The organism is Kitasatospora sp. NPDC093679, from assembly GCF_040683455.1.
Classification (GTDB): domain Bacteria; phylum Actinomycetota; class Actinomycetes; order Streptomycetales; family Streptomycetaceae; genus Kitasatospora; species Kitasatospora arboriphila.
On the sequence record NZ_JBFBDW010000009.1, the window covers coordinates 1 to 56764 of the forward strand.

Genomic DNA, 56764 nt, shown 5'->3' on the forward strand with positions numbered 1-56764 from the left:
GACACACATGGCGGCGATCTTCGCGGACACCTTGACCGCAAAGATCACCACCAGCGGATCACGCCACGCAGTTGATCAATTACCCAACACTTTCTCAGACGCCGAGCAGGTCGACGACGAAGATCAGGGTGGAACCCGCGGGGATCAGCGGGCTCGGCGACTGGTTGCCGTAGGCCAGGTCCGGCGGGATGACCAGCTCGCGCCGGCCGCCGACCTTCATGCCCTGGACGCCCTGGTCCCAGCCCTTGATGACGCGGCCCGCGCCGAGCGGGAAGCGGAAGGTCTGGCCGCGGTTCCAGGAGGCGTCGAACTCCTCGCCGGTGGAGAAGGTGACACCGACGTAGTGCACCTCGACGACCGCGCCGGCCTTGGCCTCGGCACCGTCGCCGACCACGATGTCGCGGATCTGCAGTTCCTTCGGCGGCTCGCCGCCCGGGAAGTCGATCTCCGGCTTGGAAAGGCTCACAACAGACTCATCTCGTTCGGTGGTACGGGCATGACGGGGCGGCAGGCACCGCTGCGGTCCACCGTACGGCGCGCCGCCGCCCGTCCGGGCCATTCCCGGACCGCGCGACGCGTCGCGCGGTCCGGGAACGGCCCCGGTCGTCCGCCCCGGGACTAGTCCTGGGCGCCGACGCCGGCATCCAGGATGTCGATCACGAAGACCAGTGTCGAATTGGCGGGGATGTCGCCCTGCGCCTGGTCCTTGTAGGCGAGCGAGGCGGGGATCACCAGCTCGACCCGGCTGCCGACGGTCTGGCCGGTGATGCCCTTGTCCCAGCCCTCGATGACGCCGCCGCCACCGGTGACGAAGGTGAAGGCCTGGCCGCGCTTGAGCGAGGAGTCGAAGACCTTGCCGTCCTTGTAGAGCGCACCGGTGTACTGGACGAGGACCTTCTCGCCGGCCTCGATCTTGCGGCCCTTGCCCTGGATCAGGACGTGCGACTTGAGGTCCTTGACCTCGGGGGTGCCGGGCACCGGGGTGATGTCGGCGGGCTTCTTGCCGTTGTCCTTGACCTTCGGCATGTCGGCCGGCGGGGCCGTCATGTCGCCGCTGAGCACGGTGTCCGGGGCGGTGGCGTTCTTGATGTCGATCACGAACACCAGGGTGTCCTTGGCGCCGACGCCCATGCCGCTGCTGCCCTGCGAGCCGAAGGCGGCGGCCGGCGGGGCGACCACGAGCAGTCGGCTGCCGGCCTTGTGGCCGGTGACGGCCTGGTCGAGGGCCGGGATCAGCTTGCCGGCGCCGGCCTGGAAGAGCTGCGGCTTGCCGCTCTTGTAGGACCCCTCGATCTCCTTGCCGGTGCTCCAGTTCATGGCGGAGAAGTCGGCGGTCACCCAGGTGTTCTTGTCGACCTTGGCGCCGTCGCCGGACTTCAGCTCCTTGACGACGAAGGTGCCGTCGGAGGCTTCCTTGGGCAGGGCGATGGTCGCCTTGGTGCCGAACTCGCCGGTGACGGTCGGCAGCACCTTGGCGTTGTCCTTGATCGGCGGCACCGGGTCGGCGGAGGGCGGCGGCGATGCGGTGGCCGCCGCGTCCGGGGTGGAGGCCGCGGAGGACTTCCCGTCGTCCTTGTTCACCATGTAGAGCGTGATGCAGCTGCCGACCAGCAGGACGGCCAGCACGGTGCCGAGGATCGCGCCCAGGCGGCCGGCGCCGGGCGGGTCCTCGTCGTAGCCGGCCTCCGACAGGTCCTTGCGGCGCACGGTCGAGGCGAAGACCTGCGGCTCCTCGTCCTTCTCGCCGGCGGGACGGGCCGGGGCCTGGCCCCAGCCGGCCTGCTGCTTCAGGATCGCGGGCGGGACGACGATCGACTCGCCGTCGCCGGGCAGCGGGCCGCCGGGCCGTGCGGCCGCGGGGTCGGCGGCGGTACCGGCCTCGCCCGGGCTCGACGCTTTCTCAGACATTGCTCCCCATCCATCTCGCCCGCCACGCCCTCGCCGGACCTGACGGCGCTGCCACGGTGCCGAAAACGCCAGCAGTATGTCAGGTCCGCATGAGGACGGGCCCTCCCGGTGCGCGATCGTTGTGCCCGTCACCCGGGCCCGGGCGGGTCGGACCGGTCGTACGGGGACCGATCTCCCGCGGGCCTCTCCCGAACCTGCCCGCAACCTCCGCGGGGCCGGTCCGGAACCGCCCCCGGCCCGTCCGGAACCCGCCCCCCCGGGGCGCGCTCGGAACCGCCCGGGGCGCGCCCTGCGCCCGCCCCGGGCCCGGGCGGGCCGCTACACGGCCTCCAGGATGTCGATGACGAACACCAGCGTGGCGTCGGCCGGAACGGGGCCGCTGGACTGGTTCCCGTAGCCCAGCGAGGGCGGCACCACGAGCATCACCCGGCTGCCGACGGTCTGGCCGACCAGGCCCTGGTCCCAGCCCTTGATCAGGCTGCCGGTGCCGACCTGGAGGGCCTGCGCGCCGCCGTGCGAGTAGGAGGAGTCGAACTGCGAGCCGTCCGACCACAGCACGCCGGTGTACTGCACCAGCAGCTGCTGCCCGGACTGCACCGGCTTGCCGTCGCCCTTGATCAGCACGTAGGTCTGCAGCTCGGTGGGCGGGCTCTGCCCGGCCGGGATGGTGATCGTCGGCGCCTGCTTGCCGTTGTCCTTGACCTGCGGTGCGGTCGCGGGCGGCTGGGTCATCTCCCCGGAGACGGTCGAGTCCGGCGGCACCACGTCGAGGATGTCGAGGACGAAGACCACGGTGTCCTGGCCGCCCACCCCGGCCGCGGTGTTCCCGGAGGTGCCGAAGCCCGCCGCCGGCGGCGCCACCACCAGCAGCCGGCTGCCGGCCTTCTTGCCGAGCACCGCCTGGTCGAAGGCGGGCACCAGCTGGCCGCTGCCGGCCTGGTAGAGCTGCGGCTTGCCGCCGGTGTCGTAGGAGCTGGAGACGTCCTTGCCGGTCGTCCAGTCCTTGGCGGTGTAGTTGACCGTCACCCAGTCGCCCTTGGCGACGGTCGCGCCGTCGCCCTCGTGCACGACGCTCACGACGAACTCGCCGCTCGGCTGGCCCTGCGGCAGGGTGATCTGGGCCTTGGAGCCGAAGTCGCCGGAGACGGTGGGCATCGGGTCCGCGGACTCCACCGGGCTCGGCACCGCGGTGGCCGAGGCGGAGGCGGCGGGCGAGGCGGCGGAGGATCCGGAGGAGCCGCTGCTGCACGCGGCGAGCACCGCGACGAGCAGGGCGGCGAGGGGCACGGCCGGCAGTCCGGCGATTCGTCGCATGGTCGCCAGCGTATGGCCCGGGGGTGCCGCAGCCGGGGAGGCGCAAGCACGCACGCGAGGGGTGGCGCCCGGACCCACCCGGACGCCACCCCTCGTGGCCGCCTGTGCCCGGCGCGGGCGTCACATGCCCGCGATGAGCTTCTCCACCCGCTCGTCGACCGACCGGAACGGGTCCTTGCACAGCACGGTCCGCTGCGCCTGGTCGTTCAGCTTCAGGTGGACCCAGTCCACCGTGAAGTCGCGCCGCTGCTCCTGCGCCCGGCGGATGAAGTCGCCGCGCAGCCTGGCCCGGGTGGTCTGCGGGGGCACCGACTTGGCCTCGAAGGTCTTGAGATCGGTGGTGACCCGGGCCGCCCGGCCCTTGTTCTGCAGCAGGTAGAACAGGCCGCGGCGGCGGTGGATGTCGTGGTACGCGAGGTCGATCTGGGCGACCCGCGGGTTGGACATCGTCATCTGGTGCTTCTCGCGGTACTGCTCGATCAACCGGTACTTCATGATCCAGTCGATCTCGGTGGAGACCTTCTCCAGGTCCTCGGTGCGGACGGCCTCCAGGGTGCGCCCCCAGAGGTCGAGCACCCGGGCCACCGTGCCGGTGTTCAGGCCCTTGCGGTCCGCGAACTCCAGCGCCTTGGTGAAGTACTCCTCCTGGATGTCCAGCGCGCTGGCCTCGCGGCCGTTGGCGAGCCGGACCTGGTGGGTGCCGGTGAGGTCGTGGCTGACCTCGCGGATCGCCCGGATCGGGTTCTCCAGGGTGAGGTCGCGCATCACCACGCCCGCCTCGATGAGGCGCAGCACCAGGTCGGTGGCGCCGACCTTGAGCAGGGTGGTGGTTTCCGACATGTTGGAGTCGCCGACGATGACGTGCAGCCGACGGTAGCGCTCGGCGTCGGCGTGCGGCTCGTCGCGGGTGTTGATGATGGGACGGGAGCGGGTGGTCGCCGAGCTGACGCCCTCCCAGATGTGCTCGGCCCGCTGGCTGACGCAGTAGACCGCGCCGCGCGGCGTCTGCAGCACCTTGCCGGCGCCGCAGATGAGCTGGCGGGTCACCAGGAAGGGGATGAGGACGTCGGCCAGCCGGGAGAACTCGCCGTGCCGGGCCACGAGGTAGTTCTCGTGGCAGCCGTAGGAGTTCCCGGCCGAGTCGGTGTTGTTCTTGAACAGGTAGACGTCGCCGGCGATGCCTTCCTCGTGGAGCCGTCGCTCGGCGTCCACGAGCAGGCCCTCCAGGATGCGTTCGCCCGCCTTGTCGTGCGTCACCAGCTCGGTGACGTCGTCGCATTCGGGAGTGGCGTACTCGGGGTGCGAGCCCACGTCGAGGTAGAGGCGTGCACCGTTGCGCAGGAAGACGTTGCTGCTGCGGCCCCAGGAAACTACGCGGCGGAAGAGGTACCTGGCCACCTCGTCAGGAGACAGACGCCGTTGTCCCCGGAACGTACACGTGACACCGTACTCGTTCTCCAGCCCGAAAATTCGGCGGTCCATGAGGCATCTTTTCTCTTCCGGGGGCATTTCGAAACCCCTTCGGCGGAGCCGAAAAGGTCACGGTGTCGCCGGCAATCCGACCACGGCGCCGCGTCAAATCCCGGAAGGCGCACGTGAATCCCGTACGGCACCGGTGGGGTGCCGTACGGGATTCACACGTGCGGGCTATTCGGCGGCGGGCGCCCCGCCCTCGGCCGCCGGCGGCTCGTCGGCGACGGACTCCTCGTCCTCGGCGGCGGAGGCGTCGCCGCCGAGCAGGCGGCCGAGCTGGCCGCCCAGGATGCGCTTGAACTTGCGCTGCTGGACGCGCTTGCGGTCCAGCACCGCGACCTCCAGCTGTTCCGGCGTCAGGGCGCGCGGGCTGCCCCCGTTGGGGTCGCGGGCGAGGCCGTCGACGGCCAGCTTGAGGGCCTCGGTGAGGGCCATGCCGGCCCGGTGCCGCTGACCGAGGTAGTTGCCGATGGAGTCGGCGTTGCCGCCGACCACGACGTAGTTCTTCTCGTCGACGACCGAGCCGTCCGGGGTGAGCCGGTAGATCTGGTCGTCGCCGTCGGTGCGGCCGACCTCGGCGACGACCAGCTCGACCTCGTAGGGCTTGTCGCCGACCGAGGAGAAGATGGTGCCGAGGGTCTGGGCGTAGACGTTGGCGAGGCCGCGGGCGGTGACGTCGGCGCGGTCGTAGGAGTAGCCGCGCAGGTCGGCGTAGCGGACGCCTCCGATGCGCAGGTTCTCGAACTCGTTGTACCGGCCGACCGCGGCGAAGGCGATCTTGTCGTAGATCTCGGAGACCTTGTGCAGCGCCCGGGAGGTGTTCTCCGCGACGAAGACGATGCCGTCGGCGTAGGTGAGCACGACCACGCTTCGGCCGCGGGCGATGCCCTTGCGGGCGTACTCCGCGCGGTCCGCCATGGCCTGCTGAGGCGAGACGTAGAACGGTGTGGACACCGGCGGTCGTCCCCTTCTTCCTGGGTGGGTGGCGGACTAGAGCAGCGGGGCCTGCGGCCCGTTGGGGTGCTCGCGGCGGCCGGCGGTGATGGACACGGCGATCTCCGACACCTCGTCGTCGGCGAGCCGGCGGAAGCCGTCCTCGGTGATCAGCGAGACGATCGGGAAGATGCCGCGGGCCAGGTCGGGGCCGCCGGTGGCGGAGTCGTCGTCGGCGGCGTCGTAGAGCGCCTGCACCGCGAGGGTGGCGGCCTGCTCGCCGCCGAGGTCCTCGCGGTAGAGCTTCTTCAGGGAGCCGCGGGCGAAGACCGAGCCGGAGCCGGTGGCGGCGAAGCCGCGCTCCTCGGAACGGCCGCCGGTGACGTCGTAGGTGAAGATCCGGCCGCGCCCGAGGTCGAGGTCGTAGCCGGCGAAGATCGGCACCACGGCCAGGCCCTGCATGGCCATCGCCAGGTTGGACCGGATCATGGTGGTGAGCCGGTTGGCCTTGCCCTCCAGGGAGAGCACGGCGCCCTCGATCTTCTCGTAGTGCTCCAGCTCCAGCTGGAAGAGGCGGACCATCTCGACGGCGAGGCCGGCGGTGCCGGCGATGCCGACGGCGCTGTACTCGTCGGCCGGGAAGACCTTCTCGATGTCGCGCTGGGCGATCACGTTGCCCATGGTCGCGCGGCGGTCACCGGCGATCACCACGCCGCCGTCGAAGACCGCGGAGACGATGGTGGTGCCGTGCGGCGCCTCGAGCACGCCCTCGGGGAGGCGGCGGTTGCCGGGCAGCAGCTCCGGCGCCTGGCGGCCGAGGAAGTCCATGAACGACGAGGACCCGGGGGTCAGGAAGGCGGCCGGTAGACGCCCGGTGCCACCAGTGTTGGCTTCCACACGATTCCTTCCGTGTTGACGGTCAAGCAGTCGGTCGAGCAGCTGATGCCCGGACCCTACCCGCGTCGGCGCCCCTTGATCCACACGATCGGCGGCGCCGTTGCGGGCGGTGGGAGCAGAGCGCGCTGCAGGCATGCCGTGACACACCTGCAGCGCGGTCTCCGCGGCGCGGTTTCAGGAAGGGAATGCCCCCTCCTACTCGCCGCCCTTCTGCACGAATCCGCGGACGAAATCCTCGGCATTCGACTCGAGGACCTCGTCGATTTCGTCCAGGACGGCGTCGACGTCGTCGCTGAGCTTTTCCTGGCGCTCCTTCAGGTCGTCGGAGGCCTGCGCCTCTGCGGACTGCTCCTCGACCTCTTCGGAGGAGCGGTTCGCCCGCTGCTGGCCGCCGCCGGTGTCCTTACCAGCCATTTCCCTCACCCCGCTCGCTCTGTGTGGTCAGACCCTATCCGCCGGGTACGGCATTCGCGCCCGGTTTACGTTCAACGCCCGGCGCTCACCGGAATGATTCCCCTTCGGCGGGGATTTCACCCCAGGTGATCGAAGGGTTACCCTCCGGACAGTACACGAACCAGATCCTCGGCCGTCCGGCAGCGGTCCAGGAGTTCCTTGACGTGGTTCCTGGTGCCGCGCAGCGGCTCCATGGTGGGCACCCGCTGCAGCGAGTCACGGCCCGGCAGGTCGAAGATCACCGAGTCCCAGGAGGCCGCGGCGACGTGCTCGGCGTACTGCTCCAGGCAGCGTCCGCGGAAGTACGCCCGGGTGTCCTCCGGGGGCTTGGAGACCGCGCGGGTGACCTCGTCCTCGGTGAGCAGGCGCTCGAACCGGCCGCGGGCCACCAGGCGGTTGTAGAGGCCCTTGTCGGCCCGCACGTCGCTGTACTGCAGGTCCACCAGGTGCAGCCGGGGGTTGTCCCAGTCCAGCCCGTCGCGCTGGCGGTAGCCCTCCAGCAGTTCGCGCTTGGCGATCCAGTCGAGCTCCTTGGACAGGCTCATCGGGTCGCGCTCCAGCCGGCCGAGCACGTCCTCCCAGCGGGCGAGCACGTCCATGGTCTGGTCGTCGGCGTCCTGGCCCCAGCGGTCCTCGACGTACTTGCGGGCCAGCTCGCAGTACTCCATCTGCAGCTGGACTGCGGTGAGCTTGCGGCCGCTGCGCAGCTGGAGGAGGTGGGTCAGGCCGGGGTCGTGCGAGACCCTGTGCAGGGTGCGCACCGGCTGGTCGACGGCCAGGTCGACGGCGATGAAGCCGTCCTCGATCATCGCCAGCACCAGCGAGGTGGTGCCCAGCTTGAGGTAGGTGGAGATCTCCGAGAGGTTGGCGTCGCCGATGATCACGTGCAGTCGGCGGTACTTCTCGGCGTCGGCGTGCGGCTCGTCGCGGGTGTTGATGATCGGCCGCTTGAGGGTCGTCTCCAGGCCCACCTCGACCTCGAAGAAGTCGGCGCGCTGGCTGATCTGGAACCCGTTCGCGGAGCCCTCCTGGCCGAGCCCGACCCGGCCGGCGCCGGTGACCACCTGGCGGGAGACGAAGAACGGGGTGAGGTGACGGACGATGTCGGCGAACGGCGTCGCCCGCTTCATCAGGTAGTTCTCGTGGGTGCCGTAGGAGGCGCCCTTGTTGTCGGTGTTGTTCTTGTACAGGTGGATCTTCTGCCCGTTGGGCAGCTCCAGGGCGCGGGCGGCCGCCTCGGCCATGATCCGCTCGCCGGCCTTGTCCCAGAGGACCGCGTCGCGGGGGTTGGTCACCTCGGGCGAGCTGTACTCGGGGTGCGCGTGGTCCACGTAGAACCGGGCGCCGTTGGTGAGGATGACGTTGGCGAGGCCGATGTCCTCGTCGGTGAGCTGGCTGGCGTCCGCCACCTCGCGCGCGAGGTCGAAGCCGCGGGCGTCGCGCAGCGGGTTCTCCTCCTCGAAGTCCCAGCGGGCCCGGCGGGCCCGGTGCATCGCCGCGGCGTAGGCGTTGACGATCTGGGACGAGGTGAGCATGGCGTTGGCGTTCGGGTGGCCGGGCACGGAGATCCCGTACTCGGTCTCGATGCCCATCACGCGGCGTACGGTCATGCGGCCCTCCTTGCCCGTAGTGGTCCTGTGAGACGCGCCGTCCGGCTGCGGGGCGGGTGGGCACCGCAGCCGGACGGAGGGTTCGCGGTCCTTACAGGTACTGCCCGGTGTTGGCGACAGTGTCGATGGACCGACCGGACTCGGCGCCCTGCTTGCCGGTGACGAGGGTGCGGATGAAGACGATCCGCTCGCCCTTCTTTCCGGAGATCCGGGCCCAGTCGTCCGGGTTGGTGGTGTTGGGCAGGTCCTCGTTCTCCTTGAACTCGTCCACGCAGGCGGCGAGCAGGTGGGAGACGCGGAGGCCGCGCTGGCCGTGGTCGAGGAAGTCCTTGATGGCCATCTTCTTCGCCCGGTCCACGATGTTCTGGATCATGGCGCCGGAGTTGAAGTCCTTGAAGTACAGGACTTCCTTGTCGCCGTTGGCGTAGGTGACCTCGAGGAAGCGGTTGTCCTCGGTCTCCGAGTACATCCGCTCGACCACGGACTGGATCATGGCGGCCACGGTGGCGGGCACCGAGCCGTCGTGCTCCTTGACGTCGTCCGGGTGGAACGGCAGCGAGTCCTTGAGGTACTTGGAGAAGATGTCCTTCGCCGCTTCGGCGTCCGGCCGCTCGATCTTGATCTTGACGTCCAGGCGGCCGGGCCGCAGGATCGCCGGGTCGATCATGTCCTCGCGGTTGGAGGCGCCGATGACGATGACGTTCTCCAGGCCCTCCACGCCGTCGATCTCCGCCAGCAGCTGCGGGACGATGGTGTTCTCCACGTCCGAGCTGACGCCGGAGCCGCGGGTGCGGAACAGCGACTCCATCTCGTCGAAGAAGACGATGACGGGCGTGCCCTCGCTCGCCTTCTCCCGGGCCCGCTGGAAGACCAGGCGGATCTGCCGCTCGGTCTCGCCCACGTACTTGTTGAGCAGCTCGGGGCCCTTGATGTTGAGGAAGTAGCTCTTGCCCTGGGGCCGGCCGGTGACCTCGGCGACCTTCTTGGCCAGCGAGTTCGCGACCGCCTTGGCGATCAGCGTCTTGCCGCAGCCGGGCGGGCCGTAGAGCAGGACGCCCTTGGGCGGGCGCAGCTCGTACTCCTTGAAGAGGTCGGCGTGCAGGTAGGGCAGCTCGACCGCGTCGCGGATCTGCTCGATCTGGGTGCCCAGACCGCCGATCTGCCGGTAGTCGATGTCCGGGACCTCCTCGAGGACCAGCTCCTCGACCTCGGACTTCGGGACCACCTCGTAGACGTAGCCGGAGCGGGCCTCCAGCAGCAGCGCGTCGCCGGGCCGCAGGGTGAGGTCGCGCAGCGGCTCGGCGAGCCGGACGACGCGCTCCTCGTCGGTGTGGCCGATCACCAGGGCGCGCTCGCCGTCCTCCAGGACCTCCTTGAGGGTGACGATGTCGCCGATGCTCTCGAAGGCCATCGCGTCCACGACGTTCAGGGCCTCGTTGAGCATGACCTCCTGGCCGCGGCGCAGCTCCTCGGGGTCGATGCTCGGGCTCACGTTGACCCGCAGCTTGCGGCCGCCCGTGAAGATGTCGACCGTGCCGTCCTCGTTGGCCTCGAGGAAGGTGCCGAACCCGGCCGGCGGCTGGGCGAGGCGGTCGACCTCCTCCTTGAGGGCCACGATCTGGTCGCGGGCCTCGCGGAGGGTGGCGGCGAGCCGCTCGTTCTGGGCGGTGACACCGGCCAGGTTGGTCTGGAGCTCGACGATGCGCTCCTCGAGGATTCTCGAGTTGCGCGGCGAGTCGGCGAGCTTGCGACGCAGGACGGCGATCTCCTGCTCGAGGTACGAGACCTGCGCGGCCTCGTCGGAACCACGAGCGGGCCGGCCGGCGCTGCGGTTGTAGTCGTCATCGTGGGCTGCCACGGTCCTCACCTCCTCCTGGGGGAGCTGGACGACCCAAACCTACCTGCAGCCAGGGGTCTGTAAACCCCTAGATCAGAAAGATGGATCGGGCGTGTCCGATCTTCGCCCTTGCGTTGCGTCCCCTCTGGTAGTGGATGTGCCCACCGCTCAACGGTTCAAAGCAGGGCGGGGGTAAGGTCGGCTCTGGAGTGCGAGTGGAAATGCCACGCGAAGCGGGGCGTTCCGTGACAGAAACGGCAGGGAACATGTCGGCCACCGGCGAAGAGCTCGAAGTCTGGATCGACCAGGATCTGTGCACGGGCGACGGCATCTGCGCGCAGTACGCGCCGGAGGTCTTCGAGCTGGACATCGACGGCCTCGCCTACGTGAAGGGCGAGGACGACGAGCTGCGCCAGCAGCCCGGCGAGACGGTGCCCGTCCCGCTGACCCTGCTTCAGGACGTGGTGGACTCCGCCAAGGACTGCCCCGGCGACTGCATCCACGTGCGCCGGGTGCACGACCGGGTCGAGGTGTACGGCCCCGACGCCGAGTGAGCGCGGCCGGGCTGAGCCCGGCTCAGCACGGCCCCCGCAGGACGGCCCGTCAGCCCGCCCGGGCGCCCGGTCAGACCTGTCCGGCGGGCACGGCGCTCTGCGCCCGCACCCAGTCCTCGCCCTGCCGCGTCCAGCTGAGGTCCACCGCCCGGTCGGGGCAGCAGCGCGGCACGTCGTCCGAGGACCAGCCCTGGGCGTGGCCGCGGATCGCGCCGTCGCTGCGGATCGTGAGCGCGGTGACGGTGAGGCCGTCCTTCACCGGGTCGAGCAGCGTCTCGGCGACCTTCGGCCGGCCGTCCGGGCCGTTGGTGAGCAGGTAGACGCCGTCCGGCGGGGTGCCGTTGCCGGCCGCGCAGTGCGCGGCCACCACCGTGCTGGGCACGCCGTCCACCGCCGCGCTGGCCCGCAGTGCCACGGACACCCCGAAGGGCCCGCAGTCAAGGGGAAGTTCGGCCTTCCCCGGGTCGGGTGCGGCGGCCGCGGGCACCGGCTCGGCGGTGGGCCGCACCGGCGTCGGCGTGCCCTGCGCCGGGTCCGCCGCGAGCGCCCCGGCCACCACCGCGCCGCACCCGGCGGCGACCAGTGCCCAGTGCTTCAGCCCGCTGCGCGCATGCCCGGGTGCCTTCGGTCCGCCGCTGGTCATGCCGCTCGTGGTCATGGTCTGCTCCGCCCTCGGCCGCTGCTGGTGCTCGCTGTCAGGGCTCCCCCGGGCCCGGGTGCCCGCCGTCCCCGCGAGGGGTCTCCCCCCACCTCGCCGCGCCCGCCGGACAGACCTCTCCCCCGGTCGCTGCGCCCGGCACGGACAGGCCCGGGGGCGCGAAGGAGGGGGTGTCGTGAGCGAGCATCCTGCCACATGATCGGCCGCCGCGGGACACCGGGCCGACGGCTCTTCCGGGGGGAGCTCCGCGGAACGCCGCGAGGGGCGGCGCACCGGAGCGGGTCCTCCGGTGCGCCGCCCCTCGGCGGGCGGTTCTGCACGGTGTCAGGGCAGGTCGACGCCCTCGGCGGCGGCCGACTCGCGGGAGGCCCGGCGGGCCGCGGCACGCTCGGCGAGCGAGGGCTCCGGGGTGCCGTTGTCGTAGTCCTCGCCGTAGGCGCCCTTGGCCGGACGGCGGCGGCGCAGCGGCGGCTCGACGCCGTCGGCGAGGCGCCGGGCGGTGAGCAGGAAGCCGGTGTGGCCGATCATCCGGTGGTCCGGGCGGACGGCCAGGCCCTCCAGGTGCCAGGTGCGGACCATGGTCTCCCAGGCCTGCGGCTCGGTGAAGGTGCCGTGCTCGCGCAGCGCCTCGACGGTCTTCGACATCTGCGTGGTGGTGGCCACGTAGCAGCAGATGAGGCCGCCGGGGACGAGCGCCTTGGAGGCGACGTCCAGGCACTCCCAGGGGGCGAGCATGTCCAGGATGACGCGGTCGACGTCGGTCTCGACCAGGTTGTCCTGGAGGTCGCCGACGGTGAGCTTCCACGCCGGGTGCGGGCCGCCGAAGTAGCGCTCCACGTTGCCGCGGGCGATCTCCGCGAAGTCCTCGCGGCGCTCGTAGGAGGCGAGCATGCCGGTGTCGCCGACGGCGCGCAGCAGGTACGTGGAGAGCGCGCCGGAGCCGACGCCGGCCTCGACGACGCGGGCTCCCGCGAAGATGTCGGCCATCGCCAGGATCTGACCCGCGTCCTTGGGGTAGATCACCGCCGCGCCGCGGGGCATGGACAGGACGTAGTCGGGGAGCAGGGGGCGCAGCGCGAGGTACGGGACGTTGCCCGTCGTGCGTACGACCGTGCCCTCGGGGGCGCCGATCAGCTCGTCGTGCGGGAACGCACCCTTGTGGGTGTGGAACTGGTTCCCGGCCTGGAGCGTGAACGTGTAGTGGCGGCCCTTGGGGTCGGTCAGCTGGACCTGGTCCCCGACCTGGAAGGGCCCGCGTCGGCGGGTGGCACCGGTCGGTTCGGACATGCCGACAATCCTAAGGGAACGCCGGACCTCCCCCGACCAGCCGGGGGCATGCGCACGCCGGGGGCGACCCGACGGGGGCGCGCCCGCGTGCGTCGGCCTACACCCGGCCGCCGACCTCGCGGGCGAGTCTGCGTTCGAGGTCGGCGAGGGCCAGCACGCCGTAGGGGCTGCCGTCGGGGCGGACGATCAGGTACTCGGTCGCGGGGGCGCGCCGCAGTGCGGTCAGCAGCTGCTCGCCGGTGAGGTCGAGGTCGAGCCGCATGGCGGGTTCGAGGTCGCGGGCGAGCGCGCCGACCGCGACCCAGGGGCGGCGGTGCTCGGGCACCTTGCCGACGGCGGCCTCGGTGACCAGGGCGGTGGGCTCGCCGCGGCCGTCGACCACGACGATCGCACCGGCCTGCGCCTCGCGGGCGCGCCGCAGCGCCTCGCCGAGCGGGGTGTCGGCGGGGACCTCGACGAAGCGTCGGGCGAGGTCGCGCAGGGCGAGCCGGGGCAGGGCCTCGCGGAGCCGGGCGTTGCGGACGGCGCCGCTCGCCCCGTTCCAGATGATCACGGCGAGGACGGCGGCGAGGACGCCGTCGATCAGGCTGTCGGTGGTGGACTGCTGGGGGTCGCGGGAGGCGCTGTACAGCGGCAGCCCGAAGAGGACGAGCAGGGCGAGCCCGCGGCCGACCCAGGCGGCGGCGACGGTGCCGGCCATCGGCCGGCCGGTGACGCCCCAGACGACGGCGCGCAGCATCCGGCCGCCGTCCAGCGGGAGGCCGGGCAGGAGGTTGAAGGCGGCGACGACGAGGTTGCTGACCATGAGGCCGGCGAGCAGCACGCCGGGCACGGTGTCGGTGTCGACGGCGGTGAGGGCGAGGTAGAAGGCGCCGCCGAGGACGAGCGAGAGCAGCGGGCCGACGAACGCCAGCCAGAACTCGCGGGCCGGGGTCTCGGCCTCCTTCTCGATCTCCGAGACGCCGCCGAAGAACTGCAGCTGGATCCGCCGCACCGAGAGCCGGTAGCGGAGGGCGACCACGGTGTGGGCGAGCTCGTGCACCAGGACGGAGGCGTAGAAGGCGACCGCGAAGGAGAAGGAGACCAGGTAGCGGGTGGCGCCGAGGTCGGGCAGCACCTCGCTGAGCCGGCCGCCGAACACCCAGGTGATCAGGGCGGCGATGACGAACCAGGAGGGCGTGACGTACACCGGGACGCCGAAGGGTCGACCCATCAGGATGCCGCCGCGCGGCTCCGGCCGCTCGGGCCGGTCCGCCGACGGCTGGTCGGAGGTCCGCTGCCCCCTGGTGTCGCTCACCGCGTCCCCTTCGCTCTCGTCGTCCCCGCCGGTGCGCCGCGCCGTCGCGGCGCCGTGGCCCGCACCGTCGCGCCCACGCTACGTGATCTCCGTCCGGATGCCGCGCGCGCCCCTCGCGCCGCGCCCGCGGCGGCGGTCGGGTGCCGTCCGTACCTCGGTGATACCCCGGATGCGGTGCCTCCAGCGGTGTCGGTGTCAGCCGGGCGGCAGCGGGATGTGAGCGAGGGGCAATAGGGTCGGGGGCATGCACCAGACCGAGACCGAGCCGCCGACCCGGCCGGCCGCCGCGCCGACGGGCCTGTCGCCCTCGCGCGCCGGCGACTTCATGACCTGCCCGCTGCTGTACCGGCTGCGGGTGATCGACCGGCTGCCGGAGCCGCCGAGCGCGGCCGCCACCCGGGGCACGGTGGTGCACGCCGTGCTGGAGCGGCTCTTCGACCATCCGCCGGGCGAGCGGACGGCGGAGCTGGCGCGTTCGCTGCTGCGCCCGCAGTGGGAGCGGCTGCTCGGCGAGCGGCCGGAGCTGGCGCAGCTGTTCCCCGGCGACGAGGACGGTTCGGCGCTGGCGGGCTGGCTGGGCGACGCGGAGAAGCTGGTGGACCGCTGGTTCGGTCTGGAGGACCCGACCCGGCTGCACCCGGTGGAGCGCGAGCTGTACGTGGAGACGCCGCTGGAGCCGGGCGTGCTGCTGCGCGGCTACATCGACCGGGTGGACGTCGCGCCGACCGGTGAGGTGCGGCTGGTCGACTACAAGACCGGCCGGGCGCCCTCGCGGGACTTCGAGGGCAAGGCGATGTTCCAGATGAAGTTCTACGCCCTGGTGGTGTGGCGCTGGAAGGGCGTCGTCCCGCGGCGGCTGCAGCTGGTGTACCTGGGCGGCGGCGGGGACGTCGTCACGTACGACCCGGACGAGGCGGACCTGCTGTCGGTGGAGCGCAAGCTCAGGGCGCTGTGGGAGACCATCTCGCGGGCGGTGGCGACGGGCGACTTCCCGGCCACCCGCAACCGGCTGTGCGACTGGTGCGACCACAAGGCCCGGTGCCCGGAGTTCGGGGGCACTCCCCCGCCGTACCCGCTGCCGGTGCCGGTTCCGGTGGGGAGAACGACCGACGACGATCCCACGGGGGATCTCATGGTGAGCAAGGAGTCGTAGGTGACGATCCGAGTGCTGCTGGTCGACGACCAGCCGCTGCTGCGCACCGGCTTCCGGATGATCCTGGAGGCCGAGTCCGACCTGGTGGTGGTCGGGGAGGCCGGGGACGGCCAGCAGGCGCTGGAGCAGGTCCGGGCGCTGCAGCCGGACGTGGTCCTGATGGACATCCGGATGCCGCGGATGGACGGGGTGGAGGCGACCCGGCGGATCGCCGGTCCGGGGCGGGACGGCCCGGCGAAGGTGCTGGTGCTGACCACCTTCGACCTGGACGAGTACGTGGTCGAGGCGCTGCGCGCGGGGGCCAGCGGCTTCCTGCTGAAGGACGTGCCGGCGGAGGAGCTGGTGCAGGCGATCCGGGTGGTCGCGGACGGTGCGGCGATGCTGGCGCCGTCGGTGACCCGCCGGCTGCTGGACATGTACGCCACCAAGCTGCCCTCCGGCGAGGAGGCGCCGCCGCAGGCGCTGGGCGCGCTGACCGAGCGCGAGGTGGAGGTGCTGCGGCTGGTCGCCCGCGGCCTGTCGAACGCGGAGATCGCCGCCGAGCTGTTCGTCAGCGAGACGACGGTGAAGACGCACGTCGGCCACGTGCTGACGAAGCTGCAGCTGCGCGACCGGGTGCAGGCCGCGGTGTACGCGTACGAGTCGGGTCTGGTGCGCCCCGGCTCGATGTGAGCCGCCGGGTACGGCGACGGCCCGCCCCTCCGCAGCGGAGGGGCGGGCCGTCGCCGTTCGGTCACTTGGTGCCGTTGCGGCCGATCTCCCAGAAGCGGAAGATCCCGGTGGTGTCGACGGTGCCGTCGACGCCGGTGATGTCGTTGCGCGAGGCGTAGAAGGACTTGGCCTGGAACAGCGGGATCACCGGGACGCCCTCGGCGACGATGTTCTGGATCTGGGCGTAGCCCCCGCCGGCGGAGCGGTCGGTCAGCTTGATGCTGGCGGGCACCAGCTTGCCGCTGATCCGCGGGTCGTCCCAGCCGTTGTGGAAGGCGCCGCCGTCGACCACGATCGGGCTGACGAAGTTGTCCGGGTCGGCGTAGTCGGGGGTCCAGCCGACGGTGTACGCCTGGTAGCTGCCGGCCTTCCAGCCCGCCTGGTACTTCTTCCAGTCGGGCTCCTGCTTGATGTCGACCTGGAAGACGCCGCCGTTCTCCAGGTCCTTCTTGATCTGCTCCATCTCGGCGGCGCCGGCCCGGGCGCGCGACCAGGTGAGGGTGATCTTGACCGGGGTGGAGATCTTCGCGTTGGAGAGGATCTTCTTCGCCTTGTCGACGCTCGGGTCGCCGTAGCGGTCCGCGAAGGAGGTGTTGTGCCCGGTGATGCCGGCCGGCACCAGCGAGTACAGCGGCTGGACGGTGTTGGCGTACACCGTGCGGGAGAGCGCCTTGCGGTCGATCAGCTGGGCGACCGCCTGGCGGACGGCCGGGTTGCCGGTGACGGCGTCCTTGGTGTTGAGGACCAGGTAGCGGGTCTCGGCGCTCTCGCCCTCGGCGACCTTGAGGTCGCCCTTGCCGGCCATCTGGTCGTCCTTGATCTTGGCGCCGGCGCCGGGCTCCAGGCTGTTGTCGGCGAGGTCGACCTCGCCCTTCTCCAGTGCGGTCTTCAGCTCGTCCGGTGCGTTGAAGTAGCGCAGCGCGAACTTGCCGGTGGTCGGCTTGTTGTCGCCCTTGTACTCGCTGTTGGCGGAGAGGGTGACCTTGCCCGGGTTCTCGCCGCCCTCGATGGTGGCGATCGAGTCGATCTTGTACGGGCCGGAGCCGACCAGCTTGTCGTTGGCGAGCAGCGCGTCGGCCGGGAAGACCTGGTGGTCGACGATCGCGCCGGCCATCGAGGCGAGCTTCGCCGGGAGGACGGCGTCCGGGGCCTTGAGGTGGAAGACCACCTTGTCCTGGCCCTTGGCCTCGACGGACTTGATGGTGGAGAGCAGCGAGGCGGGGCCGCTCGGGTCGTTGATCTTCAGCATCCGCTGGACCGAGAAGACGACGTCCTCGCTGGTCAGCGAGTGGCCGTTGGAGAACTTCAGCCCGCTGCGCAGGGTGCACGCGTAGGTGATCGCGTCACCGCCGGTGAAGCCGCAGGACTGCGCGGCCTCCGGCTGCGGCACGGTCGCGCCGGGCGGGAAGCTCAGCAGCGACTGGAAGGTGTTGTTCAGCACCAGCCAGGAACCGGCGTCGTAGGCACCGGCCGGGTCGAGCACGCTGGTCACGTTGGTGGTGCCCATGGTGATCGTGGACGGCGAGTCCTTGCCGGTGACGGCCTTGGTCGCGGAGGCGCAGCCGGCGGCCGAGGACGCGACCATGACGGCGCAGCCGAGCACGGCCAGGCGGTGGGCTGAAGACATGCGGGATGGATCCTTCTCCGTGCGGCCGGGCTTGTGGGGAGGCGCCGGTAGGGTTCCGTCACGGGCCGTGACCAGGGTGGGGGTCGCGGCTGCAACGGTCCGTTGGTCCCCTTTTCGGGGAATGACCGGAAGTAGCGTGCCATATCGACCACGCACCGCCTCGCACGCGTGCGCGAGGGACGGGGGGGGCGGTCCGCCCGCCGGATCCCGCCGTCCGGCGTTCTGTTACCCGATGTCCGTTTTCTCCGTCAGGCCGTGTACGGTCCGTTGCCGGGGGGCCGCAGCCAGGCATCGGTGGTGCACGGAAAAGAGAGCGAACTCACACCCGGGCGGCGATCAGCGCGTGCAGCAGCTCCAGATCGACCTGCTCCAGCGAGCCGAGGACGGTGCGTCCGGGGGCGGGCTCGATGGCGGCGACCGAGGGCACCGCGATGACCTGGCAGCCTGCGGCCTCGGCGGCGAGCACCCCGGTCGGGGCGTCCTCGATGACCACGCAGCGGGCCGGGTCGGCGCCGAGCCGGGCGGCGGCGGTGAGGTACGGGTCGGGGTGCGGCTTGGTGCGCGGCACCTCGTCGCCGGCCACCGAGAAGGCGAAGTGGTGGGCGCCGAGGCTGCGCAGCACGATGTCGATGACGTGCCGGTGCGAGGCGGACACCAGGGCGGCGGGGACGCCGTGCGCGGCCAGGGTGTTGAGCAGCCGTTCGGCGCCGGGCATCAGCGGCACGCCGCCGGCCAGCAGGTCGACGAAGCGCTGGTTGATCAGGACGGTCAGCTCGGCCGGAGTGTGCGGCACGGCCGTCCGGGAGAGCAGGTAGTCGATGACGCGGGTCATCGGTCCGCCGACGACGTGGGCGCGGTCGGCCTCGTCGAGGACGTGGCCGAACTCGGCGAAGAGCGACGCCTCGGCCTGCCACCAGAAGTCCTCGGTGTCGACGAGCGTGCCGTCCATGTCGAGCAGCACGGCCTGCAGGCCGCCGCCGGCACCGCCGAGGCTCTCGGTGAGGGTCGAGATGGTCGTCATGGCATGGTCCCTTCGCCGGGTGGGGTCCCGTCCGCACGGGTGGCCGGGCGGGGCCGGGGATGGCACAGGCCGGCCCGCTTGTGAGCGGACCGGCCCGTTCAGGATCATTCAGGATACGCCCGCCGACCGGAAATGTGCCGAACGGAGCGCAGCGGACGGGTTACCTGGCGTTGAAGTACTTCGCCTCGGGGTGGTGGATGACGATGGCGTCGGTGGACTGCTCGGGGTGCAGCTGGAACTCCTCGGAGAGCACCACCCCGATCCGCTCGGGCTTCAGCAGCTCGGCGATCTTGGCGCGGTCCTCCAGCTCCGGGCATGCGCCGTAGCCCAGCGAGAAGCGGGCGCCGCGGTACTTCAGGGCGAACATGTCGCGGACGTCCTGCGGGTCCTCGTCGCCGAAGCCGAGCTCGTAGCGGACCCGGGCGTGCCAGAACTCGGCGAGCGCCTCGGCCAGCTGCACCGACAGGCCGTGCAGCTCCAGGTAGTCGCGGTAGGCGTTGGCGGCGAACAGCTCGTTCGCGGCCTCGGAGACCCGGTTGCCCATGGTGACCACCTGCAGCGCCACCACGTCGCGCTCGCCGGAGTCCTCCGGGCGGAAGAAGTCGGCCAGGCAGAGCCGGCGGCCGCGGCGCTGCCGCGGGAAGGTGAACCGGGTCCGCTCGGAGCCGTCCTCGTTGTGGACGATCAGGTCGTCGCCCTTGGAGTTGGCCGGGAAGTAGCCGTAGATCACGGCGGGCTCCAGCCAGCCCTCGGTCTGCAGCCGGTCCAGCCACATCCGCAGCCGCGGCCGGCCCTCGGTCTCCACCAGCTCCTCGTACGAGGGGCCGTCGCCGGTCCGCGAGGCCTTCAGGCCCCACTGGCCCTTGAACAGCGCGTCCTCGTCCAGCCAGGAGGCGTAGTCCGCGAACGGGATGCCCTTGACGATCCGGTCGCCCCAGAACGGCGGCACCGGCACCCGGTTGTCGACGGCCACGTCGGAGCGGACCTGGCCGAGGTTGACCTCCTCGACCTCCTCGACCTCGACCCGGGCGTGCCGGCGCTGCCGCAGCTCCGGCAGGGCCGCGCCGGGCACGCCGCGCTTGACCGCGACCAGCGCGTCCATCAGCTTGAGGCCCTCGAAGGCGTCCCGGGCGTAGCGGACCTCGCCCTGGTAGACCTCGTGCAGGTCCTGCTCGACGTAGGCGCGGGTGAGCGCGGCGCCGCCGAGGATCACCGGGAAGTCGGCGGCCAGCCCGCGCTGGTTCAGCTCCTCCAGGTTCTCCTTCATGATCACCGTGGACTTGACCAGCAGTCCGGACATGCCGATGACGTCCGCCCGGTGCTCCTGCGCCGCCTCCAGGATCGCCGAGACCGGCTGCTTGATGCCGAGGTTGACGACGTTGTAGCCGTTGTTCGACAGGATGATGTCGACCAGGTTCTTGCCGATGTCGTGGACGTCGCCCTTCACGGTGGCGAGCACGATGGTGCCCTTGCCCTCCGAGTCGGACTTCTCCATGTGCGGCTCCAGGTGGGCCACCGCGGACTTCATCACCTCGGCGGACTGCAGCACGAACGGCAGCTGCATCTGGCCGGAGCCGAACAGCTCGCCGACCACCTTCATGCCGGCCAGCAGCGTGTCGTTGATGATCTCCAGGGCCGGACGGGTCGTCAGCGCCTCGTCCAGGTCGGCCTCCAGGCCGTTGCGCTCGCCGTCGACGATCCGCCGCTGCAGGCGCTCCTCCAGCGGCAGCGCCGCCAGCTCCTCCGCCTTGGACGCCTTCACCGAGGCCGAGGAGACGCCCTCGAACAGCTCCAGCAGGCGCTGCAGCGGGTCGTAGCCGTCCCGGCGGCGGTCGTACACCAGGTCCAGCGCGACCTCGCGCTGCTCCTCGGGGATCCGCGCGATCGGCAGGATCTTGGAGGCGTGCACGATCGCCGAGTCCAGGCCGGCCTCCACGCACTCGTGCAGGAAGACCGAGTTCAGCACCACGCGGGCGGCCGGCGAGAGGCCGAAGGAGATGTTGGACAGGCCGAGCGTGGTCTGCACCTGCGGGCGGCGGCGCTTCAGCTCGCGGATCGCCTCGACGGTCTCGATGCCGTCCCGGCGGGACTCCTCCTGACCGGTGCCCAGGGTGAAGGTGAGGCAGTCGACCAGGATCGACGACTCGTCGATGCCGTACTCGGTGGTGAGCTGCTCGATCAGCCGCTCGGCGATGGCGACCTTCTTGTCGGCGGTGCGGGCCTGGCCCTCCTCGTCGATGGTCAGCGCGATCAGGCCGGCACCGTGCTCGCGGGCGAGCGAGGCGATCCTGCCGAAGCGGGTCTCGGGGCCGTCGCCGTCCTCGTAGTTGACCGAGTTGAGCACCGCGCGGCCGCCGAGCGCCTCCAGGCCGGCCCGGAGCACCTCCGGCTCGGTGGAGTCCAGCACCAGCGGCAGGGTCGAGGCGGTCGCCAGCCGGGTGGCGACCTCCCGCATGTCGGCGACGCCGTCCCGGCCGACGTAGTCGACGCACAGGTCGAGCAGGTGGGAGCCGTCCCGGATCTGGTCGCGGGCGATCTCCACGCAGGCCTGCCAGTCCTCGGCGAGCATCGCCTCGCGGAACTTCTTGGAGCCGTTGGCGTTGGTGCGCTCGCCGATCGCCAGGTAGGAGAGGTCCTGACGGAAGGGCACCGACTGGTAGAGCGAGGCGGCGGCCGCCTCCGGCTTCGGGTCGCGGGCCACCACCGGGCGGCCCTGGACGCGCTCGACCACGTGCCGCAGGTGCTCGGGGGTGGTGCCGCAGCAGCCGCCGACCAGCGACAGGCCGTACTCGCGCACGAAGGTCTCGTGGGCGTCCGCCAGCTCCTCGGGGCTCAGGGGGTAGTGCGCGCCGTCCTTGCCGAGGACGGGCAGGCCGGCGTTGGGCATGCAGGAGAGGCCGACCTTGGCGTTCTTCGCCAGGTAGCGCAGGTGCTCGCTCATCTCGGCGGGGCCGGTGGCGCAGTTCATGCCGATGTAGTCGATGCCCAGCGGCTCCAGGGCGGTCAGCGCCGCGCCGATCTCCGAGCCGAGCAGCATGGTGCCGGTGGTCTCCACCGTCACCTGGGCGAGCACCGGCAGGTCCAGGCCCGCCTCGGCGAGCGCCTGCTTGACGCCCAGCACGGAGGCCTTGGTCTGCAGCAGGTCCTGGCTGGTCTCGATCAGCAGGGCGTCGGCGCCGCCGGCGATCAGGCCGGCCGCGTTCTGCCGGAAGCCCTCGCGGATCACCTCGAAGGTGGTGTGGCCCAGGGTCGGCAGCTTGGTGCCGGGGCCGATCGAGCCGAGCACCCAGCGGGTCCGGCCGTCCCGGGCGGTGAACTCGTCGGCCGCCTCGCGGGCGATCCTGGCACCGGCCTCGGACAGCTCGACGATGCGGTCGGCGATCTCGTACTCGCCGAGCGCGGCGTGGTTGGCGCCGAAGGTGTTGGTCTCCACGCAGTCCACGCCGACGGCGAAGTACGCGTCGTGGACCGAGCGCACGATGTCCGGGCGGGTGACGTTGAGGATCTCGTTGCAGCCCTCCAGCTGCTGGAAGTCCTCCAGGGTCGGGTCCTGCGCCTGCAGCATCGTGCCCATCGCGCCGTCGGCCACCACGACGCGGGTGGCGAGGGCTTCGCGGAGGGCGTTCGCACGCTCCTGGTGGGCGGCGGCTGCGGCGGACGAGGGGACGGCTGTGGCCATGGGGCGACTCCCTGGGTGCGACGGCTGTCGGCTATGCGTCCCCTCCTGGTTCGGGGATGCACGCCGTCAGGGTATCCGGACACCTGCCCGGCGACGGAACCCGTTCCGCATCCTGGGCGTCCTGTCCACCTGAACGGACGGGACGGGAGGGGCCGGGTGCCACGGAGGATCACCGCGCCGGCGGCGTGGCTGCACAGGCTGCGACCCGGACGGAGCAAACGACGGCGGCTCACCGTCGCCGTCCTCGCCGTCCTCGGCCTGTTGCTCCTTCCGGTGGGCGGCGCCGCCTTCGCCCTCCGCCTCCAGTACGTGGGCGAACCGCCCGCCGAGGCCAAGACGCGGGACCGCGACGCCCTCTGGCTCGGCCACGCCTGGGTGGACGGGCGACGCACCGACGCCGACCTCACCGCACTCGCCGCGCGCCTCGCAGGCACCGGCGTCCACGACCTGTACGTGCACACCGGGCCGCTCGCGCACGACGGCTCGCTCGACCCCGCGCTCGCCCCGCAGGCCCGCTGGCTCCTGGACGGCGTCCACCGCCGGCTGCCCGGCCTGCGGGTGCAGGCCTGGCTCGGCGACGTGGTCGCCCCGGAGAAGGACGGCCTCCACCTGGACCGGCCCGAGGTCCGCACCCGGATCACCGTCGCCACCGTGCAGACCCTGGCCCTCGGCTTCGAGGGCGTGCACTTCGACCTCGAACCCGTCCGCTCGGGCTCGGCCGGCTTCCTCGCCCTGCTCGACCAGGTCCGCCCGCTCACCGCGGCCTCCGGGGTGCCGCTCTCCGTCGCCGCCCCGCAGATCGACCCCGTCCCCGGGCTGCACCGGGTCGGGCTCGCGGTCGCCGACCACGGCAAGTGGTGGTCGAAGGAGTACTTCGCCGACGTCGCCCGGCGGGTCGACCAGATCGCGGTGATGAGCTACGACACCGGGATGCCGCTGGAGTCGCTGTACGGCGGCTACGTCGCCCGGCAGACCGAACTCGCGCTGGCCGCCACCCCGGACTCGGTGGACCTGCTGATGGGCCTGCCCGCGTACTGGCAGGACGACTTCGGCCACCGCGGCTCCGCCGAGACCGTCGCGGCGGCAGTCCGCGGCGCCCGGCTCGCCCTCGGCCGCGACGAACGGCAGTCCTTCGGCCTCGCGCTGTACGTCGACTTCACCGCCACCCCGGCCGACTGGAACGCCTACCGCAACGGCTGGTGCCGCTGAACGCCGCCCGGGTTAGGCTGCGGCCATGACCGAACCGGCTCTGGACGCAGCGGAACTGACGACCGATCACCTAGTCCTGCGGCGGCCGGTCCCGGCGGACGTGGCGGCGATCCTGGCCGTCCACCGCGACCCGCGGACCTGCCGGCACAACCCCTCCGACGCGCTGCGCACCAGGGCCGAGGCCGAGTGGCTGTACCGGCGCTGGGACGAGCGGTGGCAGCGCAGCGGCTTCGGGTACTGGGTGGTGCGCGGCCGCGGGGCGGAGCAGCCGCTCGGCTTCTGCGGGGTGAAGCCCACCGTGCTGGGCGGGCTGCGCGGGCTCAACCTCTTCTACCGCTTCGACCCGGCCTGCTGGGGCCGGGGCGTGGCCGGCGAGGCCGCCACCGCGGTCGTCGCCTGGGCCGGCCGGGAGCTGCCGCGGCTGCCGCTGATCGCCCGGATACGCCCGGAGAACCTGGCCTCCCAGCGCGTCGCCGAGAAGGCCGGCCTGACCCGCGCCGCCCACCTGGACGAGATCGGCGAGGACGGCCTCGACTGGATCTGGGCCCGCAACCTGCCGTAGCACCGGTACGCGCGGGGGCGCGCGGGGGGTCACAGCGGGGTGCTGTGCAGGGCGATCAGCAGGCGCCAGACCCGGCCGGCGAAGGTGGGCGGGTCGGCGGTGATCAGGCCGTGCAGCCAGTCGGCGAGCAGGCCGGTGAAGGCCGCGGCGACCGCGGAGGCCACCGTGTCGGCGTGCGGGGCGCCGGCCCGTTCGCGTTCGGTGCGGCTGCGCTCCCGCAGCCGCCGGTGCATGAGGTCGCCGAGCGGGCCGCCGCCGCCCGGGTCGAGCAGGCCCCGGTAGAGGGCGGCGTGCCCGGCGGCGTCCGCCAGGAAGGCGATGAGCGCGGCGGGCGGTGCCGCCGGGTCGACCGGGCCGCGCCAGTCGTGCAGGGCGTCGACGGCGGCCTCGACCACCTCCCCGCAGGCGTCGACGGCGAGCGCCCGCAGGTCCTCGTAGTGCAGGTAGAAGGTGGCCCGGCCGAGGCCCGCGCGGCGGACCACGGCCGAGACGCTCACCTCGGCCAGGGGCCGTTCGCCGCACTCGGCGAGCAGTGCGCCGCGCAGGGCGGCCCTGGTGCGCTCGGCACGGGGGTCGTTCATCCGGCGGCCAGCACGGCGGCGAGCGCGACGGCTCCGGGCAGGGCCTGGGCGACCAGGATCCGCCGGTTGGCGGTGGCGCCGCCGTACAGGCCGGCGACCACGACGCAGCTCAGGAAGAAGACCTGGGCGTCGCGGCCGACCGGGTCGGCGGCGATCAGGCCCCAGACCAGGCCGGCCGCCAGGAAGCCGTTGTAGAGGCCCTGGTTGGCGGCGAGCGGCGCGGTCGCCTTCGCGAGGCCGGCGTCGAAGCCGGAGAGGCTCCGGCCCGGGGAGCGCTCCCAGAGGAACATCTCCAGCACCAGGATGTACGCGTGCAGTGCGGCCACCAGGCCGACCAGGACGTTCGCCGCCGTTTGCATGGATCACTCCGATTTCATGGACACCTGTCCAGCAATCATAGACGAGTGTCCAGGAACTCCAGCCACACCGCGGTGTCGGACGGCAGCCCGCCCTCCACGAGGGCTCCGCTGCTGAGCACCGGACGGGCGCCCTCGGGCAGCGGCACCGGCTGCTCGCCGAGGTTCACCAGGCAGCCGAACCCGTCGGCCCGCCGGAAGGCCAGCACCTCCGGTCCGGAGGGCAGCCAGTCGAAGCCGCCGGTGATCCGCTCGCGGCGGATCCGCAGCGCGGCGCGGTAGAGCTCCAGCATCGAGTCCGGGTCGCCGGTCTGCGCCGCCACGGTGAGCGCGCCCCAGCCGGCCGGCTGCGGCAGCCAGGGCTCGGCACCGTCGGGTGCGAAGCCGTACGGCGGCAGGGTGCCGGACCACGGGATCGGGACGCGGCAGCCGTCGCGGCCGGGGTCGGTGCCGCCCGAGCGGAAGTGCATCGGGTCCTGCAGGCTGCCGAGCGGCAGGTCCTCGACCTCGGGCAGGCCGAGCTCCTCGCCCTGGTAGAGGTAGAGCGAGCCGGGCAGCGCCAGCGAGAGCAGCGCGGCGGCGCGCGCCCGGCGCAGGCCGAGCCCGAGGTCGGTCGGGGTGCCGAAGCGCTTGGCGGCGAACCGGAAGCGGGTGTCCTCGCGGCCGTAGCGGGTGACGGTGCGGGTGACGTCGTGGTTGGCGAGCACCCAGGTGGCCGGGGCGCCGACCGGGGCGTGCGCGGCCAGCGTGCCGTCGATCGAGGCGCGCAGCTCGGCGGCCGACCACGGGCGGGCCAGGAAGTCGAAGTTGAAGGCGGTGTGCAGCTCGTCCGGGCGCAGGTAGCGGGCGAACCGCTCGGTGTCCGGCACCCAGATCTCGCCGATCAGGACGCGCGGCTCCTCGTAGGAGTCCGCGATCGCCCGCCAGGAGCGGTAGATCTCGTGCAGGTCGTCGCGGTCGACGAACGGGTGGGTGTCGACGCCGGGTTCGAAGTCGGGCAGGCCGGGCTCCTTGGTCAGCAGGCCGGCCGAGTCGATCCGCACGCCGGCGGCGCCGCGGTCGAACCAGAACCGCAGGATCTCCTCGTGCTCCCGGCGGACCAGCGGGTGCGCCCAGTTGAGGTCGGGCTGCTCGGTGGCGAACAGGTGGAGGTACCACTGCCCGTCCTCGATGCGCGTCCACGGGCAGCCGCCGAACTCCGACTTCCAGTCGTTGGGCGGCAGTTCGCCGTGCTCGCCGCGGCCCTCGGCGAAGTGGAAGAGCTCGCGCTCGGGGCTGCCGATGCCGGCCGCGAGGGCCGCCCGGAACCACGGGTGCCGGTCGGACACGTGGTTGGGCACGATGTCCACGACGGTGCGGATGCCGAGGTCGCGGGCCTCCGCGATCAGCTTCTCGGCCTCCTCCAGGGAGCCGAAGACCGGGTCGATGGCGCGGTAGTCGGCGACGTCGTAGCCGCCGTCCTTCAGCGGGGAGGGGTACCAGGGGTTGAACCAGACGGCGTCGAAGCCGAGTTCGGCGAGGTACGGGAGCCGGGCGCGGATCCCCGCCAGGTCACCGGTGCCGTCGCCGTTGCCGTCGGCGAAGCTGCGCGGGTAGACCTGGTAGATCGCCGCGTCTCGCCACCAGTCCCGGCGGTCGGGCTGCTGTACCACGGTGGGTAGTCCTTTCGAGAAATGACGGGCCGTCAGCCCTTGAGCCCGCCCGAGGTCAGGCCGGCCATGATGTTGCGCTGGAAGATCAGGAAGAACACGATGGTCGGTACCGAGGCGATGGCCAGGGCGGCGATCACGACGTTCTGCGGCACGCCGATGGACAGCGAGTTGATGCCGATGTTGAGCGGCTGGTTCTTCGGGTCCGGCTGGACCAGCAGCGGCCACAGGAAGTCCTTCCAGACGTTCACCACCGCGAAGATGGAGACCACGCCGAGGATCGGCCGGGACATCGGCAGCACGATCGACCACAGCGCCCGCAGCGGCGACGCGCCGTCGATGGCGGCGGCGGCCATCAGCTCCTCCGGCACCGAGTCGAAGAAGCGCTTCAGCAGGAAGATGTTGAAGGCGTTCGCCACGGTGGGCAGCCAGATCGCCCACGGGGTGTTGATCAGGTTGAGGTGCAGCAGCGGCAGATCCAGCACGGTGAGGTACTGCGGCACGATCAGCACGGTGGACGGGATCATCAGCGTCGCCAGCATCATGCCGAGGATCAGGTTGCCGAGGACGGGCCGCAGCTTGGAGAGCGCGTAGGCCGCGGCCACGTCGAAGACCAGCTGGAAGGCGAGTGCCCCGAACGCGTAGTACAGCGTGTTGAAGAGCAGCCGGCCCATGTTGAGCTTCGACCACGCCTCGGTGTACGTGTCGGTGTGGACCTGGTGCGGGTAGAAGGTCGGCGGGCTCTGGATGACCTCCTGGGTGGACTTCAGTCCGCCGGTCACCAGCCAGTAGAGCGGGCCGAGGAAGACCAGGGTGAAGGCCACGACCACCAGGACGAGGACGGCCCGGTAGACCGCCTTGCCGAACGGGCGGTTCAGCTGCGTCTCGGAGATCAGGGTACGGGTGGAGGTGTCTGCCATGGCGGTGCTCCCGTCCTAGTCGTTGGTGCGGCTCAGGCGCACGTACAGCGCGGAGAAGCCGGCGAGTACGAGCAGCATGACCAGGCCGAGCGCCGAGGCGCTGCCGTAGTTGTTGAAGCTGAAGGCGTACTGGTAGATGAGGTTGACGACGGTCAGCGTCGAGTTCTGCGGGCCGTTGCCGCCGGTCAGCAGGTAGGGCTCGACGAAGACCTGCATGGTGGCGACGATCTGCAGCAGCAGGAGCAGCGAGAGGATCAGCCGGGTCTGCGGGATCGTGACGTGCCAGATCCGGCGCAGCAGGCCGGCGCCGTCGAGTTCGGCGGCCTCGTAGAGCTCGCCGGGGATGCCCTGCAGGGCCGCCAGGTAGATCAGGGTGGCGCCGCCCATGTTCATCCAGGTGGCCGCGATGACGACCGAGAGCATGGACGTGGTGGGCGAGTTGAGCCAGGCCGAGGTCGGCAGGTGGAGCGCCTTGAGGATCGCGTTGAACAGGCCGTAGCCGGGGTCGTAGAAGTACTTGAAGAGCAGCACCGAGGCGACCGGCGGGAGCATCACCGGCAGGTAGACCAGGATGCGCAGGTAGGCCTTGGCGTGGCGGAGTTCGTTCAGCAGGACGGCGACGACGAACGGCACCGCGAAGCCGAGCACCAGGGCGAGCACCGTGAACAGCAGGGTGTTGCGCCAGGCGTGCCAGAAGTCCGGGTCCGCGAGGATGCGGTCCAGGTTCTCCGTGCCGACCCAGGTGGTCCTTCCGCGCTTGGTCTTCTGGAAGCTCATGATCACTTCGCGGACCATCGGGTACCACGAGAAGTACGCGAAGCAGAGCAGGGCACCGAGCAGGAAGCCATGGCCGGTGAGGTGCCTGCGGATGCGCTGACGGAGGGCGGCGCGGCCCTGCGAGGGATCGGCGTGCGCCGGTGGCTCGGTCTTCCGGCGGGCGGAGACGCTGATCGCTGCCATGGGGGTTACTCCCGGTCGGTCGGAGGGTGTGGCTCGGGCGTGCGTGGGGGCCGGCCCCCACCGGCCGGCCCCCACCGGCCGTCACTGGAGGTTGGCCAGCACCTGGTTGACCTGGCTCTCGGCGTCCGAGAGCAGCTTGTCGACGTTGGCGTTCTTGTCGGTCAGGACGGCCGAGACGGCACCGTCGAGGACCTTGTAGATCTGCTGGGCGTTGGCGGGCTCGGTCTTGCCGGGCACCGAAGTGGCCAGGTACGGCGCGTAGTTCTGCACCGGGACGGTGGCGCTGGCGGCCTTGGCCTTGTTGTCGGCCTCCAGGGTGGAGCCGCCGAACAGGAAGGGCTGCGGCAGGCCGACCGGCAGGCCGTCGGCCTTGGTGCGGGCGTAGTCGAACTGGCCCTTGCCCATGGTCAGCCACTTGAAGTTGACCCAGGCGATGCCGGCCTTGATCTGGTCCGGGGTGGAGCCCTTCTTGAACATGTAGTCGGCGCCGCCGAGCAGGGCGCCCTTGCCGCCGGGCATCGGGCCCATGCCGTAGTCCTCGTAGTTGCCCTTGAGGGTCTGCACCATGTAGGTGATGTCGTCCGGCGCGCCGACGTACATGCCGAGCTTGTCGGTCGACATCTGGGTCATCAGGTCGGGCCACTTGAGGCTCTGGGTGGCGCCCATGGTGTTGTCGGTCCAGCGCATGGCGTACAGGTTCTGCAGGACCTGCTTGCCCTCGGGCGTGTTGAAGGCGGCCTTCTTGCCGTCCTCGGTGGTCATCGAGCCGCCGAGGCCGTAGAGCTCGGCGGTGAAGTGCCAGCCGCCCTGGTTGGTGGCGCTGTAGTCGCCGTAGCCGTTGACGCCGTTGCCGAGCGCCGCGATCTTCTTGGCGGCCTCGCGGACCTCGGCCCAGGTGGTCGGCGGCTTCTCCGGGTCGAGGCCGGCCTGCTTGAAGAGCTTGCGGTTGTACAGCAGGCCCATCTTGTAGTTGGTGGTGGGCAGGCCGTAGAGCTTGCCCTCCGAGGTCAGGGTCTTCATGACGGACGGGTCGATGTCCCCCAGCGCGGGCACCGTCCGCTCGTTGACGTAGGCCGAGATGTCCTCGGCCTGGTCGGCGTCGAGCACCTGGTCCAGGTCGGTGAAGTACGTGTAGAAGACGTCCGGCTGGGTCTTGCCCTTGAGCTGGGCGGTGAAGGAGGCCGGCTCCTCGCAGGGGGAGGCGTCCTTCGCGTTGATCGTGACGTTCGGGTAGAGCTTGTTGAACGCCGCGACGTCCTCGGACCACTGCTTGCGCTCGGCCGGCTTGGTGGTCGGCGGCTGGCAGTCGATGCTGATGGTGACCTTGGCGTTCGGGTCGAGGGAGGCACTGGCCGCGGGCTTGCCGGAGTCCCCGGAGTTGCCGGTGTCGGAGCCGGAGGAGCACGCGGCCGCGGTGAGGGCGAGGCCCGCGGCGGCGGCGAGGGCGACGGTTCTGCGGAGGAGCCGGTCTCTGGTCATGCGGATGGACCCTTTCAAGCACGTGCGGGCTGCGCCTGGGCGCGGGGGTGCCCGTGGATTTCCGGTGGGGGGCCGGCCCCGGAAGACGTCCGGGAGCCGGGGAAGCGTGCGAGGCCGGGGCACGGTCGCTGCGTCTGGCAGCAGCGCCGGCCGATGTCGACTACTTAACCAGCCTCGACAGATGTCCACAAGATGTCGACGGCATTTCGCAAAAAGACGACACCAATCGCGCAGGTTTGCGTGACCTCCCTGGCAGCCGCACGGTCGCCGCACCCCGCCCGCCATCTGCCGAAAGACCCCTCACAGGGGCCCCGGAAGCCCTTGCCGGCCCTGGTGGCACGGGTTGCGCAACCATCCGCGCAAGCGACCCACAGGCGACTGCAGGAAACGTCGAAACAGGGCGGGCCGAAGGGCGCCCGCCCTGCTTCGTTTGCGCAATCGTTACGGGTTGACGGTGATCTTGAACGTGGACGTGGTGTTCTGGACGTCCTTGACGTTGCCGCTCATGGTGAGGTTGTTGAAGACCGCCTCACCCACCGCCGGCCCCTGGCCCGCCTCGGGCATCTCGTTGGCCCAGATGCCGTAGCCGGACTTGGCGTCGAAGGCGTCGCCGCTCTTCTTGGCGCCGGTGATCGAGACGTTGGTGAAGACGGTGTCCTTCACCGGGTTCTCCGGCTGGCTGCCGGTGTACTTGGTCTGGAACATGATGCCGCTGTAGGTCGGGTCGACGATGTCGACGTCGCTCACGCGGATGCCCTGGAAGACCTTGGAGGCCGAGAAGACCCAGATCGCCGGGAAGACCTGCTGGCCCCAGAAGTGGCCGCCGGACCGGACGATCGTCATGTTCTGCAGGTTCGTCGTGGGCGAGGCACCGAAGCCGTTCATCGGGTAGCCGAAGTCCAGCGACGAGATGGTCACGCCGGAGTAGCAGAGGGTGTCCGCGATGTAGATGTTGCGGAAGGTGTTGGCGTAGCCGCCGTACACCGCGATGCCCGCCGCGCGCCAGGTCAGGATGGTGGTGAGGTTCTCGAAGACGTTGTTCTTCTCGTCGGCGCCGCCGGCGTCGATGGCGGAGAACAGCGCGAAGGAGTCGTCACCGGTGGCCCGCGCCTCGTTGTTGGAGATGAGGTTGTCGGTGGAGCCGTTGGTCATGTTGATGCCGTCGGCGAAGGTGTCGCGGATCCGCGAGTTGGTGATCCGCATGCTGTCGGTGTTGGCGCCCCAGTACATGCAGACCATGTGCTCGGTCCAGATGTTGTCGATCGTGATGTTCGCGACGTTGGAGAAGTCGAACACCTTGCCGGGGCCGTCGATCCGCGAGGTGTAGTTGCCGAAGTAGGCGAAGCCCGAGAAGGTCGAGCCGTTCGCGGTGGCCTCGGCGCGGAAGCCGACGTCGGTGTTGCTCTGCGAGGCGGGCGCGTAGAACCGGGTGAACCAGGGGCCGGCGCCGACGACCTTGACCGCCTTGCCGTAGACCTGGAACTTGTTCGCGGTCTGGTAGTCGCCCGCGGGCAGGTAGACGCCGACGTAGGTGCCGGTGGTGTCCATCCGGACCTTGTCCAGGGCGTTCTGCACGTCCTGGTGGGTGAAGCCGGCCGGGACGACGTACTTCGCCGGGTCCGGGTTGGCGGTCTGGGTGGCCTGCTCCAGGCTCACGAAGTCGATCGCGTACTGGCTGGTGTTCGCCGAGTCCTTCTGCAGCCTGATCTTGTGACCGGCCGGCACGGTGGTGCCGAGCAGCAGGTTGGCCTCGTCGTAGACGTGCCGCTGCCCGCCGGAGCCGGGCGAGTTGCCGGGCGCGGTCTCGCTGCCGTACAGCCAGGCGTACTTGGACGTCAGGTCGATCGCCTTGAGGAAGGTGCCGTCGACGTAGACGTTCAGCGTGGCGCTGGTGCCGTCGCCGCTCGCGCTGTCCGGGATCGAGAAGCGGGTGACCAGCGTGTTGGTGGCCGCCTTGGTGGTGAACTCCACCGAGGATCCGGTCGAGTCGAGCGTCACGGCCTTGCGGCCGGAGGCCTCGCCGGCCAGGTCGCCGATGGTGCGGTTCGGGCCGACCACGGCCGCCCCGCCGCCCAGCACGCCGTCCTCGGCCTCGTAGGCGTCGAAGGGCATGTTGGCGCCGCGGCCGATGTAGAGACCCTGGCTGCCGGTGTTGTTGGCCTGCTTGACCGGCAGCTCGTTGGCGTCGGTGGCGATGACCGTCTTCACCGTGTACTTGCCGTTGACGGCCGTCCAACTGCCCAGCGACACCGGGGAGGTGGTGGCGCCGGGGGCGATCACGCCGCTGTAGGAGCCGGTCAGCGTCTTGACGGCGTTGCCCTGGGCGTCGAGCACGGTCAGGGTGATCCCGTGGGCGCCGGAGGCGGCCGCCGAGGTGCCCTGGTTCTTGATCGCCACGGTGAAGTCGACCGCGTTGCCGGCCGCCGGGTTGGACGGAGACCAGGAGACCGGTGCCGCCACCAGGTCGGAGCTGGCCACCTGGTTGACCACCAGGTCGCTCGCCGCCGTCCAGGTGTTGTTGGTCTCGTCCTGCTCGATGACGGCGTTGGACTCGTCGACCTTGGCGGTGAGCCGGTAGCTGCCCGCGTTCTGCGCCGGGACGCTCACGTTGACGGTGCCGGAGGCACCCGCGGCGAGCGCGCCGACCTGGGCGGTGCCGACCTTGGTGGAGCCCAGGTACAGGTTGACCGAGGTGGCGGCGGAGGTGGCGTTGCCCTGGTTCTTCACCGTGGTGGCGAGGGTCAGGGCGTCGGTCTCGACCGGGCCGGCCGGGGAGACGGTGGTGCCGGTGACGGTCAGGTCCGGGTTGGGGGCGGGCACGCCGACCACCTGGAACTCGGCGACCTGGCCGGCGCTGGAGCCGGTGTTGCTGGTGATCTTCAGCTGGACGTCGGCGACCCGGGCGCTGACCGGGATGGTCACCGTGTTGCCGGAGGCCGGGTCGAAGCCGTACGGCTTGGCGGCGACGAGCGTGGTGAAGGTCGAGCTGCTCTGCTCGCGGCCCAGCACCTCGACGGTCTGGGTGCGGGCGCCCCAGGCCGAGGCCGGGTTGAGCCCCAGCACCACCTGCCGGGTGTCGGCGTTCGAACCCAGCGCCACGGTCAGGGTGTTGGGGTAGCTGCCGCCCGCGCCCTCCCAGTAGCTGGTGACGTCGTTGTCGTTGGCGTTGGTCGCCACGAAGGAGTAGACGGAGGAGTTGGCCGTGATCGGCTTGCCCGCCGCCAGGTTGGTGCCGCTGCCGCCGGTCTGGCCGGTGCGGATCACCGTGTTGCTGGAGTCGGACTGGTTGCCCGCCGCGTCCTTCGCCTTGACGTAGTACGAGACGGTCGCGGTGTCCGGCTGGCTGTCGGTGTAGGTCAGCACCGAGCCGCCGACGCTGGCCTTCAGCGAGCCGTTGGCGTACACGTCGTAGCCGCTGACGCCCACGTTGTCGGAGGAGGCCGTCCAGGTCAGCTTGATCTGGCCGGAGCCGGGCTGGGTGTAGGTGAGACCGCCGGGCGCGCTGGGCGCCTGGGTGTCGCCGCTCTGGCCGGTGCGGGTGACGGTGTTGCTGGCCGCGGACTGGTTGCCCGCCGCGTCCTTCGCCTTGACGTAGTACGAGACGGTCGCACCGTCCGGGCGGCTGTCGGTGTAGGTCAGCACGTTCCCGGCCACGCTGGTCAGCAACTCGCCGTTGGCGTAGACGTCGTAGCCGGTGACGCCCACGTTGTCGGCGGCCGCGTTCCAGGTCAGCTTGATCTGGCCGGAGCCGGGCTGGGTGTACGCCAGGCTGCCGGGCGCGCCGGGCGCCTGGGTGTCGCCGCTGCTCGGACCGTACACCTCGAACTCGGAGAGCTGGGCGGCCGGCCAGGCGCTGTTGGCGGTGAACGAGAGGCGCACGTACCGGGTGGTGGTCGTGCTCAGGTTGATCGTCGCGCTGTTCCCGGTGGCCGGGTTGAAGGTGTACGCGGCGGAGGCGACCAGGTCGGTGAAGTTGCTGCCGTCGGTGGAGCCCTGGACCTTCAGCGTCTCGCTGCGGGTCTCCCAGCCGGAGGGCAGCCGCAGCACCAGCTTGTTGACCGGCACGGCGGAGCCGAGATCGGCCTGGTACCACTGCGGGAAGGCGTTGTTGGCGCTCTCCCAGTAGGTGCCGGTGTTGCCGTCGGCCGCGTTGTTCGCCGTGTAGGCGCCGTTGGCGCTGCTGGCGGTGGCCGAGCGGACGAGGTTGCCGGAGGCGCTGGTCGAGCTGTACACCTCCAGCTCGGAGATCTGGGCGGCCGGCCAGCCGGTGTTCGCGGTGACGCTCACCCGCACGAAACGGGTGGTGGTGGAGGCGAAGTTCAGCCGGACGGTGTTGCCGGCGCCCGGGTCGAAGGACTGGGCGGCGGAGCCGAGGACGGTGGAGAAGTTCGAGCCGTCGGTGGAACCCAGCAGGGTCAGCGTCTCGTCCCGGGATCCCCAGCCCGCCGGCAGCTTCAGCACCACCTGGTCGATCGCGGTGGGGCTGCCCAGGTCGACCTGGACCCACTGCGGCAGCGCGTTGTTGGCCGACTCCCAGTAGGTGTCCTGGCTGCCGTCGTTGACGTTGCCGACCACCTGGACACCGGTGGAACTGCTGGCGGTCACGGTCTTGCCGGCCGCGAGGTTCGGACCGCCGGCGGCGTGGGCCGGTACGACCGGCCCGATCACCATCAGCAGCAGTCCGGTCGCGACCGTCGCGGCGCCGAGCCGCGGCAGTGTGCGGTTGGATCTCATTGCGTCCCTCTGTCTCGGATGTCATGGCGTGCGCGGCGTGGCGGCCCCCGGCTCCGCCGCGCGGGCACCCCTCGGGGTGCGCCGGGGCATGCCCCGGATCGGGCCGCCGGGTGTGCGGCGGCCCGAGGTCTGTGGTGGGTCCGTCCTCCCCGCGGCGGTGCGCGGGTGCCGGTGTTCCGGCCGGACGGGCGCTACCGGGCGAAGACCTGCAGCGCGGAGAGCTGCCCGGCCGGCCAGCCGGTGTTGCCGGTGAACTGCAGCCGGAGGTACCGGGTCTGCACGGCGGCGGGCAGGGTGAGCACGGCGGTGTTGCCGGTGGCCGGGTCGAAGCGGTACCCGGCGGCGCCGGCCAGGGTGGTGAAGGCGGTGCCGTCGGTGGAGCCGAGCACGGCGACCGTCTGGGTGCGGGCGGCCCACCCCGGGGCGGGCGGCACCGCGAGGACCAGGCGACGGACGGGGTGGACCGTCTGCAGGTCGACCTGGATCCACTGCGGGAAGGCGCTGTTGGCGCTCTCCCCCGTACGAGTTCGGGTCGCCGTCGACGGCGTTGCCGCTGCCGTGGACCTGGGTGTGGCTGCTCTCGGCGGTCGGCCGGTGCAGGGCGAGGTCCCCGGCGGGCGGCGGCGGGGTGGTGCCGCCGGTGGTGGGCGGGGTGGGCCGGCGTCGGCGGCGGTGCCGATCCGGCCGACCGTCCACGGCGAGATCATGTGGAAGGCGTGGTGGACGTCCAGGTAGCCGGGCCGGGAGTCGTTGACACCGGTGCGCCAGTACGTCGGCACCCCGCCCGTCACGTAGCAGCCGCGGGCCCGGAACCAGGTGATGACGTCCGGACAGGCGGCCGGGCTCCAGGGGTGGTTGGCGTCGGCGAAGCCGAACCCCAGGATCCCGACCACCGGCATGCCGTTCTGCCGGGTGTGGGCGGTCGAGGCGGTGTGCCGGGACATCCGGTCCGTCCAGTCGGCCTTGCTCTCCTCCTGCATCGACGTCCAGCCGCTGACGTCGTACATCACGTAGAACTTCCGGTCATTGGCCTCCGCGGCGCTGCGCACCTTCGCGGTCACGGCGTCGCGGGTGGCGCCCTCGCCGCCGTTGGGGTCGAACCGCTGGAGGGCGGCGGTGTCGCAGCCGTACTCACGCATCCAGCGGAAGTGCGTGTCGACGGTCTGCTGGTCGTAGGAGGAGAACAGCACGGCGGGGGTGCCGTCGCCGAGCGGACCGTAGGCCGTGCGGTGGCCGGCGGTGTACTCGCGCATGTCCGGCCAGGCCCGCAGGGCGTTGTTGCCGGGGGAGGACGGCGCGTGCGACCGGTCCTGGGACAAGTGCCACCAGCCGTTGATCGGGGCGCCGTCCCCGGGGCAGGCGAACCAGCCCTGGTAGCCGACGGTGATCCTGCCGACGACGTCCCCGGGCGGGCTGCCGGCCGCGCGGGCGGACGCGGGCGGCAGCAGGCCGGCCGTCGAGGCGGCGGCTGCCGTCAGGAGGAGCGAGCGGCGCGAGATTCCCATGGGGGTCCTGCCTTCGCGGGGGGAAGTTGCAGAATGAATCGCGAATCTGACGTTGATATGTTGGAGTTTTGCGCGATAGCAGCCAAGAGTTACAGAGGTGCTACAAGCATGTCAACGGATCGCACCGCATGCGGGCACACGAAAGGGCGGGCACCGAAGTGCCCGCCCTTGGTCCGACGGTCCGTCAGGGGGTGGGTTGCGGGGATTCCTCCCGGGACGTCAACCCCGTTCGCGCATCGGGGCGGTGGACCCCCGGACCACCAGCTCCGGCTCGAAGAGCAGCTCGTCGTGGGTCACCTTCACCCCGGCGATCTCACCCACCAGCAGCTCGACGGCCGCCCGCCCCATCGCCTCGATGGGCTGGCGCACCGTGGTCAGCGGCGGGTCGGTGCACATCATGAACGAGGAGTCGTCGTACCCGATCACCGACACGTCGCCGGGCACCGACAGGCCCGCCCGGCGCACCGCGCGGACGGCGCCGAGCGCCAGCGGGTCGCTCGCGCAGACCACGCCGGTGACGCCCTGGCGCAGCAGCCGGGTGGTCGCCGCCTGGCCGCCCTCCAGGCTGAACAGGGCCTGCTCCACGTGCTCGTCCGGCAGGTCGACACCGGCCCTGGCCAGCGCCGCACGGGCCGCGCCGAGCTTGCGCTGCGAGGGCACGTGGTCGGCCGGGCCCAGCACCAGGCCGATCTTGCGGTGGCCCAACTGGTGCAGGTGTCCGACCGCCTGCTCGACGGCGACCGCGTCGTCGCAGGACACCCGGGGGAAGTCCAGGTCCTCGATGGCGGCGTTGAGCAGCACCGTCGGGAGGCTGCGCTCGGCGAGCCGGTCGTAGTGCTCGTGCGGGGCGTCGCCCTGGGCGTACAGACCGCCGAAGAACACGATGCCGGACACCTGCTGCTCCAGCAGCAGGTCCACGTAGTCCGCCTCGGAGACGCCGCCCGCGGTCTGGGTGCAGAGCACCGGCGTGAAGCCCTGGCCGGCCAGCGCACCGCTGACGACCTCGGCGAACGCGGGGAAGATCGGGTTCTGCAGCTCCGGCAGGACCAGGCCGACCAGCCGGGCCCGCTCACCGCGCAGCTGGGTGGGGCGCTCGTAGCCGAGCACGTCGAGCGCGGTGAGCACCGCGGCCCGGGTCGCCTCGGAGACGCCGGGCTTCTCGTTCAGCACCCGGCTGACGGTCGCCTCGCTCACCCCGACCTTCTTCGCCACTTCGGCAAGTCGTCGTGTCATGGCTGTGAGTGTACGGCAAAAAACGCAAACGGCTTGCGTGAATTTGCAGAGCTTGTCGCGCTCGCGTTTCGCATGCGAATGACTACCATGCGTGACGGCACGTCATCCGGCGCCGCCCTCGTCTCCCTTCGGATCCTCGCGGGCCCCTCCCCCGCGGGCTCCCGTCCCCGCAGAACCGGAGTACCCCCGTGCGCCTCCAGCTGCTCACCCCCCTCGCCGCCGCTCCCCTGCTCCTGCTGCCCGCCGCGGCCCCGGCCGGCGCCGTCCCGGCCGCCCGCTACGCGGCGCTCGGCGACTCCTACGCCGCCGGGGTGGGCGCGGGGGCCTACGACCCGGTGAGCGCCGGCTGCCGCCGCTCCACCCGTTCCTACCCGGAGCTCTGGCGGGCCGCGAACGGGCCGGCCGACTTCCTCTTCGCCGCCTGCAACGGCGCCGCCACCGCCGACGTGGAGCGCGACCAGGTCCCACGGGTGCCCGCCGACACCACCTTCGTCACCCTCACCGTGGGCGGCAACGACCTGGGCTTCGGCGACGCCGTCGTCGCCTGCCTGCAGCCGCTCACCACGGACGCGCACTGCGACGCCGCCCTGGACGAGTCCGAGCGCCGGCTGCGCGAGGAGCTCCCGGGCCGCCTCGACACGCTGTACCGCGCCCTGGACGCCAAGGCCCCCGCGGCCCGCGTGGTCGTCACCGGATACCCCCGTCTGCTCGGCACAGCCGCGACCTGCCTGATCGGCACCGAGGCCCGCCGGGCCCGCTTCAACGCCCTCACCGACGCGCTGGACGACCTGATCGAGCGTCAGTCCGCCAAGCAGGGCTTCCGCTTCGCCGACGTCCGGGCAGGCTTCGACGGACACGGAGCGTGCCGGGGCGGCCCGGACGAGTGGATCCACCCGATCACCCTGCCGCTCTGGGAGTCGTACCACCCGAAGGCCGCCGGGCAGTCCGGCGGCTACCTGCCGAGCGTGTCGGACGCCGCGCTCGGATAGGCTTCCCACTCCGGCCTGGGAAGGCATCAAAGCCCGTAGGCTGGGCAGGTAGGGACCGTGGAACGGGGCGTTCCACGCGAGGTTCGACAGGCCGGCAGCCGGCCACCGGTCCACGGGCCGGGAGGGGGGCGGCACCGGTCGACGGAGGGAGACGCTGGGTGATCGAGCTGGAGGACGTTCCCGAGTTGATCGACCCGGTGATGATCTGCGCCTTCGAGGGCTGGAACGACGCCGGCGACGCCGCCTCGGCCGCCGTCGGACACCTGGACGAGACCTGGGGCGGCAAGGTGTTCGCGGCGCTCGACGCCGAGGACTACTACGACTTCCAGGTCAACCGCCCCACCATCTGGCTGGACGGCGGCGTGCGCCGGATCACCTGGCCGACCACCCGCCTCTCGGTGGTCCGGGTGAACGAGCCGAAGACCCGGGACCTCGTGCTGGTCCGCGGCATCGAGCCCAGCATGCGCTGGCGCTCCTACTGCAACGAGCTGCTCGGCTTCGCCCACGAGCTGGGCGTCGAGCTGGTGGTCATCCTCGGCGCCCTGCTCGGGGACACCCCGCACAGCCGCCCCGTCCCGGTCAGCGGCGTCACCTCGGACGCGGCGCTCGCCCGCACGCTCGACCTGGAGGAGAGCAAGTACGAGGGACCGACCGGCATCGTCGGCGTCCTGCAGGAGGCCTGCGCGCACGCCGGGGTGCCGGCCGTGACGCTCTGGGCCGCGGTGCCGCACTACGTGGCGCAGCCGCCCAACCCCAAGGCCACCCTGGCGCTGATCAACAAGCTGGAGGACCTGCTCGACCTGCGGATCCCGCCGGGCGAACTGGCCGAGGACTCCCGTGCCTGGCAGCTCGGGGTGGACCAGCTGGCCGCCGAGGACAGCGAGGTCGCCGAGTACGTGCAGCAGCTGGAAGAGGCCCAGGACACCGCCGAACTGCCGGAGGCGTCCGGCGACGCCATCGCCCGCGAGTTCGAGCGGTACCTGCGGCGGCGCGAGAACCTCGGCCCCACCGGCGAGAAGCCCGTCGCCGGCCACGCCACCGAGTCCAAGCCCGACAAGGACGAGGACGACAAGGCCGACGACGACCCCGACGACAAGCCGGGCACCGACGAATAAGGGCAACCACCAGGGGCGCGTGGGGGCACCTCCCGGCCGAAGGCTGGGGGGGACCTGCGCGAGGCGGAAGGCATCCGTCGATCGCCTTCCGCCTCGCGCAGGTCCCCGCGCCCCTCGTTCTCGGGTCGTCCGAACTAGAGCTGTTCTCGGGTCGTCCGAACTAGAGCGCCACGCCCAGGAGCGCGTCCACCGCGCGGGAGACCAGTCCCGGCGCCCCGATGTCCTCGCCGCCGTCGGCGGCCTGCGCGGCGGCCCAGCGGTCCACCGCCTCCAGCGCACCCGGCGCGTCCAGGTCCTCCGCGAGGGCGGCCCGCATCTCGGCGAGCATCCCCTCCGCCGGGGGCCCGTCCGGCCGGGAGACGGCGGCGCGCCAGAGGGCGAGCCGCTTCTCGGCCTGGGCGAGGTCCTGCTCGGTCCACTCCCAGTCGCTGCGGTAGTGGTGGGCGAGCAGGGCGAGCCTGATCGCCGCCGGGTCGACGCCCTCGCGCCGCAGCTTGGAGACGAACACCAGGTTGCCGCGGGACTTGGACATCTTGTGCCCGTCCAGCGCGACCATGCCGGCGTGCACGTACGCCCGGGCGTAGGGGTGCTCGCCGCTGGCGACCTGCGCGTGGGCGGCGCCCATCTCGTGGTGCGGGAAGGAGAGGTCGCTGCCGCCGCCCTGGATGTCGAAGGACATGCCGAGGTACTTCAGGGCGATGGCGACGCACTCGATGTGCCAGCCGGGCCGGCCGTGGCCGAGCTCGGTGTCCCAGGCGGGTTCGCCGGGGCGGGCGGAGAGCCAGAGCAGGGCGTCCAGCGGGTGCTTCTTGCCGGGGCGCTGGGGGTCGCCGCCGCGTTCGGCGAAGACCGGCATCATGGCGTCCCGGCCGAGGCCGGAGACCTCGCCGAAGTGCGGGTCTGCGTCGACGGAGAAGTAGATGTCGCCGTCGAGTTCGTAGGCGGCGCCGGTGGCGAGCAGCTGCTTGACGAGCGGGACGATCCACGGGATCGACTCGACGGCGCCGACGTAGTGGGCGGGCGGGAGCATCCGCAGGGCGGTCATGTCCTCGCGGAAGAGGGCGGTCTCGCGGGCGGCGAGCTCCGTCCAGTCCTGGCCGGTGGCGACGGCGCGCTCGAGCAGCGGGTCGTCGACGTCGGTGACGTTCTGGACGTAGAGGACGTCGTGGCCGGCGTCCTTCCAGACCCGCTGCACCAGGTCGAAGGTGTTGTAGGTGGCGGCGTGGCCCAGGTGGGTGGCGTCGTACGGGGTGATGCCGCAGACGTACAGGCGGGCGGTCGGGCCCTCGGGCACGATCTCGCGGACACTGCTCGTGGCGGTGTCGAAGACACGAAGGGGAAGCCCCTGACCAGGCAGGGCGGGAACCTCGGAGGCGGGCCAGGCATGCATGGTTCCGACTCTAACCGGGCGATCATTTGAAAGGCTAACCAGTGTTCGGGATCGGCCGGAATCCTCCCCCTCCGCCTGCCGTGCCTCAGAGCGGCGGCCAGGGGATCGAGGGCCAGTGCGGGGAGGGCAGCGGGTGGCGTCCGGCCTTGAGCAGGGCGTCGATCCGGTGGGCCGCGGCCTCCAGCTCGGCCGGGGTCAGGTGCGGTCGCAGCCGCTCCCCCAGGGCTCCGGGCAGTTCGGCGGCGAGCCGGCCGAGCACCTCGACGGCCTCCGCGGTGAGCGGCTGTTCGGCCCAGCCCCAGAGCAGGGTGCGGAGCTTGTTCTCGGTGTTGAAGGTCACGCCGTGGTCGATGCCGTAGATCCGCCCGTCGGCGGCGGGTATCCAGTGGCCGCCCTTGCGGTCCGCGTTGTTGATCACGGCGTCGAGGACGGCGAGCCGGCGCAGCCGTTCGTCGTCGCGGTGGACAAGCAGGGCGGTGCGGCCGCCCTCGACCTCGGCGCGGACGATCGGCAGCCAGCCCTCGTCCGGTCCGGCCGGGTCCTGGAGGTCGAGCAGTTCGGGTGCCCCGGGGTCGGGTTCGACCCAGAGCTGCACCATGCCGGGGCCGGCCGGGCCGTCCCGCAGCACGGTGGGCGGGACGAGCGCCCAGCCGGTGGCGGCGGAGAGCTCGTACGCGGCGGTCTCGCGGCCGGCGAGGGTGCCGTCCGGGAAGTCCCAGAGCGGCCGTTCGCCGGCCACCGGCTTGTAGACGCAGGGGGCGGTGGTGCCGTCCAGGGTCACCGTGCAGTACAGCACCGCGTTGGAGGCGTCGGTGAGGCGGCCGTGCACGGCGAGTTCGCCGGCGCCGAGCAGGGCCAGGGCGGCGGGTACGTCGGCCGCGAGCGCCGCGCTGGTGGCCGGGTCGGTGCCCGGGAGTGCGTCCGCGCTCAGCGCCGGTATCCGTTCGCGCGCGGGCACAGGTGGCCCTCCGGGTCGAGGGGCAGGTTGCAGAACGGGCAGGGCCTGCGGCCCGCCGCGACCAGGTCGAGGGCGCGCTTGGCGAAGACCCGGGCCATCGCGCCGGTGAGCCTGACCCGCAGCATGTCGGGGCCGTTCTCGTCGTCCTCGTAGAGGGCGTTCTCGTCCTCCTCGGCGTCCTCCACCAGGGCCTGGGCCTCGACGACGAGCCGTTCGTCGACGCTGTCCCAGGCGAGCGCCATGGTGCCGACCCGGAACTCCTGTTCCAGCGGCAGGTCGAGCGGCGCGCTGTCGAGCAGTTCGGTGGGGGCGACGGCGGGGATCGCGGACGAGCCGCCGCTGCGCCGCAGCGCCTCGTCGAGGACCTCCTCGACGCGTTCGGCGAGCGCGGCCACCTGGGCCTTCTCGAGCAGCACGCTGGTGATCCGGCCCCGGGCGCTGGCCTGCAGGTAGAACGCCCGGGATCCGGGCTGGCCGACGGTGCCGGCCACGAACCGCTCTGGCTGGTCGTAGAAGAAGACCTGACGGGGCACTCTCTCGCTCCGGATCGGGATCGGACGGGGGCTCATCGGCCACCCTACGACGTGCGCCGCACGGACGCGGCGACCGGTTGGCTCAGCTCGTCCCGCCGACCACGGCATCGCCGCCGGGCACCTGGGCGGGCTGCTGCTTCGGGGCGAGTGCGGCGAGGCCGCCGGTGTCGCCGAGGCGCAACAGGAAGGGGCGGTGCGGGGTGTAGCGGATCGCGGTGACCGAGCAGGGCTCGACGGAGATCCGCTGGAACTGGTCGAGGTGCAGGCCGAGCGCGTCGGCGACCACGGCCTTGATCACGTCGCCGTGGGTGCAGGCGAGCCAGAGGGCGTCCTCGCCGTGCTCGGCGGCGACCTTCGCGTCCCACTCGCGGACGGCGTCGACGGTGCGGTGGCTGAGGTCGCGCAGCGACTCCCCGCCGGGGAAGACGGCAGCGGAGGCGTGGTCCTGCACGGTGCGCCAGAGCGGCTCCTTGGCGAGCTCGTGCAGCGGGCGGCCCGTCCAGTCGCCGTACTTGCACTCGCCGAGCCGCTCGTCGACGGCGGCGGCGGCGAGTTCGGGGCGGGCGGCGAGCAGCGGGGCGACGGTCTGCCGGCAGCGCTCCAGCGGGCTGGTGACGGCGTGCGCCAGCGGCAGCCCGGAGAGCCGGCCGACCAGGCCGGCGGCCTGCTCGCGGCCGGTGTCGTCGAGTTCCACGCCGGGCGTCCAGCCGGCCAGGACGCCGGCGGTGTTGGCGGTCGATCGGCCGTGGCGGACGAGCAGCAGCGTGGGCATGCGGACTAGCCTACGGCCTGGGGTGCCGGGTGGGGCACGGGTGCCCATCGGGTGTGCGTTCAAGGGATGTGATGACCGTTCGGGCCCCGGCACGGGAGAATGTCCGCATGATCGTCGATTGCGCCACGTACCGGGACGGCCGCCGGGTGGAGGGCCCCGCGGACTTCTCGGACGCGCTGGACGCCGTACGGGCGGCCGGTGACGGCTTCCTCTGGATCGGGCTGTACGAGCCGACGCCGGAGGAACTGGACCTGGTCTCCTCCGAGTTCTCGCTGCACCCGCTCGCGGTGGAGGACGCCCTGACGGCGGCGCACCAGCGCCCCAAGATGGAGGTCTACCCGGACGCGCTGCTCACCGTGGTCAAGACCCTGGGCTACCGGGAGTCGGACCGGACGGTGGAGACCGGCGAGGTGCTCGTGTTCGTCGGCGACTGCTTCGCGATCACCGTGCGGCACGGGAGGGCCAGCCCGCTGGGCGCGATGCGCAAGGAGCTGGAGGACCGGCAGGACCTGCTGCGGCTGGGCCCGGCGGCGGTGCTGTACGCGGTCTGCGACCTGGTGGTGGACAGCTACCTCGACCTCTCCGCGACGCTGCTGTCCGACCTGGACGAGCTGGAGGCGGACGTTTTCGCCCCGGGGCGGACGCGCGGCGCCGCCGAGCGGATCTACGCCTTCAAGCGGCAGGTGGTGGCCTTCCGGCGGGCGAGCGCACCGCTGCTGGAGCCGGCCACCCGGCTGGTGCGCGGCGGCGTGCCGTTCGTCCCGGACGCCCTGCAGCCCTACCTGCGGGACGTGCTCGACCACCTGACCCGGACCACCGAGCAGGTCGAGGCGCTGGACCGGCTGCTCTCGGACATCCTGAACGCCAACCTGGCCCAGGTCAGCGTGCAGCAGAACGACGACATGCGGAAGATCTCGGCCTGGGCCGCGCTGGCGGCGGTGCCGACGATGATCGCGGGCATCTACGGGATGAACTTCCGGTACATGCCCGAGCTGCACCAGCCCTGGGGCTACCCGGCGGCGCTGGCCCTGATGGCCCTGGTCTGCCTGGTGCTGCACCGCCTGTTCAAACGGGCCGGCTGGCTCTGACCTTCCAAGGGCACTCAAAAGGTCAGAGCCGGGGGTGTGGGGGCACCTCCCGGCCTTCGGCCATCAGGTGCCCCCCACGCCGCCCCCGAACCGACCGCCTAGGCCAGGCCGGCCCGCTCCAGCGCCTCGACGCCGGTGCGCAGGGCGGTGATCCGCTCCTCCAGCGTGAAGCCGGCCGGGGCGAGGGTCAGCGTGGTGACGCCCGCGTCGGCGTAGGCCTGCATCCGGTCGGCGATCCGCTCGGTGGTGCCGAGCAGCGCGGTGGCGTCGATCAGGTCGTGCGGGACGGCCGCGGCCGCGCCGGCGTAGTCCTTGGCCAGGTACTTCTCCTGGATCTCGTCGGCGGCCTGCTCGTAGCCCATGCGGCGGGCGAGCTGGTTGTAGAAGTTCTTCTCCTTGCTGCCCATGCCGCCGATGTAGAGCGCGGCGTAGGAGCGCTGGCCGTCGGCGGCGGCCTTGACGTCCTTGCCGACCGAGATGGCGACGGTCGGGCAGAGGTCGAAGCCGTCCAGGGTCTGCCCGGCCTTGGCGCGGCCGGCCTTCAGCGGGTCGATGGAGAGCGCGGCGTGTTCGGGCGCGAAGAAGATGCCGAGCCAGCCGTCGGCGATCTCGCCGGTCTGCTCCAGGTTCTTCGGGCCGATCGCGGCGATGTAGAGCGGGATGTGCTCGCGGACGGGGTGCACGGTGAGCTTGATCGGCTTGCCGGGGCCGCCGGGCAGCGGCAGCGTCCAGGTGGCGCCCTCGTGGACGACCCGCTCGCGGGCCATCGCCTTGCGGATGATCTCCACGTACTCGCGGGTGCGGGCCAGCGGCTTGTCGAACTTGACGCCGTACCAGCCCTCGGAGACCTGCGGGCCGGAGACGCCGAGACCGAGCCGGAAGCGGCCCCCGGAGAGGGTGTCCAGGGTGGCCGCGGTCATCGCGGTCATGGTGGGCGTGCGGGCCGGGATCTGGAAGATCGCCGAGCCGACGTCGATCCGCTCGGTCTTGGCGGCGACGAAGCTGAGGACGGTCGCCGCGTCGGAGCCGTACGCCTCGGCGGCCCAGCAGACCGAGTAGCCGAGGCGGTCGGCCTCCTGGGCGACCGCGATGTTGTCGGCGTCCATGCCGAGTCCCCAGTAGCCGAGGTTGATGCCCAGTCGCATAACGGTGCCCACGCCTTCCGTTCGGTCCTTGCGGCGAGCGTAGCCGCGCCGCCCGAGGAAAGGCTACTGGCCGGTAGGAGTGGCCTGCGTCACGCTGCCGCGCGGGTCGTCCGCAACGCCGCGTTCCCGGGCCGCTACGCTCTGCCAGCAAGGGGGTCCGCCCCCACCTGCGGTTTTCAGTCACGACGGAGGGGCCCTCCCGATGGAACTGCGCCACCTCGGCAGAACGGGCCTGACAGTGAGCAGGCTCGGCCTCGGCACCATGACCTGGGGCCGCGACACCGACGAGCACGAGGCCGCCGAGCAGCTCAAGGCCTTCGTCGACGCCGGCGGCACCCTGGTGGACACCTCCGACGCGTACGCCGACGGCGGCGCCGAGTACCTGCTCGCCCGGCTCACCGACGGGCTCGTCCCCCGCGCCGACCTGGTCATCGCCACCAAGGCCGGCGCCCGCAACCGGCCCGGCCGCCGCCGCGACGCCTCCCGCGGTCACCTGCTCGCCGCCCTCGACGCCTCGCTGCACCGCCTCGGCACCGACCACGTGGACCTCTGGCAGGTCGACGGCCACGACCCGGCCACCCCGCTGGACGAGACCCTGCACGCCCTCGACATCGCCGTCACCAGCGGCCGCGCCCGCTACACCGGGGTCTGCGACTTCAGCGGCTGGCAGCTCGCCAAGTCCGCCGCCCGGCAGCAGGGCCACCCCGCGCGGGTACCGCTGGCGGGCGCGCAGCTGGAGTACTCGCTCCTCCAGCGCGGCCTGGAGCGCGAGGTGCTCCCGGCCGCTCTGGACGCCGGCGTCGGCCTGCTCGCCTCCTCGCCGCTCGGCCGGGGCGTGCTCACCGGCAAGTACCGGCACGGGGTGCCCGCGGAGTCCCGCGGTGCCTCGCCGCACCACGCGGGCATCGTGCAGCCGTACCTCGGCGAGCGGTCCCGGCGGATCGTCGACGCCCTCGCCACCGCCGCCGACGGACTCGCCACCAGCCCGCTGAAGGTCGCCCTCGCCTGGGTCCGCGACCGGCCCGGCGTGGCGAGCGCCCTGGTCGGCGCCCGCACCGCGGCCCAGCTGCAGACCACCCTGTCGGCGGAGGCCCTTACGCTTCCGGGTGAGATCCGCGGTGCGCTGGACGACGTGTCGGCACCGGTGCACCGCTACCCGGACCAGGGCTGGACGGAGCTGTGAACCGCCGGCCGTGAGGAGACATCGATGACGCAAGCGGAGCACAGCGCCCCGGAGCGGCAGGCCCAGGCCGTCGCCGCACTGGCCGAGGCGATCCGCGCGGCGGGGGCGTCGTCGGGGCCCGCCGCCGAGCCCGCCGACCCGGACGCACCGCGCACGGACGCGCCGCGCACGGACGAGCAGCGCGCCGCCGCGCTCGCGGCCGCAGCCGAGGTGCTGGCCGCCGGCGGCGCCCCCGCCGACCTGGCCGGGCCCGCGGTGGCCGCCCTCGGCGAGACCGCCGCCGAGCAGCTGCGCGAGGACCCGTGGGCCGTGCTCACCCTGCCCGGGGTGCGCCCCGAGCAGGCGGACGGCTTCGCCCGCGGCCTGCTCGGCCCCGCCGCCGGGCCGGGCGACCCGCGCCGCGCCGCCGCCCTGGTGCCCTGGGTGCTGGAGCAGGCCGCCCTGCGCGGCCACTCCGCCCAGGAGATCGGCGAGGTCGCGGCCGGCCTGGAGCGCCTGCGGCTGCCGGACGCCGCGGCCGCCCTGCAGGAGGCCGTGGTGGACGGCCGGGCGATGGCCTTCCAGGAGGAGCTGCCCGGCCACCACGGCAACGACGAGGAGGAGCCGCCGACCCGCACCCTGCTGGCCCTGGAGCGCCTGGCGCTCGCGGAGGAGAGCCTCGGCGAGTCCCTGGTGCGGCTGCAGTCCACCCTCGCCCCGGGCACCGACGCCGAACCCGAAGCCGAAACCGAAACCGAAACCACGGAAGCCGAGGAAGCCGGCGAGGCCGAGGAAGCCGAGGAAGGCGCAGCGGGGATCGCGCCGGCCACCCCCGGCCCGGCCGCCTGGGAGGCCGCCGCCGCGGCCGCGCCCTCCTCCTCCGCCACCGCGCTGCTCCGGGCCGTCTCCGGGAGCGCGCTGGTCGTGCACACCGGTGGCGAGGCCTCCCGCGCCGAGCTCGCCGCACTGCTGCGCGCCGCGGACGGGCTCGGCCTGCGCGCCTGGGCCGGCACCTGGACGGACCACGGCCGTACGGTCCTCGCCGGGCTGCTCGACGGCTCCCCGGCGGCCGGGCGCCTCGCCACCCTGGCCGAGCTGCTCGGTGCCGGCGGCCCCGGCCGCGCCGAGGACGGCACCCTCGCCCTCGACCTGCTGGTCGTCCCGGACGCCCAGCTGCTCGACGTCGAGCTGGCGGCGACCCTGCTGGAGGCCCTCGCCGACGGCACCCGGCTGGTGCTCAGCGGCGACCCGAACCAGCTCTGGTCGGCCGGCCCCGGCCGTTTCCTGGCCGATCTGACGGCTGCCAAGGCGTGCCCGGTCGTCGCCTCCCGCACCCCGGACGAGGGGCCGATCGGCGAGCTGGTGTCCGGCATCTCGATCGGTGAGCTCCAGCCCGTCGACGCGCCGGACAAGGAGGTGGTCGTCCTGGCCGTCCAGGACGCCGGCGAGGCCGTCCACCGGGCCGTCCAGCTGCTCGCCGACTCGATCCCGCGGGCGCTCGGCATCCCCGCCGAGCAGGTCGTGCTGATCACCGCCGGCCACGGCGGCGGCGCGGGCACCCGGGCGCTGAACGCCGCGGCCAAGGCCCGGCTGAACCCCGGCCCGGGCGCCTTCGGCGGCTTCGACCCCGGCGACCGCGTCGCCTGGTCGCCGACGCCCGGCACGACCCTGCCCGGCCGGGTCCTCGACGGCGGTGCCGCCGGGCTGCACCTGGAGCTGTCCGACGGCAGCCGGCTCACCCTCTCCCCCGCGCAGACCGCCCGGCTGCGGCACGGCTGGGCGCTCACCGCGCACCAGGCGGTCGGCCGGCGGTGGCCCGGCGCGGTGGTCGTGGTGCCCGGGGACGCCGCCGCGGGCCTCACCCGCCAGTGGGTGTACACGGCCTTCGGCCGCGCCGAGCGCCACCTCTCCGTGGTGCACCCGGCCGGGCCCGCGCTCGCCCAGGCGGTCGCCGAGCGGCCCGCCGCACCGCGCACCACCCGGCTGCGGGCGATCCTCGCCGAGCACACCGGCCAGGAGGGCTGAGCGGGGCCGCGGACGTGCCGGAGGGGCGGGGCCGCCGGGCCCCGCCCCTCCTGTGCTCACCGCCCGGTCACGACTCCGGCTCGAAGGCGTCCGGGTCGTCGTCGTAGACCTCGCTGATGTCGAACCGGCAGATCAGCAGCTGCGGGTCGGCCGCGTCGAACGGCTCGGGCAGCCACTCGCCGGGTTCGGAGGGCTCGCTCGCGGAGACCCACAGCGTGGAGTCGCCCTCCTCCAGTCCGAACTCCTCGCAGCGTGCGGCGATCTCGTCGGGCTCGTACTCGCCGAACAGCACCCCGATCGCCGCGTTCACGCCCGCGGCGGTGTCGCCGCCCGGCGTGAGCGAGTCGTCCACCCGCTCGGCCTGGTCCCGCAGCCGCTTCGGGTCGGCCACCAGGTAGTCCCGGCGGATCAGCACGCTGATCGCCTCGGGCTGCTCCGGCCCGGTGTAGCCGCCCTCGCTGCCGTCGCCCGGCACCTCGAAGGGGGTGACCTCGTCGAAGACCTCGTACAGCAGCTGGTCGTAGGTGATTGCCGCCGCCGCTAGGTCCTCGTACGCGGCGACCACGGCCGGATCGCCCTCCTCGGTGGTGCCGGCCACGGCCTCAAGGTGCCGGTCGATCGCGGCCTTGACCGCCTCGGCGGCGGCCCGTACCTCATTGATGGTGAGCTGCGCGGCATCAGACATGGTGCAGACGCTATCCCGCCCCGGTGACCGCACGCACAGGGGTTGTCACCTCCGCCCGCGAATTCACGACAACTTGTGCTCGGATGTCCGATCCGTGTGCTTCTGTACTCGCCGGACGGCAGCGCTCCGGGGCCGCCCCGGAGCCCGCACCACCTGCGCGGCGTCCCGCCGGAGGGCCTCCGGCATCGACCGGCCCGCGCCGGGGTATCGCTCCGGCATACCGGAACTGAGCGCACGTCAGGGTGGGGTGGCAGCGGGCCGGGGCGCGGGGCCCGGCGGACGCCCCGCGCACCCGGTCCGTCCGTCGGCACCACGCCGTAGGCTTGCGTTCAGGCCAAGGCACGGAGGCAGGAGGAGAACTTGACCCCACCCAAGCTGGTCCGGACCCCCGAGTACGAGTACCAGTCGCTGCGCCTGCCGCGCGGCACCAGCCGCAACGCGGCCCGCCAGCTGCTCACCGAGCACGCCGAGTACGGCCACTGGGAGCTGGACCGCCTGCGGCTCTACCCGGACGGCAGCCGGACCGTCCGGCTGCGCCGCCGGATCATCCGGCAGACGCGCAGCTGGTGAGGGCGGGCCCCGGCACGGCCCCCGCGCCGCGGGGCCCGGCAGGGGCATGAGCAGGGCCGACGACCCCGGGCACGGCCGTGCGCCCGCGGGTCGTCCCGGCGCGGCCGGGGCGACCCCGGACGCACGGCCGGGGTGGCGGGGGTCGGTCAGCGGGCGCCGGCCCGCGAGCGGCGGTACAGCACGCCGCCGCCGAGCAGCAGCGCGAGACCGGCGGGGGCGATCAGCTCCAGGCCGGAGGCGCCGGTGGACGCCAGGTGGTCGGGGGTGGCCGGGGCGGCCACGGTGACCGGCCGCGGGGTGCCCTCACTGGAGCGCGGGGTGCCGGTGGGCGGCGTCTCCGGCGTCTCCGGGGTCTTCGGCGTCTCCGGGGTCTTCGGCGGGGGCGGGGTCTCGGTGCAGCCGCACTCCTCCGGACGGGTGGGCGGCGGCGGGGTCTCGTGGACGTGCGTGTTGCCGCAGGAGTTGCCGTACGCGGGGTTGCCGAGGCCCACCACGTCGACGGTGTTGCCGCAGGCGTTGACCGGCGCGCTGACCGGGACGCTCACGGTGTTGCCGGAGACCACGCCCGGCGAGCCCTGGCTGCCGCCGCTCGCCGAGGACCCGCCGGCGTGGTTGCCGGTGCCCGTCGACGCGCCGGTGCCGGTCGAACCGCCGGAACCGCCGGTGGCCCCCGAGCCGCCGCCGTGCGAGACGTTGCCGCACTGGTTGCCGTACGCGGGGTTGAGCAGCCCGATCACGTTGACGGTGTTGCCGCACGCGTTCACGGGGATGTCCACCGGGGCCTGCACCGCGTTCCCGGAGCCGACGCCGGGAGAGTTCGCCGCGACACCCTGGGCCTCGCTGCCGGCCGCGTATGCATAGCCCGCGGTGGAGGCCAGCACACTGCCGGTGGCGACGGCGGTGAGGATTCCCCTCTTTGCGACCTGTCGCATTGACTCCCCTGATTCGTCTGAGATTCGTCTGATGGTCGGAATTCTTGCTGAGGGCCTCGCCCGTACATCGCACAACGAGCGGTGCGGCCATAAGTTGAACCTGACACCCGAGCTTCATCCGATCGAGTGAGCGGCGCGCCGAAAGCCCTTGCCGTCCGCAGGCGGACGTGCCCCCGGCCGCGGGATCCCCGCGGCCGGGGGCACGCGCCGGAAGACCGGGATCGGCGCCCGGACCCCGCTCAGACGTTGGCGCAGCTGTTGCCGAACGCCGGGTTGAGCAGGCCGATCACGCTGATCGTGTTGCCGCAGACGTTGACCGGGACGTGCACCGGAACCTGGATCAGGTTGCCCGACAGCACGCCCGGGGAGCCGGCCGCGACGCCCTGGGCGCCCGCGTCCGCCGCGGCGGCACCGGCGCCGGCCAGCACCAGGCCACCGGCGGCGGCGGCAACGGCGGCGATCTTCTTGTTGACCTTCATGAGTCCTCCTGGTCGATACCTGCGGCCCGTTCCCCCGGGCTGCACACAGGAGTGAACGAGGCTGCTGCGAACGGGGTACGGAGGAGTTTCCCCATTCACCCGCAACGGTGATGATCCGAACAGATTGCCGACCATGGAAAGGTCCGAGGAATCGTTTCTTCAAAGCCGGTCGAGGGCGTCCCAAATCATTCCCTCGTACCATGCGAACGGCCCGCCCCGGAGAATCCCCGGGGCGGGCCGTTCGCGGTCGGCCGGAGCCGTCGCGGAGCGGTTCAGCAGGCGTCGAGGAAGCGGTCCAGCACCCGGACGCCGAACTTCAGGCCGTCCACCGGCACCCGCTCGTCCACGCCGTGGAACATGCCGGCGAAGTCGAGGTCCGGCGGGAGCTGCAGCGGGGCGAAGCCGAAGCAGCGGATGCCGAGGTCCTGGAAGGACTTGGCGTCGGTGCCGCCGGACAGGCAGTAGGGGACGGCCCGCGCGATCGGGTCCTCGGCCCGCAGCGCCGACTGCATGGCCTCGACCAGGGCGCCGTCGAAGCCGGTCTCGATCGCCTTGTCCGAGTGCAGGGTCTCGCGCTTGACCCGGGGGCCGAGCACCGAGTCCAGCTCGGCCAGGAACTCCTCCTCGTAGCCGGGCAGGAAGCGCCCGTCCACGTGGGCGGTGGCCTGGCCGGGGATGACGTTCACCTTGTAGCCGGCGCCGAGCATGGTCGGCTGGGCGGTGTTGCGCAGGGTGGTGCCGATCATCTTGGCGATGCCGCCGAGCACCCGCAGCGTCTCGTCCATGTTCTCCGGGTCGAGCTTCACGCCCAGGGCGTCGGAGAGCTCGTCCAGGAAGGCGCGGACGGTCTTGGTGATCCGCAGCGGGAACTGGTGGCGGCCGAGCCGGGCGACCGCCTCGCACAACTCGGTGATGGCGTTGTCGTCGTTCTCCATCGAGCCGTGCCCGGCCCGGCCCTCGACGGTCAGGCGCATCCAGTGCATGCCCTTCTCCGCCGTCTCCACCAGGTAGAGCCGCACCTGGTCGTTGACGGTGAAGGAGAAGCCGCCGACCTCGCCGATGCCCTCGGTGACGCCCTCGAACAGCTCGGGGTGCTTGTCGACCAGGTACCGGGCGCCGTAGGTGCCGCCCGCCTCCTCGTCGGCGACGAAGGCCAGCACCAGGTCGCGCGGGGGCTTGCGGCCGGTGCGCAGCCGGTCGCGGACGACGGCGAGCGTCATCGCATCCATGTCCTTCATGTCGACGGCGCCGCGGCCCCAGACGCAGCCGTCGGCGATCTCGCCGGAGAAGGGGTCGTACGTCCAGTCCGCGGCGTTGGCCGGCACCACGTCGGTGTGGCCGTGGATCAGCAGTCCGGGCCGCGAGCGGTCCTCGCCCTCGATCCGCACGACGGTGGAGGCCCGCCCCTTGGCCGACTCGTAGATCTTCGGCTCGACGCCGAACTCGGCCAGCATCTCGGCGACGTACTCGGCCGCCTTGCGCTCGCCCGGCCCGGAGCCGTCCCCGTAGTTGCTGGTGTCGATCCGAATCAGGTCGCGGCAGATGTCGGCGACCTCCGACTCGGCCGTCACCATCGGCGCTCCTGCCCGCTCCGCACTCGGCTCACTCACGGCCACTCCTCGTCTCCGGTCGTCTCCGGCCCGCCCTGCGCACCTCGGCGCCGCCCGGCCCCACGCCGGGGCACCGCGGGCACCGTCCCGCCATCCTCCCCCAGCATCCGTCGCGCCCCAAGGCCATCCGCCCGCGGATCGAAGCCCGCCGGCACCCCGCGGGGGCGGTTTTGGGACCGCAAGCCGATCTTTGCTACAGTTGAGCACGTCAACGCGGCACGCAGCCGCGGAGACGACACCCGGTCCGGGTGGCGGAATGGCAGACGCGCTAGCTTGAGGTGCTAGTGCCCTTTATCGGGCGTGGGGGTTCAAGTCCCCCCTCGGACACAGTACGAAGGTGCCCGACCAGAGTGATCTGGTCGGGCACCTTTCGTTTTCCCGGCACGCTCCTGCCGCACTCCCGCGCCCGCCCCTTCCCGGCCGCCCGGACTCCGGCCCTTCCGGGCGCCCGGCCCCACCCTCCCCCCTCACCCGCCCGGTACCTCGCGCGACCTCCGTGGTCTACGCTATGCGGTACTGACGTACCGCTTCGAGTACCACTTGGAGTCCGCCATGGCCGTCGACCGGCTCCTCCCCACCCAGGAGGCAGAGGACCTGATCTCGCTCACCCGCGAGATCGCCGACCGGGAACTGGCACCGCGTGTCGACCGGCACGAGAACGACGAGACCTACCCCGAGGGCCTGTTCACCCTGCTCGGCAAGGCCGGCCTGCTCGGCCTGGCCTACCCCGAGGAGTACGGCGGCGGCGGCCAGCCGTACGAGGTGTACCTCCAGGTCCTCGAGGAGCTCGCCGCCCGCTGGGCCGCCGTCGCGGTGGCCACCAGCGTCCACACCCTGGCCTGCCATCCGCTCTACGCCTTCGGCACCGACGAGCAGAAGGGCCGCTGGCTGCCCGACATGCTGGCCGGCGCGGCGATCGGCGGCTACAGCCTCTCCGAGCCGCAGGCCGGTTCCGACGCCGCCTCGCTCAACTGCAAGGCCGAGGCGGTCGAGGGCGGCTACCGGATCACCGGCACCAAGGCGTGGATCACCCACGGCGGCAAGGCGGACTTCTACGCCCTCTTCGCCCGTACCGCCCCCGGCGCCAAGGGCGTCTCCTGCTTCCTCGCCCCGGGCGCGACGGAGGGCCTGACCTTCGGCAAGCCCGAGCGCAAGATGGGCCTGCAGGCCGTGCCCACCACCTCCGCCTTCTGGGACGGCGCGGTGCTCGACGCCGACCGCCTGATCGGCGCCGAGGGCCAGGGCCTGCAGATCGCCTTCAGCGCGCTCGACAACGGCCGGCTCGGCATCGCCGCCTGCGCCACCGGCCTCGCCCAGGCCGCGCTGGACGCCGCGGTCGACTACGCCAACGAGCGCACCACCTTCGGCCGGAAGATCATCGACCACCAGGGCCTGGGCTTCCTGCTCGCCGACATGGCCGCCGCGGTCGACTCCGCCCGTGCGACCTACCTGGACGCGGCCCGCCGCCGCGACGCCGGCCGCCCGTTCAGCCGGCAGGCCAGCGTCGCCAAGCTGATCGCCACCGACGCCGCCATGAAGGTGACCACCGACGCCGTCCAGGTCCTCGGCGGGTACGGCTACACCCGCGACTTCCCGGTCGAGCGCCACATGCGCGAGGCGAAGATCATGCAGATCTTCGAGGGCACCAACCAGATCCAGCGCCTCGTCATCAGCCGCGGCCTCGCCCGCTGACCCGTCCCACCGCCACCGAGGAGACTTCCATGGACATCGCCGGTTCCGCCGCCCTGGTCACCGGTGCCGCCTCGGGCCTGGGCGCGGCCACCGCCGCCGCCCTCGCCGCCCGCGGCGCCACCGTCTACGGGCTGGACCTGGACAAGGCCGTCGCCGCCGCCGGCGCGCAGCCGGACGGGGTCACCCTGCTCCCGGCCGACGTCACCGAGGAGGGGCCGGTCCGCGAGGCGCTGGCCCGGATCGAGGCGGACGGCGCCGAGCTGCGGCTGGCCGTCAACTGCGCCGGCATCGCCCCCTCGGCCCGTGTCCTGGGCCGCAAGGGTCCGCACGACCTCGACCTGTTCCGCGCGGTCCTGAACGTGAACCTGCTCGGCACCTTCAACGTGATGCGGCTCGCCGCGGAGGCGATCGCGAAGCACGGCGCCGACGAGAACGGCCAGCGCGGCCTGATCGTCAACACCGCCTCGATCGCGGCCTTCGAGGGCCAGGTCGGCCAGATCGCCTACGCCGCCTCCAAGGCCGGCGTGGCGGGCATGACCATCACCGCCGCCCGCGACCTCGCCCAGTTCGGCATCCGCGTGGTCACCATCGCCCCCGGCATCGTGGACACCCCGATGATGGCCGGCTTCAGCGACGAGGTCCGGGCCGGCCTGGCCGCGAGCGTGACCTTCCCGCAGCGGCTCGCCCGGCCGGAGGAGTACGCCCGTCTGGTCACCATGATCACCGAGCACGACTACCTCAACGGCGAGACCGTCCGGATGGACGGCGCGCTGCGGATGACCGCCCGCTGAGCCGGACGCCGCCCGGCACGCCAAGGGCCCGCCCGGTCACCCCGACCGGGCGGGCCCTCGGCCCTCGCCGCGTTCAGCCCTTCAGCGGGAGTCCTTCAGCGACGGGAAGTCCGACTCCCAGTACTCGTTCGGGTTCCGCCGCCCGCCGTGCTGCTGCTCCTGCTGCCGCAGCTCCACCCGGCGGATCTTGCCGGAGATCGTCTTCGGCAGGCCGGCGAACTCCAGCCGCCTGATCCGCTTGTAGGCGCTCAGCCGCTCGCGGGTGAAGCGCAGGATGTCGCAGGCCAGGTCGGCGCTCGGCTCCCGGCCCTGCACCAGGACGACGAACGCCTTCGGCACCGCGAGCCGCACCGGGTCCGGCGAGGGCACCACCGCGGCCTCCGCGACGGCCGGGTGCTCGATCAGCACGCTCTCCAGCTCGAACGGCGAGATCCGGTAGTCGCTCGCCTTGAACACGTCGTCGGCGCGGCCGACGTAGGTGACGTAGCCGTCCGCGTCCTGCGAGGCGACGTCGCCGGTGCGGTAGTGGCCGTCGCGCATCGCCTCGGCGGTCTTCTCCTCGTCGCCCGCGTAGCCGCGCATCAGCCCGGCCGGGCGGCGGGCCAGGTCGAGGCTGAGCTCGCCCTCCTCCGCGCGGTTGCCCTCGGCGTCCAGCAGGGCGACGTGGTAGCCGGGCAGCGGGCGGCCCATCGAACCCGGCTTCACCGGCTGGCCGGGGCTGTTGCCGATCTGCGCGGTGGTCTCGGTCTGTCCGAAGCCGTCCCGGACGGTCAGCCCCCAGGCCTTGCGCACCTGCTCGACGACCTCCGGGTTGAGCGGCTCGCCCGCGGCCACCAGCTCCCGCAGGGACAGCTGTCGGGAGGTCAGGTCGGCCTGGATCAGCATCCGCCACACCGTCGGCGGCGCGCACAGCGTGGTGACGCCGCAGCGCTCCAGCACCTCCAGCAGCCGGTCCGCGTCGAAGCGGGCGTGGTTGAGCACCAGCACGGTCGCCTCGGCGTTCCACGGCGCGAAGAGGTTGCTCCACGCGTGCTTGGCCCAGCCCGGCGAGGAGATGTTGAGGTGGACGTCCCCCGGCTGCAGCCCGATCCAGTACATCGTCGACAGGTGCCCGACCGGGTACGAGGTGTGGGTGTGCTCCACCAGCTTCGGCCGGGAGGTGGTGCCCGAGGTGAAGTAGAGCAGCAGCGGATCGTCCGCCGGGGTCTGCCCGTCCGGCTCGAAGGTG

The 56764-nt window shown here is 72.2% G+C and carries 47 protein-coding genes and 1 tRNA gene (1 of these 48 cut by a window edge); 14 read left to right on the plus strand and 34 right to left on the minus strand.

Features of this window, described 5'->3' with window-relative positions; genetic code table 11:
• Window positions 1-94: 94 nt before the first annotated feature.
• The 9 genes from AB0O09_RS10115 to arc form a co-directional block, all read right to left on the minus strand.
• Window positions 95-466, minus strand: a complete 372-nt coding sequence (locus AB0O09_RS10115) for an FKBP-type peptidyl-prolyl cis-trans isomerase (RefSeq protein ID WP_363541071.1) — start codon at window positions 464-466, stop codon at window positions 95-97.
• Window positions 467-618: 152 nt separating this feature from the next.
• A complete protein-coding gene (locus AB0O09_RS10120; RefSeq protein WP_363541072.1) occupies window positions 619-1908 on the minus strand; it encodes an FKBP-type peptidyl-prolyl cis-trans isomerase in 1290 nt (429 codons plus the stop codon).
• A 318-nt stretch (window positions 1909-2226) separates the two neighbouring features.
• Window positions 2227-3222: an FKBP-type peptidyl-prolyl cis-trans isomerase gene (locus AB0O09_RS10125; RefSeq protein ID WP_363541073.1), complete on the minus strand. Its 996-nt coding sequence runs from the start codon at window positions 3220-3222 to the stop codon at window positions 2227-2229.
• A gap of 120 nt (window positions 3223-3342) precedes the next feature.
• Window positions 3343-4704, minus strand: coding sequence for a Pup--protein ligase (pafA, locus tag AB0O09_RS10130; RefSeq protein WP_030274214.1), 1362 nt, complete (start codon window positions 4702-4704; stop codon window positions 3343-3345).
• Window positions 4705-4869: 165 nt separating this feature from the next.
• Window positions 4870-5649 (minus strand): proteasome subunit alpha, encoded by a 780-nt coding sequence (gene prcA, locus AB0O09_RS10135; protein WP_363541074.1) that lies wholly within the window; start codon window positions 5647-5649, stop codon window positions 4870-4872.
• A 36-nt stretch (window positions 5650-5685) separates the two neighbouring features.
• The gene (prcB, locus tag AB0O09_RS10140; RefSeq protein WP_363541075.1) at window positions 5686-6525 is read right to left on the minus strand and encodes a proteasome subunit beta; all 840 of its coding nucleotides are present in this window, start codon (window positions 6523-6525) and stop codon (window positions 5686-5688) included.
• Between the two features lie 195 nt (window positions 6526-6720).
• On the minus strand, window positions 6721-6939 hold the full coding sequence (locus AB0O09_RS10145) for a ubiquitin-like protein Pup (RefSeq protein ID WP_030274209.1): 219 nt from the start codon (window positions 6937-6939) through the stop codon (window positions 6721-6723).
• Between the two features lie 137 nt (window positions 6940-7076).
• A complete protein-coding gene (dop, locus tag AB0O09_RS10150; RefSeq protein ID WP_363541076.1) occupies window positions 7077-8588 on the minus strand; it encodes a depupylase/deamidase Dop in 1512 nt (503 codons plus the stop codon).
• A gap of 91 nt (window positions 8589-8679) precedes the next feature.
• Window positions 8680-10446 carry a proteasome ATPase gene (gene arc, locus AB0O09_RS10155; protein WP_344621594.1) on the minus strand — a complete coding sequence of 589 codons (1767 nt, stop codon included), beginning with the start codon at window positions 10444-10446 and terminating at the stop codon, window positions 8680-8682.
• Window positions 10447-10691: 245 nt separating this feature from the next.
• Here arc and AB0O09_RS10160 point away from each other — a divergent pair, with 245 nt between their 5' ends.
• Window positions 10692-10979 carry a ferredoxin gene (locus tag AB0O09_RS10160; RefSeq protein ID WP_344621593.1) on the plus strand — a complete coding sequence of 96 codons (288 nt, stop codon included), beginning with the start codon at window positions 10692-10694 and terminating at the stop codon, window positions 10977-10979.
• A 70-nt stretch (window positions 10980-11049) separates the two neighbouring features.
• On the opposite strand, the gene AB0O09_RS10165 is transcribed toward AB0O09_RS10160, so the two are convergent.
• The 3 genes from AB0O09_RS10165 to AB0O09_RS10175 form a co-directional block, all read right to left on the minus strand.
• Entirely contained in the window at window positions 11050-11637 is a 588-nt protein-coding gene (locus AB0O09_RS10165; RefSeq protein ID WP_363541078.1) for a hypothetical protein, read from the minus strand.
• A gap of 324 nt (window positions 11638-11961) precedes the next feature.
• A complete protein-coding gene (locus tag AB0O09_RS10170; protein WP_344621591.1) occupies window positions 11962-12924 on the minus strand; it encodes a tRNA (adenine-N1)-methyltransferase in 963 nt (320 codons plus the stop codon).
• A 97-nt stretch (window positions 12925-13021) separates the two neighbouring features.
• On the minus strand, window positions 13022-14221 hold the full coding sequence (locus tag AB0O09_RS10175) for a site-2 protease family protein (protein WP_344621590.1): 1200 nt from the start codon (window positions 14219-14221) through the stop codon (window positions 13022-13024).
• Between the two features lie 244 nt (window positions 14222-14465).
• Between AB0O09_RS10175 and AB0O09_RS10180 the strand changes: the two genes are divergently transcribed.
• Window positions 14466-15374, plus strand: coding sequence for a PD-(D/E)XK nuclease family protein (locus tag AB0O09_RS10180; RefSeq protein ID WP_363541079.1), 909 nt, complete (start codon window positions 14466-14468; stop codon window positions 15372-15374).
• A complete protein-coding gene (locus AB0O09_RS10185) occupies window positions 15375-16046 on the plus strand; it encodes a response regulator transcription factor (RefSeq protein WP_344621588.1) in 672 nt (223 codons plus the stop codon).
• A 61-nt stretch (window positions 16047-16107) separates the two neighbouring features.
• Here the strand turns inward: AB0O09_RS10185 and AB0O09_RS10190 are convergent, their stop codons facing one another.
• The 3 genes from AB0O09_RS10190 to metH form a co-directional block, all read right to left on the minus strand.
• Entirely contained in the window at window positions 16108-17712 is a 1605-nt protein-coding gene (locus tag AB0O09_RS10190; protein ID WP_363541080.1) for an ABC transporter substrate-binding protein, read from the minus strand.
• A gap of 319 nt (window positions 17713-18031) precedes the next feature.
• Window positions 18032-18733 carry an HAD family phosphatase gene (locus AB0O09_RS10195; protein ID WP_363541081.1) on the minus strand — a complete coding sequence of 234 codons (702 nt, stop codon included), beginning with the start codon at window positions 18731-18733 and terminating at the stop codon, window positions 18032-18034.
• A gap of 160 nt (window positions 18734-18893) precedes the next feature.
• Window positions 18894-22412, minus strand: coding sequence for a methionine synthase (metH, locus tag AB0O09_RS10200; RefSeq protein WP_363541082.1), 3519 nt, complete (start codon window positions 22410-22412; stop codon window positions 18894-18896).
• 156 nt (window positions 22413-22568) lie between these two features.
• Here metH and AB0O09_RS10205 point away from each other — a divergent pair, with 156 nt between their 5' ends.
• Both AB0O09_RS10205 and AB0O09_RS10210 read left to right on the plus strand, forming a co-directional pair.
• Complete coding sequence (locus AB0O09_RS10205; RefSeq protein WP_363541083.1) at window positions 22569-23621, plus strand: hypothetical protein; 1053 nt, start codon at window positions 22569-22571, stop codon at window positions 23619-23621.
• 25 nt (window positions 23622-23646) lie between these two features.
• The gene (locus tag AB0O09_RS10210; protein ID WP_363541084.1) at window positions 23647-24183 is read left to right on the plus strand and encodes a GNAT family N-acetyltransferase; all 537 of its coding nucleotides are present in this window, start codon (window positions 23647-23649) and stop codon (window positions 24181-24183) included.
• A gap of 29 nt (window positions 24184-24212) precedes the next feature.
• Here AB0O09_RS10210 and AB0O09_RS10215 read toward each other — a convergent pair whose 3' ends face one another.
• From AB0O09_RS10215 to AB0O09_RS10255, 9 genes are all read right to left on the minus strand, one after another.
• Entirely contained in the window at window positions 24213-24764 is a 552-nt protein-coding gene (locus AB0O09_RS10215; protein ID WP_363541085.1) for a TetR/AcrR family transcriptional regulator, read from the minus strand.
• Window positions 24761-25123 (minus strand): DUF1304 domain-containing protein, encoded by a 363-nt coding sequence (locus tag AB0O09_RS10220; RefSeq protein ID WP_363541086.1) that lies wholly within the window; start codon window positions 25121-25123, stop codon window positions 24761-24763. Before AB0O09_RS10220 ends, AB0O09_RS10215 begins: the two co-directional genes overlap by 4 nt.
• Window positions 25124-25158: 35 nt before the next feature.
• Complete coding sequence (locus tag AB0O09_RS10225) at window positions 25159-26772, minus strand: glycoside hydrolase family 13 protein (protein WP_363541087.1); 1614 nt, start codon at window positions 26770-26772, stop codon at window positions 25159-25161.
• 32 nt (window positions 26773-26804) lie between these two features.
• Complete coding sequence (locus AB0O09_RS10230) at window positions 26805-27689, minus strand: carbohydrate ABC transporter permease (protein ID WP_363541088.1); 885 nt, start codon at window positions 27687-27689, stop codon at window positions 26805-26807.
• A gap of 15 nt (window positions 27690-27704) precedes the next feature.
• Entirely contained in the window at window positions 27705-28649 is a 945-nt protein-coding gene (locus AB0O09_RS10235) for a sugar ABC transporter permease (RefSeq protein ID WP_363541089.1), read from the minus strand.
• Between the two features lie 81 nt (window positions 28650-28730).
• Window positions 28731-30128, minus strand: a complete 1398-nt coding sequence (locus AB0O09_RS10240; protein WP_363541090.1) for an extracellular solute-binding protein — start codon at window positions 30126-30128, stop codon at window positions 28731-28733.
• A gap of 441 nt (window positions 30129-30569) precedes the next feature.
• Window positions 30570-34862: a discoidin domain-containing protein gene (locus tag AB0O09_RS10245; protein WP_363541091.1), complete on the minus strand. Its 4293-nt coding sequence runs from the start codon at window positions 34860-34862 to the stop codon at window positions 30570-30572.
• A 191-nt stretch (window positions 34863-35053) separates the two neighbouring features.
• Window positions 35054-36367, minus strand: a complete 1314-nt coding sequence (locus AB0O09_RS10250) for a discoidin domain-containing protein (RefSeq protein ID WP_363541093.1) — start codon at window positions 36365-36367, stop codon at window positions 35054-35056.
• Window positions 36368-36586: 219 nt separating this feature from the next.
• Window positions 36587-37600 (minus strand): LacI family DNA-binding transcriptional regulator, encoded by a 1014-nt coding sequence (locus AB0O09_RS10255; protein WP_363541094.1) that lies wholly within the window; start codon window positions 37598-37600, stop codon window positions 36587-36589.
• Window positions 37601-37788: 188 nt separating this feature from the next.
• Between AB0O09_RS10255 and AB0O09_RS10260 the strand changes: the two genes are divergently transcribed.
• A complete protein-coding gene (locus AB0O09_RS10260) occupies window positions 37789-38589 on the plus strand; it encodes an SGNH/GDSL hydrolase family protein (protein ID WP_363541095.1) in 801 nt (266 codons plus the stop codon).
• A gap of 158 nt (window positions 38590-38747) precedes the next feature.
• Window positions 38748-39704 (plus strand): PAC2 family protein, encoded by a 957-nt coding sequence (locus tag AB0O09_RS10265; RefSeq protein ID WP_344621572.1) that lies wholly within the window; start codon window positions 38748-38750, stop codon window positions 39702-39704.
• 160 nt (window positions 39705-39864) lie between these two features.
• Here AB0O09_RS10265 and mshC read toward each other — a convergent pair whose 3' ends face one another.
• The 4 genes from mshC to AB0O09_RS10285 form a co-directional block, all read right to left on the minus strand.
• Entirely contained in the window at window positions 39865-41094 is a 1230-nt protein-coding gene (gene mshC, locus AB0O09_RS10270) for a cysteine--1-D-myo-inosityl 2-amino-2-deoxy-alpha-D-glucopyranoside ligase (RefSeq protein ID WP_363541096.1), read from the minus strand.
• Between the two features lie 85 nt (window positions 41095-41179).
• On the minus strand, window positions 41180-41953 hold the full coding sequence (locus AB0O09_RS10275; RefSeq protein ID WP_363541252.1) for an SCO1664 family protein: 774 nt from the start codon (window positions 41951-41953) through the stop codon (window positions 41180-41182).
• A gap of 68 nt (window positions 41954-42021) precedes the next feature.
• Window positions 42022-42585 (minus strand): DUF3090 domain-containing protein, encoded by a 564-nt coding sequence (locus AB0O09_RS10280; RefSeq protein ID WP_344621570.1) that lies wholly within the window; start codon window positions 42583-42585, stop codon window positions 42022-42024.
• Window positions 42586-42667: 82 nt separating this feature from the next.
• Window positions 42668-43357, minus strand: a complete 690-nt coding sequence (locus AB0O09_RS10285; RefSeq protein WP_363541097.1) for a histidine phosphatase family protein — start codon at window positions 43355-43357, stop codon at window positions 42668-42670.
• A 107-nt stretch (window positions 43358-43464) separates the two neighbouring features.
• Between AB0O09_RS10285 and AB0O09_RS10290 the strand changes: the two genes are divergently transcribed.
• Complete coding sequence (locus AB0O09_RS10290) at window positions 43465-44445, plus strand: magnesium and cobalt transport protein CorA (protein WP_363541098.1); 981 nt, start codon at window positions 43465-43467, stop codon at window positions 44443-44445.
• 98 nt (window positions 44446-44543) lie between these two features.
• Here AB0O09_RS10290 and AB0O09_RS10295 read toward each other — a convergent pair whose 3' ends face one another.
• Window positions 44544-45590, minus strand: a complete 1047-nt coding sequence (locus AB0O09_RS10295; RefSeq protein WP_363541254.1) for an LLM class F420-dependent oxidoreductase — start codon at window positions 45588-45590, stop codon at window positions 44544-44546.
• A 202-nt stretch (window positions 45591-45792) separates the two neighbouring features.
• On the opposite strand from AB0O09_RS10295, the gene AB0O09_RS10300 reads away from it, so the two are divergent.
• Entirely contained in the window at window positions 45793-46773 is a 981-nt protein-coding gene (locus AB0O09_RS10300; protein ID WP_344621566.1) for an aldo/keto reductase, read from the plus strand.
• A gap of 24 nt (window positions 46774-46797) precedes the next feature.
• Window positions 46798-48777, plus strand: coding sequence for a helix-hairpin-helix domain-containing protein (locus AB0O09_RS10305; RefSeq protein ID WP_363541099.1), 1980 nt, complete (start codon window positions 46798-46800; stop codon window positions 48775-48777).
• 67 nt (window positions 48778-48844) lie between these two features.
• On the opposite strand, the gene AB0O09_RS10310 is transcribed toward AB0O09_RS10305, so the two are convergent.
• Complete coding sequence (locus AB0O09_RS10310; RefSeq protein WP_344621564.1) at window positions 48845-49462, minus strand: hypothetical protein; 618 nt, start codon at window positions 49460-49462, stop codon at window positions 48845-48847.
• Window positions 49463-49837: 375 nt separating this feature from the next.
• Between AB0O09_RS10310 and AB0O09_RS10315 the strand changes: the two genes are divergently transcribed.
• Window positions 49838-50032: a DUF5703 family protein gene (locus AB0O09_RS10315; RefSeq protein WP_030274148.1), complete on the plus strand. Its 195-nt coding sequence runs from the start codon at window positions 49838-49840 to the stop codon at window positions 50030-50032.
• Window positions 50033-50178: 146 nt separating this feature from the next.
• Here the strand turns inward: AB0O09_RS10315 and AB0O09_RS10320 are convergent, their stop codons facing one another.
• The 3 genes from AB0O09_RS10320 to AB0O09_RS10330 all read right to left on the minus strand — a co-directional run bounded on the left by AB0O09_RS10320 (window position 50179) and on the right by AB0O09_RS10330 (window position 53053).
• Window positions 50179-50964, minus strand: a complete 786-nt coding sequence (locus tag AB0O09_RS10320) for a chaplin (protein ID WP_363541100.1) — start codon at window positions 50962-50964, stop codon at window positions 50179-50181.
• A 239-nt stretch (window positions 50965-51203) separates the two neighbouring features.
• Window positions 51204-51443 (minus strand): chaplin, encoded by a 240-nt coding sequence (locus tag AB0O09_RS10325; protein ID WP_363541101.1) that lies wholly within the window; start codon window positions 51441-51443, stop codon window positions 51204-51206.
• A 272-nt stretch (window positions 51444-51715) separates the two neighbouring features.
• Window positions 51716-53053: a M20/M25/M40 family metallo-hydrolase gene (locus AB0O09_RS10330; RefSeq protein WP_363541102.1), complete on the minus strand. Its 1338-nt coding sequence runs from the start codon at window positions 53051-53053 to the stop codon at window positions 51716-51718.
• A gap of 242 nt (window positions 53054-53295) precedes the next feature.
• Between AB0O09_RS10330 and AB0O09_RS10335 the strand changes: the two genes are divergently transcribed.
• The 3 genes from AB0O09_RS10335 (at window position 53296) to AB0O09_RS10345 (ending at window position 55536) form a co-directional block, all read left to right on the plus strand.
• A tRNA-Leu gene (locus tag AB0O09_RS10335) sits at window positions 53296-53380 on the plus strand.
• Window positions 53381-53605: 225 nt separating this feature from the next.
• The gene (locus tag AB0O09_RS10340; protein WP_363541103.1) at window positions 53606-54745 is read left to right on the plus strand and encodes an acyl-CoA dehydrogenase family protein; all 1140 of its coding nucleotides are present in this window, start codon (window positions 53606-53608) and stop codon (window positions 54743-54745) included.
• Between the two features lie 29 nt (window positions 54746-54774).
• A complete protein-coding gene (locus tag AB0O09_RS10345) occupies window positions 54775-55536 on the plus strand; it encodes an SDR family NAD(P)-dependent oxidoreductase (protein WP_363541104.1) in 762 nt (253 codons plus the stop codon).
• An 81-nt stretch (window positions 55537-55617) separates the two neighbouring features.
• Here AB0O09_RS10345 and AB0O09_RS10350 read toward each other — a convergent pair whose 3' ends face one another.
• Window positions 55618-56764 carry the 3' portion of an AMP-binding protein gene (locus tag AB0O09_RS10350; protein ID WP_363541105.1) on the minus strand. Its footprint extends 545 nt past the window's final position, so only the last 1147 of its 1692 coding nucleotides appear in the window; its start codon lies off the right edge, out of view — the gene reads right to left on this strand; the stop codon is at window positions 55618-55620.

What these genes read in the sequence shown, in the direction of transcription:
- AB0O09_RS10120 (WP_363541072.1), bottom strand. Translation starts at nt 1,908, where the DNA reads ATGTCTGAGAAAGCGTCGAGCCCGGGCGAGGCCGGTACCGCCGCCGAC.
- AB0O09_RS10125 (WP_363541073.1), bottom strand. Translation starts at nt 3,222, where the DNA reads ATGCGACGAATCGCCGGACTGCCGGCCGTGCCCCTCGCCGCCCTGCTC.
- pafA (WP_030274214.1), bottom strand. Translation starts at nt 4,704, where the DNA reads ATGGACCGCCGAATTTTCGGGCTGGAGAACGAGTACGGTGTCACGTGT.
- AB0O09_RS10145 (WP_030274209.1), bottom strand. Translation starts at nt 6,939, where the DNA reads ATGGCTGGTAAGGACACCGGCGGCGGCCAGCAGCGGGCGAACCGCTCC.
- dop (WP_363541076.1), bottom strand. Translation starts at nt 8,588, where the DNA reads ATGACCGTACGCCGCGTGATGGGCATCGAGACCGAGTACGGGATCTCC.
- AB0O09_RS10160 (WP_344621593.1), top strand. Translation starts at nt 10,692, where the DNA reads ATGTCGGCCACCGGCGAAGAGCTCGAAGTCTGGATCGACCAGGATCTG.
- AB0O09_RS10165 (WP_363541078.1), bottom strand. Translation starts at nt 11,637, where the DNA reads ATGACCACGAGCGGCATGACCAGCGGCGGACCGAAGGCACCCGGGCAT.
- AB0O09_RS10170 (WP_344621591.1), bottom strand. Translation starts at nt 12,924, where the DNA reads ATGTCCGAACCGACCGGTGCCACCCGCCGACGCGGGCCCTTCCAGGTC.
- AB0O09_RS10180 (WP_363541079.1), top strand. Translation starts at nt 14,466, where the DNA reads ATGCACCAGACCGAGACCGAGCCGCCGACCCGGCCGGCCGCCGCGCCG.
- AB0O09_RS10190 (WP_363541080.1), bottom strand. Translation starts at nt 17,712, where the DNA reads ATGTCTTCAGCCCACCGCCTGGCCGTGCTCGGCTGCGCCGTCATGGTC.
- AB0O09_RS10195 (WP_363541081.1), bottom strand. Translation starts at nt 18,733, where the DNA reads ATGACGACCATCTCGACCCTCACCGAGAGCCTCGGCGGTGCCGGCGGC.
- metH (WP_363541082.1), bottom strand. Translation starts at nt 22,412, where the DNA reads ATGGCCACAGCCGTCCCCTCGTCCGCCGCAGCCGCCGCCCACCAGGAG.
- AB0O09_RS10210 (WP_363541084.1), top strand. Translation starts at nt 23,647, where the DNA reads ATGACCGAACCGGCTCTGGACGCAGCGGAACTGACGACCGATCACCTA.
- AB0O09_RS10215 (WP_363541085.1), bottom strand. Translation starts at nt 24,764, where the DNA reads ATGAACGACCCCCGTGCCGAGCGCACCAGGGCCGCCCTGCGCGGCGCA.
- AB0O09_RS10220 (WP_363541086.1), bottom strand. Translation starts at nt 25,123, where the DNA reads ATGCAAACGGCGGCGAACGTCCTGGTCGGCCTGGTGGCCGCACTGCAC.
- AB0O09_RS10230 (WP_363541088.1), bottom strand. Translation starts at nt 27,689, where the DNA reads ATGGCAGACACCTCCACCCGTACCCTGATCTCCGAGACGCAGCTGAAC.
- AB0O09_RS10235 (WP_363541089.1), bottom strand. Translation starts at nt 28,649, where the DNA reads ATGGCAGCGATCAGCGTCTCCGCCCGCCGGAAGACCGAGCCACCGGCG.
- AB0O09_RS10240 (WP_363541090.1), bottom strand. Translation starts at nt 30,128, where the DNA reads ATGACCAGAGACCGGCTCCTCCGCAGAACCGTCGCCCTCGCCGCCGCC.
- AB0O09_RS10245 (WP_363541091.1), bottom strand. Translation starts at nt 34,862, where the DNA reads ATGAGATCCAACCGCACACTGCCGCGGCTCGGCGCCGCGACGGTCGCG.
- AB0O09_RS10250 (WP_363541093.1), bottom strand. Translation starts at nt 36,367, where the DNA reads ATGGGAATCTCGCGCCGCTCGCTCCTCCTGACGGCAGCCGCCGCCTCG.
- AB0O09_RS10255 (WP_363541094.1), bottom strand. Translation starts at nt 37,600, where the DNA reads ATGACACGACGACTTGCCGAAGTGGCGAAGAAGGTCGGGGTGAGCGAG.
- mshC (WP_363541096.1), bottom strand. Translation starts at nt 41,094, where the DNA reads ATGCATGCCTGGCCCGCCTCCGAGGTTCCCGCCCTGCCTGGTCAGGGG.
- AB0O09_RS10285 (WP_363541097.1), bottom strand. Translation starts at nt 43,357, where the DNA reads ATGCCCACGCTGCTGCTCGTCCGCCACGGCCGATCGACCGCCAACACC.
- AB0O09_RS10290 (WP_363541098.1), top strand. Translation starts at nt 43,465, where the DNA reads ATGATCGTCGATTGCGCCACGTACCGGGACGGCCGCCGGGTGGAGGGC.
- AB0O09_RS10295 (WP_363541254.1), bottom strand. Translation starts at nt 45,590, where the DNA reads ATGCGACTGGGCATCAACCTCGGCTACTGGGGACTCGGCATGGACGCC.
- AB0O09_RS10300 (WP_344621566.1), top strand. Translation starts at nt 45,793, where the DNA reads ATGGAACTGCGCCACCTCGGCAGAACGGGCCTGACAGTGAGCAGGCTC.
- AB0O09_RS10305 (WP_363541099.1), top strand. Translation starts at nt 46,798, where the DNA reads ATGACGCAAGCGGAGCACAGCGCCCCGGAGCGGCAGGCCCAGGCCGTC.
- AB0O09_RS10310 (WP_344621564.1), bottom strand. Translation starts at nt 49,462, where the DNA reads ATGTCTGATGCCGCGCAGCTCACCATCAATGAGGTACGGGCCGCCGCC.
- AB0O09_RS10320 (WP_363541100.1), bottom strand. Translation starts at nt 50,964, where the DNA reads ATGCGACAGGTCGCAAAGAGGGGAATCCTCACCGCCGTCGCCACCGGC.
- AB0O09_RS10325 (WP_363541101.1), bottom strand. Translation starts at nt 51,443, where the DNA reads ATGAAGGTCAACAAGAAGATCGCCGCCGTTGCCGCCGCCGCCGGTGGC.
- AB0O09_RS10340 (WP_363541103.1), top strand. Translation starts at nt 53,606, where the DNA reads ATGGCCGTCGACCGGCTCCTCCCCACCCAGGAGGCAGAGGACCTGATC.
- AB0O09_RS10345 (WP_363541104.1), top strand. Translation starts at nt 54,775, where the DNA reads ATGGACATCGCCGGTTCCGCCGCCCTGGTCACCGGTGCCGCCTCGGGC.